The organism is Thermomonospora echinospora (assembly GCF_900108175.1).
GTDB lineage: Bacteria > Actinomycetota > Actinomycetes > Streptosporangiales > Streptosporangiaceae > Thermomonospora > Thermomonospora echinospora.
In genome coordinates, this window is the sequence record NZ_FNVO01000007.1 from 270,875 (window position 1) to 327,834 (window position 56,960).

General features: G+C 72.6%; 52 protein-coding genes (2 of these 52 running past the window's edge). 19 read left to right on the forward strand and 33 right to left on the reverse strand.

The features are described from left to right. Window positions 1–682, forward strand: the 3' portion of a protein-coding gene (locus tag C4U03_RS18740; protein WP_103939079.1) for a hypothetical protein. 536 nt of this gene lie to the left of the window's left edge; 682 of the gene's 1,218 nt are visible here — the last part of the coding sequence; the start codon falls outside the window, past its left edge; its stop codon occupies window positions 680–682. Window positions 683–689: 7 nt separating this feature from the next. On the opposite strand, the gene C4U03_RS18745 is transcribed toward C4U03_RS18740, so the two are convergent. The 6 genes from C4U03_RS18745 to C4U03_RS18770 all read right to left on the reverse strand — a co-directional run bounded on the left by C4U03_RS18745 (window position 690) and on the right by C4U03_RS18770 (window position 6,985). After that, a complete protein-coding gene (locus C4U03_RS18745) occupies window positions 690–2,210 on the reverse strand; it encodes an acyl-CoA synthetase (protein ID WP_103939080.1) in 1,521 nt (506 codons plus the stop codon). Window positions 2,211–2,321: 111 nt separating this feature from the next. Beyond that, window positions 2,322–3,353: a branched-chain amino acid ABC transporter permease gene (locus C4U03_RS18750; protein WP_103939081.1), complete on the reverse strand. Its 1,032-nt coding sequence runs from the start codon at window positions 3,351–3,353 to the stop codon at window positions 2,322–2,324. Then, complete coding sequence (locus C4U03_RS18755) at window positions 3,350–4,213, reverse strand: branched-chain amino acid ABC transporter permease (RefSeq protein WP_103939082.1); 864 nt, start codon at window positions 4,211–4,213, stop codon at window positions 3,350–3,352. The genes C4U03_RS18750 and C4U03_RS18755 overlap by 4 nt, the downstream gene beginning before the upstream one ends. After that, entirely contained in the window at window positions 4,210–5,022 is an 813-nt protein-coding gene (locus C4U03_RS18760; protein WP_103939083.1) for an ABC transporter ATP-binding protein, read from the reverse strand. Before C4U03_RS18760 ends, C4U03_RS18755 begins: the two co-directional genes overlap by 4 nt. Beyond that, complete coding sequence (locus C4U03_RS18765) at window positions 5,019–5,798, reverse strand: ABC transporter ATP-binding protein (protein ID WP_103939084.1); 780 nt, start codon at window positions 5,796–5,798, stop codon at window positions 5,019–5,021. Before C4U03_RS18765 ends, C4U03_RS18760 begins: the two co-directional genes overlap by 4 nt. After that, window positions 5,795–6,985 carry an ABC transporter substrate-binding protein gene (locus C4U03_RS18770; RefSeq protein ID WP_103939085.1) on the reverse strand — a complete coding sequence of 397 codons (1,191 nt, stop codon included), beginning with the start codon at window positions 6,983–6,985 and terminating at the stop codon, window positions 5,795–5,797. Before C4U03_RS18770 ends, C4U03_RS18765 begins: the two co-directional genes overlap by 4 nt. Before the next feature lie 210 nt (window positions 6,986–7,195). Between C4U03_RS18770 and C4U03_RS18775 the strand changes: the two genes are divergently transcribed. Further along, on the forward strand, window positions 7,196–8,248 hold the full coding sequence (locus C4U03_RS18775; protein ID WP_235017954.1) for a PaaX family transcriptional regulator: 1,053 nt from the start codon (window positions 7,196–7,198) through the stop codon (window positions 8,246–8,248). On the opposite strand, the gene C4U03_RS42855 is transcribed toward C4U03_RS18775, so the two are convergent. Then, a complete protein-coding gene (locus tag C4U03_RS42855; protein ID WP_103939086.1) occupies window positions 8,165–9,835 on the reverse strand; it encodes an IclR family transcriptional regulator domain-containing protein in 1,671 nt (556 codons plus the stop codon). The genes C4U03_RS18775 and C4U03_RS42855 overlap by 84 nt on opposite strands. Before the next feature lie 105 nt (window positions 9,836–9,940). Here C4U03_RS42855 and pcaH point away from each other — a divergent pair, with 105 nt between their 5' ends. From pcaH to pcaDC, 3 genes are read left to right on the forward strand one after another with little or no spacing between them, the layout of a single operon-like run. Next, window positions 9,941–10,705 (forward strand): protocatechuate 3,4-dioxygenase subunit beta, encoded by a 765-nt coding sequence (gene pcaH / locus C4U03_RS18785; protein WP_103939087.1) that lies wholly within the window; start codon window positions 9,941–9,943, stop codon window positions 10,703–10,705. Then, window positions 10,705–11,265: a protocatechuate 3,4-dioxygenase subunit alpha gene (pcaG, locus tag C4U03_RS18790; protein WP_103939088.1), complete on the forward strand. Its 561-nt coding sequence runs from the start codon at window positions 10,705–10,707 to the stop codon at window positions 11,263–11,265. Before pcaH ends, pcaG begins: the two co-directional genes overlap by 1 nt. After that, window positions 11,252–12,421, forward strand: a complete 1,170-nt coding sequence (gene pcaDC / locus C4U03_RS18795; RefSeq protein WP_103939089.1) for a bifunctional 3-oxoadipate enol-lactonase/4-carboxymuconolactone decarboxylase PcaDC — start codon at window positions 11,252–11,254, stop codon at window positions 12,419–12,421. The genes pcaG and pcaDC overlap by 14 nt, the downstream gene beginning before the upstream one ends. On the opposite strand, the gene C4U03_RS18800 is transcribed toward pcaDC, so the two are convergent. After that, entirely contained in the window at window positions 12,405–13,079 is a 675-nt protein-coding gene (locus C4U03_RS18800) for an aminoacyl-tRNA hydrolase (RefSeq protein WP_235017955.1), read from the reverse strand. The two genes, pcaDC and C4U03_RS18800, sit on opposite strands and share 17 nt — an antisense overlap. 196 nt (window positions 13,080–13,275) lie before the next feature. On the opposite strand from C4U03_RS18800, the gene C4U03_RS18805 reads away from it, so the two are divergent. Next, on the forward strand, window positions 13,276–14,364 hold the full coding sequence (locus C4U03_RS18805) for a hypothetical protein (protein WP_103939090.1): 1,089 nt from the start codon (window positions 13,276–13,278) through the stop codon (window positions 14,362–14,364). 132 nt (window positions 14,365–14,496) lie between these two features. Here C4U03_RS18805 and C4U03_RS18810 read toward each other — a convergent pair whose 3' ends face one another. Beyond that, on the reverse strand, window positions 14,497–15,102 hold the full coding sequence (locus tag C4U03_RS18810; RefSeq protein WP_103939091.1) for an HAD family hydrolase: 606 nt from the start codon (window positions 15,100–15,102) through the stop codon (window positions 14,497–14,499). Window positions 15,103–15,112: 10 nt separating this feature from the next. After that, a complete protein-coding gene (locus C4U03_RS18815) occupies window positions 15,113–16,450 on the reverse strand; it encodes a serine hydroxymethyltransferase (protein WP_103939092.1) in 1,338 nt (445 codons plus the stop codon). Between the two features lie 228 nt (window positions 16,451–16,678). Between C4U03_RS18815 and C4U03_RS18820 the strand changes: the two genes are divergently transcribed. Next, complete coding sequence (locus tag C4U03_RS18820; protein WP_235017956.1) at window positions 16,679–17,347, forward strand: TetR/AcrR family transcriptional regulator; 669 nt, start codon at window positions 16,679–16,681, stop codon at window positions 17,345–17,347. 211 nt (window positions 17,348–17,558) lie between these two features. Here C4U03_RS18820 and C4U03_RS18825 read toward each other — a convergent pair whose 3' ends face one another. Further along, window positions 17,559–17,858 (reverse strand): Dabb family protein, encoded by a 300-nt coding sequence (locus tag C4U03_RS18825; protein ID WP_103939167.1) that lies wholly within the window; start codon window positions 17,856–17,858, stop codon window positions 17,559–17,561. Window positions 17,859–17,893: 35 nt separating this feature from the next. Then, window positions 17,894–18,355, reverse strand: coding sequence for a flavodoxin family protein (locus C4U03_RS18830; protein ID WP_103939094.1), 462 nt, complete (start codon window positions 18,353–18,355; stop codon window positions 17,894–17,896). Window positions 18,356–18,590: 235 nt separating this feature from the next. On the opposite strand from C4U03_RS18830, the gene C4U03_RS18835 reads away from it, so the two are divergent. The 3 genes from C4U03_RS18835 to C4U03_RS18845 all read left to right on the forward strand — a co-directional run bounded on the left by C4U03_RS18835 (window position 18,591) and on the right by C4U03_RS18845 (window position 21,415). Continuing rightward, complete coding sequence (locus tag C4U03_RS18835; RefSeq protein WP_103939095.1) at window positions 18,591–19,790, forward strand: serine hydrolase domain-containing protein; 1,200 nt, start codon at window positions 18,591–18,593, stop codon at window positions 19,788–19,790. A gap of 35 nt (window positions 19,791–19,825) precedes the next feature. Beyond that, entirely contained in the window at window positions 19,826–20,500 is a 675-nt protein-coding gene (nfi, locus tag C4U03_RS18840; protein ID WP_103939096.1) for a deoxyribonuclease V, read from the forward strand. 153 nt (window positions 20,501–20,653) lie between these two features. Beyond that, complete coding sequence (locus C4U03_RS18845; RefSeq protein ID WP_103939097.1) at window positions 20,654–21,415, forward strand: glucose 1-dehydrogenase; 762 nt, start codon at window positions 20,654–20,656, stop codon at window positions 21,413–21,415. Between the two features lie 3 nt (window positions 21,416–21,418). On the opposite strand, the gene C4U03_RS18850 is transcribed toward C4U03_RS18845, so the two are convergent. Both C4U03_RS18850 and C4U03_RS18855 read right to left on the reverse strand, forming a co-directional pair. Next, on the reverse strand, window positions 21,419–21,670 hold the full coding sequence (locus C4U03_RS18850) for a hypothetical protein (RefSeq protein WP_160147036.1): 252 nt from the start codon (window positions 21,668–21,670) through the stop codon (window positions 21,419–21,421). Window positions 21,671–21,697: 27 nt separating this feature from the next. Beyond that, window positions 21,698–23,104: an amidase gene (locus tag C4U03_RS18855; RefSeq protein WP_235017957.1), complete on the reverse strand. Its 1,407-nt coding sequence runs from the start codon at window positions 23,102–23,104 to the stop codon at window positions 21,698–21,700. A 91-nt stretch (window positions 23,105–23,195) separates the two neighbouring features. On the opposite strand from C4U03_RS18855, the gene C4U03_RS18860 reads away from it, so the two are divergent. Next, on the forward strand, window positions 23,196–23,771 hold the full coding sequence (locus C4U03_RS18860) for a TetR/AcrR family transcriptional regulator (RefSeq protein WP_103939168.1): 576 nt from the start codon (window positions 23,196–23,198) through the stop codon (window positions 23,769–23,771). Between the two features lie 818 nt (window positions 23,772–24,589). Here C4U03_RS18860 and C4U03_RS18865 read toward each other — a convergent pair. The 5 genes from C4U03_RS18865 to C4U03_RS18885 form a co-directional block, all read right to left on the reverse strand. Further along, window positions 24,590–27,907 (reverse strand): family 16 glycoside hydrolase, encoded by a 3,318-nt coding sequence (locus C4U03_RS18865; protein WP_200827314.1) that lies wholly within the window; start codon window positions 27,905–27,907, stop codon window positions 24,590–24,592. A 443-nt stretch (window positions 27,908–28,350) separates the two neighbouring features. Next, window positions 28,351–29,673: a sensor histidine kinase gene (locus tag C4U03_RS18870; protein WP_103939101.1), complete on the reverse strand. Its 1,323-nt coding sequence runs from the start codon at window positions 29,671–29,673 to the stop codon at window positions 28,351–28,353. Beyond that, complete coding sequence (locus C4U03_RS18875; RefSeq protein WP_103939169.1) at window positions 29,670–30,380, reverse strand: response regulator transcription factor; 711 nt, start codon at window positions 30,378–30,380, stop codon at window positions 29,670–29,672. Before C4U03_RS18875 ends, C4U03_RS18870 begins: the two co-directional genes overlap by 4 nt. Before the next feature lie 125 nt (window positions 30,381–30,505). Beyond that, the gene (locus C4U03_RS18880; protein ID WP_103939102.1) at window positions 30,506–31,147 is read right to left on the reverse strand and encodes a PaaI family thioesterase; all 642 of its coding nucleotides are present in this window, start codon (window positions 31,145–31,147) and stop codon (window positions 30,506–30,508) included. A gap of 119 nt (window positions 31,148–31,266) precedes the next feature. Beyond that, on the reverse strand, window positions 31,267–32,361 hold the full coding sequence (locus tag C4U03_RS18885; protein WP_160147037.1) for a PucR family transcriptional regulator: 1,095 nt from the start codon (window positions 32,359–32,361) through the stop codon (window positions 31,267–31,269). Between the two features lie 166 nt (window positions 32,362–32,527). Between C4U03_RS18885 and C4U03_RS18890 the strand changes: the two genes are divergently transcribed. From C4U03_RS18890 to C4U03_RS18900, 3 genes are all read left to right on the forward strand, one after another. After that, entirely contained in the window at window positions 32,528–33,235 is a 708-nt protein-coding gene (locus C4U03_RS18890) for an SDR family NAD(P)-dependent oxidoreductase (protein ID WP_103939170.1), read from the forward strand. Next, window positions 33,235–34,005, forward strand: coding sequence for an SDR family NAD(P)-dependent oxidoreductase (locus C4U03_RS18895; protein WP_103939104.1), 771 nt, complete (start codon window positions 33,235–33,237; stop codon window positions 34,003–34,005). Before C4U03_RS18890 ends, C4U03_RS18895 begins: the two co-directional genes overlap by 1 nt. 68 nt (window positions 34,006–34,073) lie before the next feature. Then, entirely contained in the window at window positions 34,074–34,565 is a 492-nt protein-coding gene (locus tag C4U03_RS18900; protein ID WP_103939105.1) for a DUF4870 domain-containing protein, read from the forward strand. 24 nt (window positions 34,566–34,589) lie between these two features. Here the strand turns inward: C4U03_RS18900 and C4U03_RS18905 are convergent, their stop codons facing one another. After that, window positions 34,590–35,267, reverse strand: a complete 678-nt coding sequence (locus C4U03_RS18905; RefSeq protein ID WP_103939106.1) for a cyclase family protein — start codon at window positions 35,265–35,267, stop codon at window positions 34,590–34,592. A gap of 178 nt (window positions 35,268–35,445) precedes the next feature. Between C4U03_RS18905 and C4U03_RS18910 the strand changes: the two genes are divergently transcribed. Further along, window positions 35,446–36,276, forward strand: a complete 831-nt coding sequence (locus tag C4U03_RS18910; RefSeq protein WP_103939107.1) for a HipA family kinase — start codon at window positions 35,446–35,448, stop codon at window positions 36,274–36,276. Next, a complete protein-coding gene (locus C4U03_RS18915) occupies window positions 36,273–36,647 on the forward strand; it encodes a DUF3037 domain-containing protein (RefSeq protein WP_103939108.1) in 375 nt (124 codons plus the stop codon). Before C4U03_RS18910 ends, C4U03_RS18915 begins: the two co-directional genes overlap by 4 nt. Window positions 36,648–36,667: 20 nt before the next feature. Here C4U03_RS18915 and C4U03_RS18920 read toward each other — a convergent pair whose 3' ends face one another. The 6 genes from C4U03_RS18920 to dxr form a co-directional block, all read right to left on the reverse strand. Then, window positions 36,668–37,510, reverse strand: coding sequence for a GNAT family N-acetyltransferase (locus C4U03_RS18920; RefSeq protein WP_103939171.1), 843 nt, complete (start codon window positions 37,508–37,510; stop codon window positions 36,668–36,670). Window positions 37,511–37,559: 49 nt separating this feature from the next. Next, window positions 37,560–39,155, reverse strand: coding sequence for an alpha/beta hydrolase (locus tag C4U03_RS18925; protein ID WP_235017958.1), 1,596 nt, complete (start codon window positions 39,153–39,155; stop codon window positions 37,560–37,562). A gap of 130 nt (window positions 39,156–39,285) precedes the next feature. Beyond that, the gene (locus C4U03_RS18930; RefSeq protein ID WP_235017959.1) at window positions 39,286–40,851 is read right to left on the reverse strand and encodes an alpha/beta hydrolase; all 1,566 of its coding nucleotides are present in this window, start codon (window positions 40,849–40,851) and stop codon (window positions 39,286–39,288) included. 276 nt (window positions 40,852–41,127) lie between these two features. Further along, window positions 41,128–42,297, reverse strand: a complete 1,170-nt coding sequence (gene ispG, locus C4U03_RS18935; protein WP_103939109.1) for a flavodoxin-dependent (E)-4-hydroxy-3-methylbut-2-enyl-diphosphate synthase — start codon at window positions 42,295–42,297, stop codon at window positions 41,128–41,130. A gap of 97 nt (window positions 42,298–42,394) precedes the next feature. Continuing rightward, a complete protein-coding gene (locus C4U03_RS18940) occupies window positions 42,395–43,588 on the reverse strand; it encodes a M50 family metallopeptidase (protein WP_103939110.1) in 1,194 nt (397 codons plus the stop codon). 117 nt (window positions 43,589–43,705) lie between these two features. Next, entirely contained in the window at window positions 43,706–44,962 is a 1,257-nt protein-coding gene (dxr, locus tag C4U03_RS18945; protein ID WP_200827324.1) for a 1-deoxy-D-xylulose-5-phosphate reductoisomerase, read from the reverse strand. A 344-nt stretch (window positions 44,963–45,306) separates the two neighbouring features. Here dxr and C4U03_RS18950 point away from each other — a divergent pair, with 344 nt between their 5' ends. Next, entirely contained in the window at window positions 45,307–45,771 is a 465-nt protein-coding gene (locus C4U03_RS18950; RefSeq protein WP_235017960.1) for a GNAT family N-acetyltransferase, read from the forward strand. Between the two features lie 29 nt (window positions 45,772–45,800). Here the strand turns inward: C4U03_RS18950 and C4U03_RS18955 are convergent, their stop codons facing one another. From C4U03_RS18955 to C4U03_RS18985, 6 genes are all read right to left on the reverse strand, one after another. Next, window positions 45,801–46,370 carry an HdeD family acid-resistance protein gene (locus C4U03_RS18955; RefSeq protein WP_103939112.1) on the reverse strand — a complete coding sequence of 190 codons (570 nt, stop codon included), beginning with the start codon at window positions 46,368–46,370 and terminating at the stop codon, window positions 45,801–45,803. 708 nt (window positions 46,371–47,078) lie between these two features. After that, a complete protein-coding gene (locus tag C4U03_RS18965; RefSeq protein ID WP_103939114.1) occupies window positions 47,079–48,347 on the reverse strand; it encodes an ABC transporter substrate-binding protein in 1,269 nt (422 codons plus the stop codon). 497 nt (window positions 48,348–48,844) lie between these two features. Continuing rightward, window positions 48,845–49,264, reverse strand: a complete 420-nt coding sequence (locus C4U03_RS18970; protein ID WP_235017961.1) for a hypothetical protein — start codon at window positions 49,262–49,264, stop codon at window positions 48,845–48,847. Between the two features lie 404 nt (window positions 49,265–49,668). Beyond that, window positions 49,669–51,180, reverse strand: a complete 1,512-nt coding sequence (locus C4U03_RS18975) for a CoA-acylating methylmalonate-semialdehyde dehydrogenase (protein ID WP_103939116.1) — start codon at window positions 51,178–51,180, stop codon at window positions 49,669–49,671. Next, a complete protein-coding gene (locus C4U03_RS18980; protein WP_103939117.1) occupies window positions 51,177–52,472 on the reverse strand; it encodes an aspartate aminotransferase family protein in 1,296 nt (431 codons plus the stop codon). The genes C4U03_RS18975 and C4U03_RS18980 overlap by 4 nt, the downstream gene beginning before the upstream one ends. Window positions 52,473–52,557: 85 nt before the next feature. Then, entirely contained in the window at window positions 52,558–52,836 is a 279-nt protein-coding gene (locus C4U03_RS18985) for a 4a-hydroxytetrahydrobiopterin dehydratase (protein WP_103939118.1), read from the reverse strand. A 129-nt stretch (window positions 52,837–52,965) separates the two neighbouring features. Between C4U03_RS18985 and C4U03_RS18990 the strand changes: the two genes are divergently transcribed. Then, entirely contained in the window at window positions 52,966–54,672 is a 1,707-nt protein-coding gene (locus C4U03_RS18990) for a PucR family transcriptional regulator (RefSeq protein ID WP_103939119.1), read from the forward strand. A 79-nt stretch (window positions 54,673–54,751) separates the two neighbouring features. Next, window positions 54,752–55,867 (forward strand): carboxylate-amine ligase, encoded by a 1,116-nt coding sequence (locus C4U03_RS18995; RefSeq protein WP_103939120.1) that lies wholly within the window; start codon window positions 54,752–54,754, stop codon window positions 55,865–55,867. A 42-nt stretch (window positions 55,868–55,909) separates the two neighbouring features. On the opposite strand, the gene C4U03_RS19000 is transcribed toward C4U03_RS18995, so the two are convergent. Next, on the reverse strand, window positions 55,910–56,960 hold the 3' portion of the coding sequence (locus tag C4U03_RS19000; RefSeq protein WP_146087435.1) for a YncE family protein. 260 nt of this gene lie beyond the right edge of the window; the window shows 1,051 of its 1,311 coding nt (coding positions 261–1,311); its start codon lies beyond the right edge, outside the window; the stop codon is at window positions 55,910–55,912.

Genomic DNA, 56,960 nt, shown 5'->3' on the forward strand with positions numbered 1-56,960 from the left:
GTCGGTGCTCGGCTGGAGCGCCCACCGTATGGAGATGGCGGGCTATCTGGGCGAGGGCGCCGCCTCCCCCGCGCTGATCGCGGTCAAGGTCGTGGAGGGCCTGCTGGTGCTGCTGGCCCTGGTCGGGCTGGTGCGCCGCCGGGACGTGTGGTTCCTGCCGGCGCTGTTCGGCTGGGTGCTCGGGTTCGCCGTGTTCTGCGTGCTGGCCGGGGTCGAGGGCAAGATGATGGATCTGGTCGAGCACGGCGCCTACCTGGTGGTGTTCACCTTCCTGCTGTGCCTGTCGTACGCGCTGGGCGTCAAGGCCCGGGTGGCGGCGCGGCAGGCGGTGCCGCCGGAGCCCGGGCAGGGCTCCGGGGGCTCCGGGCCCGACCAGGGTTCTGGGCGGCTGACCCGCACCCAGGAGATCGCCCTGGCCGCGCTGAACCGCTGGCAGCGGCAGCAGCCCGCCCCGCCGCAGGGTCCGCACCAGCCGGGGCCCGCACCGCAGCAGCCCCAGCCTCCGCACCAGCAGTTTCCGCCCCAGCCCGGACCCCCGCAGCAATCCCAGGCTCCGCACCAGCCCCAAGCCTCGCAGCAGCCCCAGGCTCCACAGCAGTACGGGCCGCCCCCACAGCAGCAGGGGGCGGCGCCCCAGGGGCCGGGGCAGTTCTACAGCGAGCCCTCCCCCGGGCCGCAGTAGGCGAGGTTCAGCGGTCGCCGTAGGTGCCGCGCAGCACGGACTTGAGGACCTTCCCGGCCGCGTTGCGCGGCAGTTCGTCGGCGAACACCACCGACTTGGGGATCTTGTACTTGGCCATCCGGCCGGCCAGGCCGTCCAGCACCCGCCGCTCGGTGAGCCCGGAGCCGGGCCGCGCCACCACCACGGCGCGGCCCACCTCGCCCCAGGTGGGGTCGGGCACCCCGATGACCGCGCAGTCCAGCACGTCGGGGTCGGCCAGGACGGCCTTCTCGATCTCGGCCGGAGAGACGTTCTCCCCACCGGAGATGATCATGTCCTTCATTCGGTCCACGATGTAGGCGTAGCCGTCCTCGTCGATGCGGGCCGCGTCGCCGGTGTGGAACCAGCCGTCGGTGAAGACGGCGGCGGTCTCCTCGGGCAGCCCCCAGTAGCCGGGCATCACGTGCGGGCCGCTGACGATGACCTCGCCGGTCTCCCCCGGCGCCACCTCGGTGAGGTCGGGGCCGACCACGCGCACGTCGCTGAAGAAGTGCGGCACGCCCGCCGACCCGGCCTTGGCGGTGGCGTGCCCGGCGTCCAGGAACAGGGTGCCGGGCGCCGCCTCGGTCATCCCGTACCCCTGCAGGAACGTCAGCCCGCGCTCGGCGTAGGCGGCGATCAGCGAGGGCGGCACGGGCGCGCCACCGCAGGTCAGCAGCCGCACCGAGGACAGGTCGGCGGCCGCCCAGCGGGGCGAGCGGGCCACCTGCCGGAACATCGTGGGCACCCCGAACATGAAGGTGACCCGGTGCCGTTCGATCAGGTCGAGGGTGCCGTCGGCGTCGAAGCCGGGCACCAGCACGCAGCAGCCGCCCTTGAGCAACACCGGCAGGGTGAGCATGTTGAGCCCGGCGGTGTGGAACAGCGGCGCGGACACCAGCGCCACCTCGTCGGCGAGCAGGTCGTGGTCGACCAGAACGTTGATCGCGTTCCAGGTGATGTTGCCGTGGGTGAGCGCGGCGCCCTTGGGCCGGCCGGTCGTCCCGGAGGTGTACATGATCATGCAGGTCTCGTCCAGGGCGACCGGCTCGTCGATGGGCTCGGCGGCGGCCCCCGCCAGCAGGTCCTCGTAGCCGTGCGCACCGGGGCGCGGCCCGGCCAGCGCGACGTGCGCGCGCACCGACGCCGCGCGGGCGCCGCCGTCCACCAGTTCCGCGTGCGAGGGCCCGTACACCAGCGCCGAGGCGCCCGAGTCAGCGAGTTGGAAGGCGATTTCCGGGCCCGCCAGCCGGGTGTTGAGCGGGACGAACACCCCGCCCAGCAGCCCGGCGGCGAACAGGGTCTCCAGGAAGGAGGGGTGGTTGGGGCCAAGGTAGGCGACCCGGTCGCCGCGCCGGACGCCCAGCTCGCGCAGCGCGTGCGCGAGCCGGGTGACGCGCTCGTTCAGCTGTGCGTAGGTCTGCCGGCGGTCCTGGTGGATGGTGGCGGTGCGCTGCGGGGTCTTGCGCGCCCGGCGTGCGGGCCATGACCCCAGTCCCTGGTTGCGCATCAGGCGGTCCTTCCGAGGAGGGGGGCGGGTCAGCTCCGGGGCGCCGGGGACGAGGCGGAGAAGGTCCGCGGGAAGGGTCCCGGCCGGTAGGCGACGAATGGGATGGACGGGTCAGGGTGAGGTGCGCGCCAGATCGCGGACCGGAGCGGCGTCGGGTTCGTCGGACGCCGGGGCACCGCGCGCGGCGCGCCGCTCCCACCAGCCGGTGGCGCTGGGCACCAGCCCGCGCGGCATGAACAGCACGATGAGGATGAGCAGCAGCCCGTACACCGCGTACGACAGCACGGTGGGCGCGGCGGCCGGCATCCCCTCCATCGTCCCGACGTTGTTGAGCAACTGGAGCAGCAGGGTGATGACGGTGGCGCCGGCCAGCGCACCGTAGACGGTGCCGGCGCCGCCGACCACGACCATCACGACGTACTCGAAGGACAGCAGCACCGGGAACGATCCGGGCGCCACGTAGCCGATGTAGAAGGCGTAGATCCCGCCCGCCAGCCCGGCGAAACCGGCCGACAGGCTGAAGACCGCCAGCTTATAGGTGGCCACGGGCACCCCCGACGAGGCCGCGGCGACCTCGCTGGTGGCCAGTGCGCGCAGGCCGCGGCCCGGCCGGGAGGCCACGATGTTGCGGGTGATGAGGGCGATCAGCCCGAGCGCGGCCAGTGCGAGGTAGGCGTAGGAAAGGTCGGTGGCGAACTCGTAGCCGGCGATCTCCAGCCGGGGCACTCCCTGCAGGCCGATGTCGCCGCCGGTCCACTCCTGCTGGCCGACCAGGTTGAGCAGGATCAGCTGGACGGCGAGCGTGGCGAAGGCGAGCTGGTGCCCGCGCAGCCGCAGCAGCGGTACGCCGATCAGCGCGGCCAGCGCGGCGGCCACCAGCGGAGCGGCCGCCAGCCCCAGCCAGGACGGCCTGCCGTGGGTGGTGATCAGCGCGGCGGTGTAGCCGCCGACCATGAAGAAGGACGCCTGGCCCAGCGAGACCTGCCCGGCGTAGCCCATCAGCATGGACAGGCCGGTCACCACGCACGCCGCCAGCAGCAGCAGGACGTACACCGAGACCTGCGCCTCCGACAGCAGCAGGGGCGCCGCCAGCGCGGCCGCGCACACCGCGGCGGCCACCAGGACACGGGGGGACGGCTTCATCGGGCGGTCTCCTCCTGGAGGGCGGTCCTGCGCGAGGACTGCCAGATCATGATGGCCAGCATCAACGCCAGCGCCACCACGGTCTGGTAGGCGGCCTCGTAGTAGCCGGCGACCATCGCCTCGGCGACGCCCAGGACCAGCGCGCCGGCCAGCGCCGGGCCGGGCCGGTTCAGGCCGCCCAGCACCGCCGCCGCGAACCCGTTGGTGATCAGCAGGACGTCGCTGTTGTAGGAGATCGGCAGCATCGGGGTGAGCAGCACGCCGGCCGTGCCGCCGAGCATCCCGCCGAGCGCGAAGGCGACCAGCCCCATCCGGGTCACGTCGATGCCCACCGCCCGCGCCGCATACGGGTTGGACGCGCAGGCCGACAGGGCCTTGCCGGGGTAGCTGCGGTTGAAGAACAGCCACAGCGCAGCGAACACCACCGCGGTCACGCCGATCACCAGGAACGACTGTTTCTGCACGAAGGCCCCGGCGAACTGCACGCTGCCGCCCAGGCCCGGATGCGAGCGGGGGTTGTCACCCCAGATCATGATTTCCACCGCGTAGGCCACGAAGCCCAGGCCCAGCGTCACGATCAGCGCGGACTGGGCACTGGTGCCGCGCCTGCCAGTAGCGATCAGCCCGACCAGCAGGCCGGCCGCGCCCGCCACCGCGACCGCGGCGACCTCGGCCAGGCCGTGCGGCAGCCCCGCCGACAGTAGCGATCCGGCGGTCAGCCCGGCCACCACGGCGAACATGCCCTGGGCGAAGTTGACCACGCGGGTCACCCGGTGGATGGTCACCAGCCCGCTGGCCAGCAGCGCGAAACCGCAGCCGACGGCCAGCCCGGAGATCAGGTACTGCAGGAAGTCGCTCACGGCCGCGCCTCCCTGCCGGAGACCGCCCCGCCCGGCCCGGTCCCGCCCCCCTTGGCCGCGCCCCGCTTGGTCCCGTCCGGTCCGGTTCCCTCCGGCCCGCTTCCGCCCGGCTCGGCGGTGGTGGCGGGGCCACCGAGGTAGGCGGCGGCCACCTCCGCGCTGCGGGCCAGTTCGTCCGCGCTGCCCTGCGCGCGGATCCGCCCAGCCTCCAGTACGTAGCCGCGGCCGCACAGGTCCAGGGCCAGCCGGGCGTTCTGCTCGATGAGCAGCACCGCCAGGCCGCGCCCGGCGTTCAGCGACCGCAGGTGCTCGGCCAGGCCGGCGGTGACCATCGGCGCCAGCCCCAGCGACAGCTCGTCCACGACCACCACGTCGGGCTCGGCCATCAGCGCCCGGCCGAAGGCCACCATCTGCTGCTGGCCGCCCGACAGGGTGCCGGCCCGCTGGTGGCGGACGCGGGTCAGCTCCGGCAGCACCTCGTACACCCGGGAGGTGTCGCGCGCCCCGGGTCTGCCCCGCCGCCGCCAAGCGCCGAGCCTGAGGTTGTCGTCCACGGACAGGTCGCCGAACATCTGCCGCCCCTCGGGCACCAGCGCCACCCGCCCGGACACCCGCACCCGTCCCGAGGCCGGGCGGACAATCCCCATGATCGCGTTGACCAGGGAGGACTTGCCCGCCCCGTTCGGCCCGACCAGCGCCACCAGCTCGCCGGCGCCCACCGTGAGGCTCACCCGGTCCAGCGCCGTGGCCGTCCCGTACCGCACGACGAGGTCACCGACCTCCACAACAGGGGGCACGACAGGGGTCATGACACCCCCTCCCCCAGGTAGGCGGTCAGCACGGCCTCGTCGGCGCGGATCTCCTCGGGGGTGCCCTCGGCGATGTGCGCACCGAGGTCCAGGACGCTGACGCGGTCGGCAAGCCGGGCGACGAACGCGACGTCGTGCTCGATGAGCATCGTGGTCAGGCCCTCCTCGCGCAGCCCCTCGATCAGTTGGGCCAGCGCCTCGCGTTCGGCGGCGCGCAGCCCGGAGGCGGGCTCGTCCAGCAGCAGCAGGCGGGGCCTGGCACACAGCGCCCGGGCCACCTGGAGGGAACGCTGCTGGCCCAGCGGCAGCACGTCGGCGGCGCGATGGGCCCACTCGCGCAGGCCGACCCGCTCCAGAGCGGCCAGCGCGTCGGCCCTGATCTCGGCCTCCTCGCGCCGCTGCCCGGGCAGCCGCAGCGCCCCGGCCAGGAAGCCGTGCCGGGTACGGGCGTGCGCGCCGACCATCACGTTCTCCAGCGCGGTCATCCCGCCGAACAGCCGGGCGCCCTGGAAGACGATGGCGATGCCCAGCCGGGCCCGGGCGTGCGGGGGCAGGCCGTCGATGCGCCGCCACTGTCCCCGCGGGCCGTAGGACACGGTGCCCGCGTCGGGGACGAGATGACCGCTGATCAGGTTGAACAGGGTGGACTTGCCCGCGCCGTTGGGGCCGATCACGGCGCGGGTCTCGCCCTCGGCGACGGTCAGGCTGACGTCGCGGACGGCGTACACGCCGCCGAACGCCCGGCTGACCGACTCGATCCGGAGCACGGCGCTCACCCGACCGCCCGGGCGGTCTCGGCCAGCCGCCGTTTGGACCAGTCGGTGGGGACGAGCCTGCCGTCCTTGACCTGGTTCATGGAGATGTCGGTGGCGCGCAGGCCGGAGTGGTCGGTGGCGCTGTAGGTGTACTTGCCCGCCGGGGTGACCAGCGTCATGGTCTCCAGGGCGTCGCGGATCCGCTCCCGGTCGGTGCCGGCCTTCTCGATCGCGGCGGCCAGCAGTCTGACGCCGGAGTAGCCGTCCTGGGCGAACTGCGGCGCGTCATAGCCGTACTTCTGCCGGAACGGGTCGGCCATCTCCTTGATGGCCGACTTCAGCTTGCCGTCCGGCAGGTACTCTCCGACGACCCCGATGGCGCTCTGCACGTAGACGCCCTCGGCGGCGGGGCCGACGGGCTCCAGCCACAGTTTGCTGGCCTGCGAGCCGGTCATGTACAGCGGCAGCCGCAGGCCGGAGTTGGGGTACTGCTTGGCAAGGGTGACGCCGGGCGCCCCGCTGGCCCAGGCCATCATGGCCTGGGCGTCGCTGCCGCGCACATGGGTGAAGATCGGGCTGAAGTCCGAGGCGGTGGTCTCGTAGGGCTCCTCGCGGACGATCTGCACGCCGTACTTGGGCGCCAGCCGTTTCATGCCCGCGAAGCCGGCCTTGGAGTAGGCGCTCTTGGTGTCGTAGGCGACGGCCACCCTGGTGATCTTGTGGGCCTGCCAGTACTGCAGCATCGCCTCGGCGTAGGTGGAGGAGATGGCCGGGACCACGAAGGTGTACCTGCGGATCGGATCGACCTGCTCGTCGGCCGGGGCCAGCGAGATGTAGGGGATCTTCTCCCGCTCGGCCAGCGGCTCCACCGCCAGGCCCACGTTGGAGAAGGTGGAGCCGATGATCGCGGTGACCTTCTCGGTCCGGAGCCTGTTGAAGTGCAGCACGCCCTGGTCGGGGGCGGTCCTGTCGTCGAGGGTGATCAGCTCGATCCTGCGGCCCTTGATGCCCCCGGCCGCGTTGATCTGCTCGACCGCCAGATCGACGGTCTTCTTGGCCTCGCCGCCGAGTGGGGCGTAGTTGCCGGTCAGCGACTCGATGAAACCGATCTTGATGGCTCCGTCGCCGGAGTCTCCGGAGCCGCCGGAGCCGCCGCAGCCCGCCAGGGCGAGTGCGGCGGCGGCCAGGAACGGGACGAATCTGCGCACAGGAGGCCTCCTGGGGGTGGGAGAGCCGCCCAGGCCGGGGCCGGGCGCCGGGGTCGTCCCCGCGCCGCCCGGCGCCCGGCGCCGGGGGAGGTAAGCTGAACTTAGGCAGATTCGTTACAGCGGTCAATACTCTGCACAACATTGCGGAGGACCGCCGCGGCCGGCATACCGCCGCACCGTCACCACACCGGCAGGATGGGAGCCCCCTTGGTGAACGATCCCTCTGTGGTGGAGCTGGAACCGCCCTCCCAGGGCGCCGACGGCCCGTCGCCCCGCCTACGGCCACAGTCGCTCATGCTGACGTTCCTGGGCAACTATGTGCTGCGGCGCGACATCGCGGTGTCCTCGGCCAGCTTCATCGAGATCTTCGCCAGGCTGGGCGTGGGCGAGCACGCGATCCGCTCCACGCTCAGCCGGATGGTCGCCCGTGACCTGCTGGCCCGGCACCGGCGCGGACGGCGGATGCACTTCGGGCTCACCGAGCGTTCGGCCCGGATCCTGCAGGACGGCGAGAACCGGGTCTGGCGGCGCAGCGTGGTCAACGACGACTGGGACGGCCGGTGGACCCTGCTGGCGTTCTCCATGCCCGAGTCCTGGCAGAGCCGCCGCCACGACCTGCGCTCGGCGCTGACCTGGGCCGGGTTCGGCTCGATGGGCAACGGGATCTGGATCGCCCCGTCCCGGGTCGAGATGGGCCCGACGATCGCGGGTCTGGGGCTGAGCGACCACGTCAAGGTCTTCACCAGCGTCGCCGAGGAGCCGACCGACGTCGCGGCGATGATCCGCGACGCCTTCGACCTGGCCGCCCTCGCCTCGGCCCACCAGGCGTTCCTGGACCGCTGGGACCGCCCCGACCCGATCCCGCACGCCCCCGACGACCTGGCCCGCTACCTGTGGATGACCACCGAGTGGCTGCAACTGGTCAGGATGGACCCCCGGCTGCCGGTGGAGCACCTGCCGCCCGACTGGCCGGCGGTGCGCGGGCAGCGGCTACTGCGGGAGCTGCGCGCCCGCTACGAGGAGCCCGCCCGGCGGCTGGCCGACGCGGCGATCGAGTTCATCGAGGTCCCGGTCGGCCCGTCGGCCGCTCTCCCGGCCGACGCCGAGCCGGACGACGCCGGACCGGACGACGCCGGGCTGGACGATGCCGAGTCGGACGACGTCGAGCCGGACGATCCCTCAGTCGGTGTCGAGCCGGACGAAGCGCCCGGCCACGTGCAGGTCCGCCTCGATGCGGGCGGCCGCGTCCCGCAGCGCGGGTAGCAGCGACTCGACGGCCTGCCGGGCGGTGCGCCGGCTGGCGTGCATGGACACGTTGACGGCGGCCGTCACCCGCCCGGCCCGATCGCGCACCGGGACGGCGATGGACCTCAGCCCCTCCTCCAGCTCCTCGTCGACCAGGGCGTGGCCGTCCCGGCCGACCTGCGCCAGGATCGCCTCCAGCCGGGCCGGGTCGGTGACGGTACGGCGGGTCAGGGGCTCCAGGCGAGCTCGTGCCAGGCGGCGGGCCCGTTCCTCCTCGGGCAAGCCGGCCAGCAGCACCCGGCCCATCGAGGTGGCGTACGCGGGCAGCCGGGTGCCCAGCGTGATGTCGACGCTCATGATCCGCACCGTGGGCACCCGCGCCACGTACCGGATGTCGTCGCCGTCCAGGACGGCCATCGACGCCGAGTCGCGGATCCGCTCCACCAGGGACACCAGGTGCGGCCGGGCGATCCGGGCCACGGTGAGACCTGCGCTCACCTGGGCGAACCCCAGCTCCAGCACCCGTGGCGCGGGCCGGAACAGCCCGTCGTCGGCCGTCACGTAGCCGAGGTGGGCCAGAGTGATCAGCGACCGGCGCACGGTGGCCCGGGGCAGCCCGGTGGCCTGCGCCAGGGTGGCGAGCGTCGCCTGCGGCCGGTCCTCGCCGAAGGCCGTCAGCACCCCCAGGCCCCGGGCGAGCGACTCCACGAACTCCGGGCCCAGTTCCCGTTTCGAGGTCCGGGCCCGTTCGGCGGCCACGGCCTGCGGCGGCACCCCGGCACCGGCCCGGCGGGCATCCCGGACCAGGGCGTGTTCCATCCGCGCGACCGTCTCCCGGAGCGCGCCGAGCACCGCCTCCCGCAGTGACTCGGCGGTGTGCCTGCTGGTGTGGCTGACCACGCTCACCGCGCACACCGGGCGGCCGGCGGCGTCCCGGACCGGGAGGGCGACGGCTACGAGTCCGGGCTCGATGAGCTGGTCGTCCAGCGACCAGCCGGTCCGCCGGGCGGCGGCGGCCCGTTCCTGGAAGCCGCCGGCCGCCCGGCCGTCCGGCGGGGCGGCCTCTGGAGGCAGGGCCCAGAACCCGAGCAGGTCCGGGTCGGCCGTGCGGCACCGCCGCCAGTGCTTCCAGTCGCCGGGCGTCCAGCCGGCCGCGAACAGTGCGCCGGGCGCGCCGCACTCGGCGGGCAGCGCGTCGCCGACGCGGAACGCCACCGACATCGCTCGCCGGCGCGCGGCCTGGTGGACGAAGCGGACGCGGTCGCCGTCCGGGACGGCGACCGAGACCGACTCGTCCAGTTCGTCGGCCAGCCGGTCGGCGAGCGGGCCGAGCAGCGCGGGCAGCCCGCAGGCGGCCAGGTAGGCGTTGCCCAGCTCCATCAGGCCCGGTGCGAGCACCGCGTCCCGCCCCTCCAGCCGCAGGTGGCCGAGCCGTTCCAGGGTGCTGAGCACGCGGTCGATCGTGGAGCGCGCCAGGCCGGTGTCGCGCACCAGGTCGCCCGCGCTGCGGCGGCCGCCCGCCCCGGCCACCCGGCGCAGCACCGCCAGCCCCCGGACCAGCGGGCCCACCACCTCGCGCGGCGGGGCACCGTCCGTCGTCAGCATGTCCGCTCCCGGTTTCCACTCGCCGAAAGCCCGCGTTGACAGCCCGGACGGCCGGGCAGCAGACTCGGCCACGAAAATGAACTCTAGTTCACTAGGCGAACGCACATGGCCGAGACCCAAGAGACCATCAGCGCCGAGATCGCCGAACTCCGCGACGCCTACGCCAAGGCCGTCGCCGACGGCGGGCCGCGCAGCGACCACCCGGCCCGCGACTACCGGCCCTACCGCAGCAGCGTGCTGCGGCACCCCAAGCGGCCGCTGGTGACGGTACGCGACCCGGAGGCAGTGGAGCTGAGCGGGCCGGTGTTCGGGGTCACCGACGTGACCGACCTGGACAGCGACCTGACCCGTCAGCACTCCGGCGAGCCGCAGGGCGAGCGGATCACCGTCACCGGACGCGTGCTGGACCGGGCCGGCCGGCCGGTGCGCGGCCAGCTGGTGGAGATCTGGCAGGCCAACGCCGCGGGCCGGTACGCCCACCAGCGCGACCAGCATCCGGCGCCGCTGGACCCCAACTTCACCGGGGTCGGCCGCTGCCTGACCGACGACGAGGGCCGGTACGCCTTCACCACCATCAAGCCCGGCCCCTACCCGTGGCGCAATCACGACAACGCCTGGCGGCCCGCGCACATCCACTTCTCGCTGTTCGGCACCGCCTTCACCCAGCGGCTGATCACCCAGATGTACTTCCCCGGCGATCCGCTGTTCCGCTACGACCCGATCATGCAGTCGGTGACCGACGACGCGGCGCGACAGCGGATGGTCGCCGAGTACGTGCACGACCTGTCGGTGCCGGAGTGGTCCATGGGCTACCGCTGGGACATCGTGCTGGACGGCCCCGCCGCCACCTGGATCGAGGAGGGCCGCTGATGGGCCTGCCCACACCGTCGCAGACCGTCGGCCCGTTCTACGGCTACGCGCTCCCGTTCACCGGGGGCGGCCAGATCGCCCCCACGGGCGACCCGGCGGCCGTCACCCTGCACGGGTACGTCCTCGACGGGGCCGGAGAGCCGATCCCCGACGCCATCCTGGAGTTCTGGCAGGCCGCCCCGGACGGCTCGCGGGCGGGGGCGCCGGGCTCGCTGCGCCGCGACCCCGTCACCGGCACGGTGATCGGCCGCCACGGACTCGACTTCACCGGGTTCGGCCGGGTACCGACCGACGCCGACGGGCACTACGCGCTGCGGACCCTGCCGCCGGGCGGCGCCCCGTACATCTCGGTGTGCGTGTTCGCCCGCGGCCTGCTCCACCACCTGTACACCCGGGCGTACCTGGCGGACGCCCCCGGCGACCCGCTGCTGACGTCGCTGGAGCCGGAGCGTCGTGCCACCCTGCTGGCCACACCCGAGCGGGACGGGGTATACCGCTTCGACATCTATCTGCAGGGGAACGAGACGAACGAGGAGACGGTCTTCCTTGCCTTCGCATGACGGGACCGGCGTGCTGAACCATCGCCTCGACGGGCCCGCGTCGGGTCCGCCGGTTCTGCTGGGACCTTCGCTGGGCACGTCGCTGGCTGTGTGGGAGCCGCAGGTCCCTGCGCTGGCCCGTGCCCGCCGGGTCGTCCGGTGGGATCTTCCCGGCCACGGCGGCTCGCCCGCCGCGCTGCTGCCGGCCGGCTCGACCATCGCCGATCTGGGGCGGCTCGTCCTCGACCTGGCGGACTCGCTGGGCGTCGGCCGGTTCGCCTACGCCGGGATCTCCCTGGGCGGAGCCGTCGGCGCGTGGCTGGCGGTGCACCACCCCGACCGGATCTCCTCCTTGGTAATGGTGTGCTCCTCTGCCCGGTTCGGCGAGCCGGAGGGCTGGCACGAGCGGGCGGCCCTGGTGCGGGCGAAGGGCACCGGCCCGCTCGCCGACACCGCCCCCGCCCGCTGGTTCACGCCGGGTTTCGTCGCCGGCTCCCTGGTGGACGACATCCGCGCCGCCGACCCGGAGGGCTACGCCGCCTGCTGTGAGGCACTGGCGGGCTACGACCTGCGGGACGCGCTGGACCGGATCACGGCCCCCACCCTCGTGATCGCCGGACGCGAGGACCAGGCCACCCCGCCCGCCCACGCCCGGGAACTGGCCGACGGCATCCCCGGCGCGGGCCTGGTGGAGGTGCCCGGGGCCGCGCACCTGGCCGGGGTGGAACGCCCGGCGCCCGTCACCTCCGCCCTGCTGGGTCACCTGGCGGCCGGCTCCGACGACGGCTCGCGGCACGCCGCCGGGATGGCCGTGCGCCGCGCCGTGCTCGGGGACGCGCACGTGGACCGGGCCGTCGCCCGCACCACCGGCTTCACCGCGCCCTTCCAGGACTTCATCACCCGGTACGCCTGGGGCGAGATCTGGACCCGTCCCGGCCTCGACCGCAAAACCCGCAGCTGCATCACGCTGACCGCCCTGGTCGCCCACGGCCACCACGACGAGCTGGCCATGCACGTACGGGCGGCCCTGCGCAACGGACTGACCCCCGAGGAGATCGGGGAGGTGCTGCTGCAGGCGGCGGTCTACTGCGGGGTCCCCGCCGCCAACTCCGCGTTCGCCATCGCCGACCGGGTACTGCGGGAGGAAGGCGAGGGCCCGCTCAACGGCGGCCGGTGACCAGCCAGGCGATCGCGGTCATCGTGCCGGGTGGGACCTCGGTGAAGCCACCGTCCCGCACCACCGCCGTCGCCTGCCGCACGCACTCCCGCCACGGCACGTCATCGGCAAGGTGGACGCGCGCCCCGGCCGCCAGCCAGGCCGCCACGTCCCGGCGGGACCCCTGCCGCAGCAGCAACTGAGCCGCGTGCCCGGACTGGGCCGCCGACTTACCAGTGCTCATGGTGACGCCGGGGTTGAGCGCGAGCGCCGCGTACGGCGGCTCGGGCGGCGGCTTGGACTCCTCGCGGACCAGGTCGAGCCCTGCCACCTGGAGCTTGGCCAGCTGCGGCGGCACCTCGTCCACCGGCCCGGGAACGAACGCGCGCACCCGCGCCCCGTCGTGGTCGACGGTGACGCCGGGCAGCTCCTGTGCCTCCCGCCAGCGAACGCCCCGGGCCCGCCGCGCCACCTTGCGGATCCGTCCCGACTCCCAGCGCCGCACCCTGGCGTGCCACTCCCCCTCCGGCTCGGTGCTGCGGGGGTCGGTGAGCAGTCGTACGACCGCCATCGCGGCGGCCTCGCAGACGGCGCCGTGCACGGGCGGTGCGGCCTTCTCCACCTGAACGGCCAGTTGCATCGCCCACGGCGGATCGTCGAAGGGATCAGGGAAGGTCACCACCCGAGGGTATTCCACCGCTCCGCCGCGAATCGGCCGCGTCTCCGCCGACTTTCGGGACCGGGATGTGGGTAGGCAACTATTGACCCTCTTGGGACGTCGGTCCTGTAGAGGGTTCGGAGAGGGACGCGCGGTGCCGGCGGTCTCCCTGTGGCGCCTGGAGGACACCGCGCGAGAGCCTGGGCGGAGGTCGCCGGTGGCCAGTGGTGCCGGGAGCAACACCATCCCCGGGACCGGCACGTTCTTCGTCGGCATCGACATCGTGCCGGGCCGTTACCGCTGTGACGACGGCAAGGGCGGCTGGTGGGTGCGCTTCACCGGCCCGGACGGCGACGACCCGGTGGGCTCCTGGCCACTGCCCGCGGGCCCCACCGAGGTCGAGATCGAACCGACCGACTTCGCGTTCGAGACTCGGGTGGGCACCTACTGGCGGCTGGTGGCGCCCGGCCACGTCGCCGGGCAGCGGCGGTCTGGCCCCGAGCCAAGGCCGGTGGCCGACCCGACGCTGCGCGCCGAGCTGGACGGCATCGTGGCGGCCCGCCGGCCGCCGCCGTGGCTGATCCCACTGCTGGTGGTCGCGCTGTTCGCGGGCGGCGCCGCGGTGCTGGGCCCGCTGTGGCTGCTGTACACCGCACCGGCGGGCATCACCGGCGCGGTCGGCGCGCGGATGGTCGACGACCTGGTGCGCGCCCGGGCGCTGAGCCGCCGCCGCGACCGCTACCTGGTGCCGGAGGACCTCGACGACGACGGGCGGGCGCTGCTGGCCCGCGCGCAGCAGGCGCTGACGGCCGTCCAGGAGTCGCAGGTCAACCGGGAGGGGATGCTGGACCCGGTGGACAACGCGGTGACCCTGCCGCGCCAGGAGTGGGAGATCGCCCAGGCGCTGGCCCGGCAGTCGCGGCTGCGCCGCCGTCAGCACGAGCTGGCCGAGTCGGCCGGGTCGATCCCCGAGGTGGCCGCCGCGATGCGGCCGCTGCACCACAAGCTGGAGCTTTCGGTGCGGGCCGTGACACGGCGCGTGGAGGCGCTGGAGCGTTACGCCGAGCGGGCCCGCGCCGCCGACGAGGCGCTGCGCGCCCACCGCCAGCTGGAGAAGCTGGCCGAAGGGGCGCACGAGTACGACGAGCTGCTCGCCGAGACCGTCCGCGACGACCTGGCGCTGCCCGTCATCGAACGGCTCGCCGAGCAGGGCGAGGTCCTGGTCCACGTCCTGCGCGCCCGCCTGGCCGAGGCCGCCGAGGCGGGCGGCGAGCTGCCGGTGTCTCCGCCGGGCAAGGGGGACTGAGGGGGACCGGGTCTCCGGTGGTCGAACGTGTCCGCCCGGCCCCGCGCCGGGCCGGGTGGACACGTCGGCCCCTTGCCCTCTGCACGGACGCGGCGGCGCGGTGGTTCAGCCCGCGCCGCGGCGGTTTGCGGCTCAGGCAGAGCGGGCGTCCAGGGCTCGGCGGACCTGGTCCGGCGAGGTGAACACCTCGGCGCTCATGCCGACCCGGCGGGCGGCCAGCACGTTCATCTCGTTGTCGTCGAAGAACAGCACCCGGGACGGCTCGACGCCCAGCCGCCGCGCGCAGATCTGGTAGGCGCGGGGGTCGGGTTTGGCCACACCGATCCGGCAGGAGTAGGTGAGCGTGTCGAACCGGCTCAGCAGCCGGCCGTGCCGCTCCTCCATCACCGTCACCAGGTCGGCGACGATGTTGGACAGCAGCCCCAGCCTGTGCCCTTGGTCGGCCAGCTCGGCGACCAGCGCGGCCATCGTCTCGTCGACCTCGCTCCAGCTCTCCAGGTCGGCCTCCACCAGTGCCGCCACGTCGCCGAAGGCGGTGCCCAGCCGCCCGGCGACCGCCCGCCAGTAGTCCCCGGCCGGCAGGCCCGCGTCATAGGCCGGGCGGCACGCCCAGTAGGCGTCCCAGAAGGCCGCCGAGCCCTCCGGGACGCCCGCCAGCCCCTCGATATGGCGCTTGGCCCGCTCCGACTGGTCGCAGGCCAGCACGCCGTACAGGTCGAACAGGATCACCTCGCACATGGTGGCGAGCCTATGCGCGGCGCGCCTCCTCCCTGATCCGGGCGATGGCCTTGCGGATCGTCGCGGGGTCGGCGTCGCGCAGCAGCAGGTCGGCCATCAGCGCGGCGACCTGCCGCAGTTCCGGCTCGCCGAGGCCGCGCCGGACCACCTCCTGGGTGCCGATCCGCAGCCCGCGGTCCGGCTCGCCGTCGGCCTGCCAGGGCAGCCCGATGGCGCTCAGGTAGACGCCGGCCTCGGCCAGCCGCGCCATCGCCGCCCGGCCGCCGCCCAGCGCGGCCACGTCCACCGCCACGTGGTGGGAGTCGGTGAAGCCCCGGCCCTGGCCCGCGACGGTGAAGCCCTCCTCGCTCAGCGCGGCGGCGAAGTCACGGGCCACCGCGATGCAGCGGTCGGCGTAGGTCCCGCCGTCGTCGAGGATCTCCGCCGCCGTGACGGCCAGCGGGGCCAGCCGGGCGGCGTCGTAGTTGGCGGTCAGCCCAGGGAAGACCGCGTCCGACACCTTCTCGGCCAGCGCCGCGTCGTCGGTGGCGATCACCCCGCCGGGCGGGCCGCCGAACGACTTGTAGGTGGAGAACGTCAGCAGGTCGGCCCCTTCGGCGAGGGGACGCTGGAACCGCCCGGCCGCCACCAGCCCGGCCATGTGCGAGGCGTCGTACAGCAGCACGGCGCCGGCCGCCGAGACCGCCTCGGCGATCGCCGCCACCCGGTGCGGGAACAGCAGCAGGCTCGCCCCGATCACCACCAGCCGGGGCCGCTCGCGCTCCAGGAAGCCCGGCAGCGCACCGAGGTCCACGTCGTAGGCGTCCACGTCGTAGGGCAGGTCGACCACGCGCAGGCCGCGTACGCCCGGCGCGCCCACGGCGTGATGGCTGGTGTGGCCGCCCGCCCGCTCCGGCAGCACCGCGATGGTGTCCCCCGGCTCGGTCAGCGCGGTGTAGACTGCCAGGTTGGACATGGTGGCGCTGTGGCTGCGCACCTCGGCGAACCGGGCGCCCACCAGCCGGGCCATCAGCGCCGGGGTGAGCACCTCCAGTACGTCCAGCCGGTCGAGGCCGGCCTGGTACTTCTCCCCCGGCCAGCCCATGCTGGGCCGTCCGCCCACCGGGGCCTCGGCCACCCGGCGGGCGGCCTCGCTCATCACGTTCGTGCCGGCGTAGAGCACGATCCCCTCGTCGTCGAACTGCCGGGCGTGGCCGTGCAACGCGGCCTCGACCGCGTCCACGACACCGCCCGCCGAGAGGTCGGCCCACAGCCCGCCGAGGTCGGCCGCCACCTGGGAGATCCGGGCCCGCGCCACCGGCGAGGCCCACGGCGCGATCTCCGGGAACGTTCCATCATGCTGCTCCATAAGGACGAACCGTACGGAACCACATGTACCGCGCGCCAGAGGAGATCGTGTCACGTCCCGGTCGCGCCGGATCGGGACCTTGCCACCGGCGGGTTCGCGGCGTTCCGCCGGGCCCATGAGGCGGCCAAACGCTTGGTCGTGCCGTAACCTGACGGGAATGCCTCCCGCGCGACCTGACCTGACCTGATGGTTGACCAAGCGGTTGGGCGGGCCAGGCATACTGGGGAGGTGAAGACGACGAGCACCGATTCCGGACGGTCGCAGGCCCGGGGGACGGGCGGGGGCGACGGGCGGCGGCGCGGCAGGGGCTCGCCGGGGATGGCGTCGGAGCGGCGTGAGCACCTGGTGCGGCTGGCCGCCGAACTGTTCGCCCAGAAGGGCTTCCAGGCCACCACGGTCCGCAACATCGCCGACGAGGCCGGCATCCTGTCCGGCAGTCTCTACCACCACTTCGACTCCAAGGAGTCGATCGTGGACGAGATCCTGTCGGGCTTCTTCGACGAAATCATGGCCTCCTACCGGGCCGCCATCGACCGCGGCCAGGGCCCGCGCGAGACCATCGCCGCGCTGGTGCGCGCCGCGTTCGACACGCTGGAGCCGCACCGCGCGGCGATCACCGTGATGCAGAACGACTGGAGCTATCTGCGCGGCATGGAGCGCTTCGCCTACCTGACCAAGGCGGAGGACGAGATCGAGGAGATGTGGGCCGGCACGATCCGCCAGGGCCAGCGCCAGGGCCTGTTCCGCGCCGACATCGACGCCACCCTGACCTACCGGATGGTCCGCGACACCATCTGGATGGCGGTGCGCTGGTACCGGCCGGGCAGCGGGCTGGATCCCAAGACCCTGGCCGAGCACTACCTCAAGGTCATGTTCGACGGCATCAACATCCACTGACCGCCCGGAGCGCACACCACGCCCAGCGGCCCGGCCGGCGGGAGGGCATCCCGCCGGCCGGGCCGCCGCCGTATGCGGGCCGCCCGCCACGGATGGGGCGCGATCCATCCAGGCGGGCGGCGTTCACCGGGCGGACCCTGAGGACGCCCGTGCAGCCGAACCTAACCCGGAACGGATATATAGGCAAGCGCTTGCTCGGTAGGCTCCGGCCTCACAGGTCGTACTGGATGGCGGCGCGCTCGCCGATCAGCGGCTTGATCACCTCGTCGAGCACCGCGCGGTGGTCGGGATGGTCCCGGTAGACCAGGTAGTCCGCGCGATCGGCGAAGTCGGCCACCACGGCGAAGTCGTAGCCGCCCGGAGTGACCCCGGCGTTGGTCCCCAGGCTGTAGGACCTGATCTGCGGGATCCGGCCGGGCAGTCGCGAGAGCCGGGCGGCCACCTCCTCCTGCTGGCTGACGGTCGTTCCCTCGACCCAGCGGAACAGCGCCACATGACGGAATCCACTCATGCCGTCACCGTAGTACTCCCGGCGACCGGAGATCCTCACCCGGCCAGTCCGGCCAGTTCGGCGGCGGCGACCGCGCCCAACTCCCAGCAGTCCTCCAGATCGGCCTTGCCCGGCTCACCGGTCACCACCAGCGGCGGCCGCACCGCCCGCCAGCCCAGCCCGGTGGTGATCGTCTCGATCGCCCGCAGCGCGCCCGTGGCGTCGCTGCCGCCGTGCAGGTACGCCACGTACGGGCGGCGCACGGTCGCCTCCAGGCAGGGGTAGTAGATCTGGTCGAAGAAGTGCTTGAGCGCCCCCGAGATGTAGCCGATGTTGACCGGGGTGCCCAGCACCAGCCCGTCGGCCTCCAGGACGTCCACCGCGCTCGCCGTCAGCGCCGGGCGGGCGACGACCTCGACGCCCTCGATCTCGTCCGTGGACGCCCCGGAGCGGACCGCCTCGAACATCGCCTGCAGGTTCGGCGAGGCGGTGTGATGCACGATCAGCAGTCTCCTCATCACCGGCGAGCCTAACGGCCTTCCGGGCGCGGCCGCCGCAGCGGTTCCGGCCCTGATGCCGCCCGCCCCTCGGCGCCGCCGCGGTGGACGACTCACCTCTGGCGCCGCCCGGGTTTCCAGCCGCCGTGGAGGGTGGACCGCCTGGAACGCGTACACGATGGGCGGCCTCACATCGACTCCACTTCTCTGATTCGAGCATCATGCAGTGAAGACCCTCAGTGAAAGGACCTCACGCGTGACGACCCATCAGACCCCGGTTCAGGGGCACTGCGACCCGGCGTTCAAGGCGGTGCGCGACAGGTTCGAGGAGTCCTTCGCCCGGGGCCGCGAAGTGGGCGCGGCCGTGACCGTGTACGCCGGGGACCGGCTGGTCGTCGACCTGTGGGGCGGCGTGGCCGACCACCGGACCGGCCGGGCCTGGCTGCCGGACACCCCGTGCGTGGCGTTCTCGTGCTCCAAGGCGGTGACCGCCACGGCCGCGCTGCTGCTGGCCGAGCGCGGCGCCTACGACGTGACCGGGCCGGTGACGGACTGGTGGCCGGAGTTCGGCGCGCACGGCAAGGAGGGGGTGACGGCCGAGCATCTGCTGTCGCACCAGGCGGGGCTGCCCGCGTTCGCCGGCCCGGTGAGCGCGCAGGAGGCCGCCGACCCGGCCGCCATGGCCGCCCTGTTGGCCGGACAGGCTCCGGAGTGGACCCCCGGCGAGGCGCACGGCTACCACGCGCTGACCTTCGGCTGGCTGGCGGGCGAGATCGTCCGGCGGCACGCCGGACGATCGGTCGGGGAGTTCGTCCGCGACGAGTTCGCCGGGGAGTTGGACCTGTGGCTCGGCGCCCCGCCGGAGGTGATCGAACGGGCCGCCCGGCTGACCGCGCGCCGGTCCGCCGCGCCCCAGGACCCCGGGCCCCGCGCCGACGACCCGCGGCCGGTGCGCAAGGACGGCGCCGTCCTGGCACGGCTCGCCCAGGCCGCCGCCGACCCTGCCGGCCTGCTGAACCGGGCGACCAACAACCCCGATCCCGGCAAGGGCGGCTACAACAACCCGGTCGTGCTGGCGGGCGGCTGGCCGGCCGCCGGCATGGTGACCACGGCGTCCGCACTGGCCGGCTTCTACCGCGACCTGGTCGCCGGGCGCGTCCTCAAGCACGACACCCTCCGCGACGCGCTCCGGCGCCGGGTCCACGGCCCCGACCGGGTGATGGTCGAGGACACCTCGTTCGGGCTGGGGTACATGCGGCCCGCGGCGTCGTTCTTCACGCCGCCCGCTGGGGTGGAGACCGCGTTCGGGCACAGCGGCGCGAGCGGCGCCACCGGCCTGGGCGACCTTGAGGCGGGGATCGCCATGGCCTACATCCCCAATCTGATGGGCGGCGCACTGTCGGCCGACCTGCGCGCCTACCGTCTGGTGGAGGCCGTCTACGCCTCGCTCGGCTGAGAGCCTCGCCTGAGAGCCGGGTAGCGTACGCGGCCGTGGAGGTACGAGCACTGCACCCATGGCCCGCGACACCCGGCGAGGCCGAGACCATCCAGGATCGGCTGCGCCCGCTGCTGGACCTCACCGGCCCCGGCCCGGCCGCGCCGCGCACCGCGGCGGGGCTGGACGTGTCCTACGAGGAGGGCACGGACCGGCTGGCCGCCGCCGTGGTGGTGCTGGACATGGCGACGCTGCAGCCGGTCGAGGAGTCGGTCGTCATCGGCACGGCCGCGTTCCCGTACGTGCCGGGGCTGTTCGCCTTCCGGGAGCTGCCGACGCTGATCGAGGCGTTGGAGAGGCTGTCGGTGACGCCCGATCTGCTGGTGTGCGACGGGCACGGGCTGGCCCATCCCCGGCGCTTCGGACTGGCCTGCCATCTGGGCGTGCTCACCGGCCTGCCGTCCATGGGCGTCGCCAAGACCCACCTGCTGGGCTCCTACGACCCGCCGGACCGGGCGCGGGGCTCGGCCGCCGACCTACGGCATGACGGGCAGGTCGTCGGCCGCGTGCTACGGACCCAGGACGACGTCCGCCCGGTCTACGTGTCGGTGGGCCACCGGATCGGCCTGGACACCGCCTGCCGCCATGCGCTGGCGCTCAGCCCTCATTACCGGCTCCCGGAGACCACCCGCCACGCCGACCGGCTCGGCCGCCGGGCCCTGCGCGCCTGACCGCCCACCGGGACGGATCTTGCCGGTTAACCAAGCGTTCGTTAGGTTGATCGCGATGGATCGCCCGGCCCGTCCCGGTGGCACGGCGGGCCGGGGGCCGCTCCGCCGCCTCGGGGCGGTCGCGGCGACCGGGACACGCAGGAGGAAAGCCTGATGGGGCAGCTCGACGGCAAGGTCGCGATCATCACCGGCGGGGCGCGCGGGATGGGCAGATCGCATGTCCGGCGGTTCGTCGCCGAGGGCGCCTCGGTCGTGTTCGGCGACATCCTGGAGCAGGAGGGCGCCGAGCTCGCCGGCGAACTGGGTGAGGCGGTGCGCTTCGTCCGTATGGACGTCACCTCGCCCGAGGACTGGAAGAACGCCGTCGAGACCGCCGTGGCCGCCTACGGCAAGCTCGACGTGCTGGTCAACAACGCCGGGATCATCCAGCACAAGCGCATCGAGGACATGAGCCTGCAGGAGTGCCGGCGCATCCTGGAGATCAACCTGATCGGCCAGTGGCTGGGCATCAAGGCGGTCATCGAGGCCATGAAGGAGGCCGGCGGCGGCTCGATCGTCAACGTCTCGTCCACCGAGGGCTTCATCGGGGCCGCCGGGCTGGCCGCCTACAGCGCCAGCAAGTTCGGCGTGCGGGGCCTGACCAAGGCCGCCGCGCGGGAACTGGGCGAGCACAACATCCGGGTCAACTCCATCCACCCCGGCGGCATCCTCACCCCCATGGTCATGGACCCGGACGTGGTCGCCGCCACCGCCGACAGCGCCGACTCCTTCATGAAGGCGCTGCCGCTCGGCCGGATGGGGCGGACCCGCGAGGTGTCCGGGCTGGTGGCGTTCCTGGCCTCCGACGACGCCGCCTACTGCACCGGCAGCGAGGTCCTGGTGGACGGCGGGATGCTCACCGGCGCGGGCTACTGACCGCTAGGGGGCGGCGGCGACGGCGCGGGAGCGGTCGGTGGCCATCTTGACCGCCGGCCCGCCCAGCACCGTCGCCATGAACGCCCGCTGCGCCCGCGTCCACGCCGGCCGCCTGGCCAGGAAGACCGCCAGCCCGCCGGCGGTGAGGGTGATCAGGGTGTTGCCGATCATCGCTACGGTGATCTGGGTGCCGCCGAGGATCAGGTTCTGCAGCGCGACCACGGCGATCCCGATCATTGACGCGGCACTGACCACGCCATCCCTCTTCCGCCGAGTGGCTCCTTACGCGACCCGGTCCATGGAAACAGGTGCGCGGCGTTCGTGCCACCTCTCCACCGCCTCCAGTTGGGCGGCCAGGGAGATCAGCAGCGCCTCGTCGGAGTCGTGCCCCAGCAGTTGGGCGCCGATGGGCAGCCCGGCGGAGGTCGTCCCGGCCGGCACGCCGACCGCCGGCCAGCCCAGGACGTTCCACGGCCAGGCGTACGGGCAGGCGGCCGCGGCGGCCGACTGCGTCCGGTTCCAGTTCGCCCCCTCGTAGGCGTTCACCCTCGGCGGCGGCTGCGCGGTGGTCGGGGTGAGTACCACATCGGCCACCTGGAAGATCCGCCCTGCCCGCCGTTGCAGCGCCGGGTCCATCCGCCGGGCCAGCGGCAGCAGCCGCCGGCCGACCACCCGGCCGATCCTGGCCTCCACCTCGGTGCGCGCCTCGGGGGCCGCCCCCGGGATCGAGTCCAGCCAGTCGGCCACCCCCGCCGTCCCGCGCGGGACCAGCCCCAGCCCGACCAGCCCATAGTCGGGGTCGGCCGGGAAGACCTTGTGCCCGAGTTCGGTCAGCCGCCGCGCGATCCGCTCCACCGCCTGCCTGATCTCCGGATCGACCCGGCCGGTCACCCCGAACGCGGTGCGGAACGACACCGCGATCCGCAGCCGTCCCGGCTCCCGGCGGGCCGCCTCGGCGAACGAGCCGATCGGCGCGTCCAACTGGTAGACGTCCTCGGGGTGGCTGCCGGACAGCACGTCCAGCAGCAGCGCCGCGTCGGCCACGCTGCGCGCCAGCGGCCCCCACACCGTCAGCCCGTGGAAGGCGTCCCGGTGTGGGTACCCCGACACCCTCCCCCGCTGCGGCTTGATCCCCACCAGCCCGGTCCACGCCGCCGGGATGCGGATCGAGCCCGCCCCGTCCGAGCCCACCGCCGCGGCCACCATCCCCGCCGCCACGGCCGCCGCCGAGCCACCGCTGGACCCGCCGGGCGTGTACTCGGGATTCCACGGGTTGCGCGCGCACCCGAACCCCGGCGACTCGCTGAACGGCCACAGCCCGATCTCGCAGGTGCTGGTCTTGCCCACGATGACCGCCCCGGCCGCCCGCAGCCTGCGGACCTGCTCGGCGTCCCGCTCCTTGGGCAGGTGGTCGCCGGGCACCGCGAACGGCGTGGTCTCCCCGGCCAGATCGGTGTCGTCCTTGATCGCCACCGGGACCCCGAGCAGTGGCAGCCGTTCCCCCTCGGCCAGCCGCCGGTCGGCCTCGGCCGCCTCCGCCCGCGCGGCCTCGGCCCGCACCACCCGGAAGGCCCCCAGCCCCTCCTGCGCGGCGATCCGCTCCAAGGAGTGCTCCACCAACTCCTTGGCCGACAGCTCACCGAGGGCGAGCAGCTCGGCCTGCGCCGCCAATCCGAGCCCGTCCAACACGTCGCCTCCCTGTCGTTCGTTCGAACGAACGATAACAACAGGCAAAGAGAGGTGAAAGACCCACCGTCCCGGTACGAGACACTGGTCCACGATGAACACACCCGTAGCAGCGCGCGACCGGATCCTGCGCGCCACCCTGCGGCTCATCGGCGAGCAGGGCGTCGGCGCGGTCACCAACCGCGCGGTCGCCAAGGCGGCCGGGGTCTCGCTGGGCTCGCTGACCTACCACTTCCCCAGTCAGACCGACCTGCTGCGGGAGAGCCTGCGCGCCTTCGTGGACACCGAGATCGTCCGCATCACCGGCCACGTCGAACGTCTCCGCGGCACCGGCATCGTCCTCGACCAGGTCGCCGAGGAGGTCCAGAAGGCCATCGTCGACTTCGCCTACGGCCCCGAGCAGATCGCCAACCTGGAACTGCATCTGCACTCGGCCCGCGACCCCGAGGTGCGCGACGCCTCGGCCCGCTCGATCGCGGCCTACGACCACCTGGCCGCCGCCGTGCTGACCGCCCTGGGCATCCCCGACGCCGAACGGCACGCCCCCGCCGTCGTCGCCATGCTCTTCGGCCTGGCCATCCGCCGCCTGTCCCTCGGCGACGACAGCGCCTCCGGCACCGCCGACGCCTTCCGCCTTCTCCTGAACGGCGCCCTCCCCCGCGACCCCTGACCCCGGGAAAGAAGCCCCCGCCCGCGAGAGGACCATCCCCGATCCCCGGACACAGGCCAGGCGACCCGCGCTCCGCCGCGCCCCGGCCCACCGCCGAAAAAGACGGCCGGCCCGTGCGACCCAAGAGCGGGGTTTGGGTCGTACGGGCCGGCCGCCCAGCCTCAGTCAGGAACCTGAGTCGGGAACCTCAGTCGACGTTCGCTCTCACTCCAGCCGGTGTACCTCCGTGGTCTCGCCTTTCCGACACCCCCAACGTTAGGCACCCCCACCCCACCGCAGAAGCCTCTTAATCCTCGTTTAAGCCACCGCTGAGCAGCCCTTACGACAACCCTATTCGACAAGCTGCCGATAAACCGTTCTAAGGGCGCTTCACCTGCAGAAACTCCGATTTCAACCGCTGCAGCGAGTCGAGGGAGCCGGCTGGGATCGAGTTAGGCCCGACCACCTTGGCCCCGGCTCCCCGAGGGGGGAGCTTTCCCATGTCGGACACCACATACAGGACCAAAGCCGCTGAGCAGCCCTTACGACAGCCCTATTCGACCGGTTTCACGTCCTCATCCGCGGTTCTGTCGCGCGGCAGGTGGCGATCCTCTGAAATCGTGGAGACTTCTCGATAGGTGATCTTGCGGTCGTCGGGCCGTGGTGTGCGGCTCCTTTACGGACGTGGCAGTCGTGGATCGTGCACGGTGGATCGCGCCGTCGGCGCACGTATCCGCGACCCGGCCTGCCGATCGTCCAGCACGAGGGCATCGCGGCGCGCTCATGACACGGCAGGCCGACCCACGCGAAGGCGGGACGGCCTGCCGTGCCGGATGAGGTCAGGAGACGGGTTCGATCCACACGTTGCGGAAGCGGGGATTCTCACCAGGGTCGCCGTGGTCCTGGAGGCGGATCCCGCCCGACGCCGCACTCTCCGGGATGTGGTCCCCCGTGCCGCCGTCGATGGCCACGTCGTCGTGCACCACCTCGCCGTTCCAGACGACCGTCACCCGCGCGTTGTCGACCTTCACTCCCGCGCTGGTGTAGCGGGCCGCGCGGAAGGTGATCTCGTAGGTCTGCCACGTTCCCGGGGCGGTGGCCATGTTGCGGTCGGGCGCGCGCTTGGAGTAGATCGCGCCCGCCTCGTTGTTGGCCGGTGTGGTGTCACCGTACGACTCGAGGACCTGCACCTCGTAGCGTTCCTGGAGGAAGATGCCGCTGTTGCCGCGCTGCTGCCCGGTCACGTCCGGCGGGTAGTCCGGCTCGTACCACTCGACGTGGAGCTTGAAGTCGCCGAATGTCTGCCGGGTACGGATGTCGCCGCCGTAGGACTCCATGGAGCCGTTCGCGATCGGCCAGGTCGCCGTCCCGCCGGACCGTTTCTCCCACGCCGCCAGGTTGGACCCGTCGAACAGGGTGATCCGGTGCGCCTCCGACACGGTGATGTGGTCGAGGCTGACCTGTCCCGTGTCGCCGGAGTCGTACTTGTAAACGATGGTGTTCGAACCCCGCTTCAGGTTGAGCGCCTCCGTCTGAACGGCCCAGTCGTCCCAGCCGCCGGTACTGGCCAGCCGCACCTGCCTGACCTTGTCACCGTTGACGTACACGCTCACCGACGTACCGGCGCCGGCCGCGTAGCGGAGCCCGACGTTGTGCATGCCGGTCGAGTCCGCCCACAGGGTGAACGAGGTGCTCGCGCCCGCGGCCGTGTAGCCGTCGACGTAGCCCTTGCCGGTGTAGCCCTGATGGTTCTTGCTCACCTTCGCGCCACCGCTCAGCTGGGCCTTCTCCGCCTCGAACACCGGCCGCGCGGCCACGGTGATGGAGTCCAGGTTGACGTTGCCCTTATCGCCGCTGTCGTACTTGTAGGCGATGGTGTTGACGCCTTCCTTCAACGTGAGCGGTTCGATCCTGGTGGCCCACTGGTCCCACGTTTCCGTGCTGGGCAGCGGCACCTGCCTGACCTTGGTCCCGTTGACGTACACGCTCAGAGATTTGGTGCCGGGTGCGGGGTTGGGGCCATTGGAGTAGCGCAGGCCCACGTGGTACGTGCCGTCCCTGTCCGTCTGTACGGCGAACTGCGTGGTCGCGCCCTCGGTCCAGTAGCCGTCGACGAAGCCGCTTCCCGAGTAGCTCGGGTGGTCGGTGCCCAGCTTCGCGCCGCCGCTGTGTGAGGCGCTCTCCGCCTCGTAGGTGGTGTCCGTCGTCGAGCCGCCGACCAGCGAGTTGAGCGTGTACCAGGCCTCGGTGCTCCACAGCGACTGCCCTGATGCCGAGCTGAACGGACGCGGTGACCGCAGATGCACCACGCGCCCCGGCTTGAGACCGGCGATCTTGAGCGTGACCCTCTTCCTCTTGGAGTCCAGCTTCGCGGAGGTGACGGTCAGCGGCTCCTCATCCACCTTGGGGCCGCCGTAGGTGGAGGCCGCGGCGTACCGCCACTGGGTGAGCTGATACTTGGCCGCCAGCGACTCGGCCGTCTCCGCCGACAGCGGCTGGGTGTACTCCAGCTCGAAGCCGCCCTCGATCGCGCGCATCCTCAGGATGTCGAACGCCTTGTCGTCGCCGGGGGTCAGCTTCTGCAGGCCGTAGGTGAGCTTGCCCGGCTGGCCCCAGTTTCCGCCGGCGCCGAGGCCTCCGGCGTAGATGGCGCCGTCGGGTCCCAGGCTGATGCGGTTGACCCCCGCCTCAAGTCCCTGGGTGAAGCGGAAGACCGCGCCCTGGTACTCGCCGTCGACCTTCTCCAGGTAGGCACGCTGGATCCCGCCGTAGGTGACGTCGCCGAACAGCATCTGCCCGGCGAACCTGCCCTCCTCCATGACCAGCGGGGTGCTGGGGGAGTTGGCGATCTCGTTGTGCGGCAGCCAGAGCGCGGGCTGGCTCACCATGTTGTTGTCGAACGGACCGTCCGGGTTGGTGTAGTGGTTGAAGAACCGGCCCTGCTTGATGTGGACCAGTTTCGAGGCGGGCAGCCAGCCGCCCTGGTTGTCCATGACGAACAGCTCACCGCCCGGGCCCCAGTTGAGCCCGTTGGGCGTGCGCAGACCGCCGGCGATGTACTCGACCTTGCCGGTGTCCTTGTTGATCTTGATGGTCGTGCCCCGGTCGCGCGCCGGCTGCGGGTCGGTGGTGGCGCCGCCGTAGTTGATGGCGACGGAGAGGTTGAGGTAGAAGTGGCCGTCACGGTAGAGCAGCCCGAACGCGAACTCGTGGAAGTTGCCGCCGAACGGCCAGCTCGCCACGGTCCTGAGGTCGTCGGCGACCTCGTCGCCGTCGGTGTCGTTCAGCTCCACCAGCCGGGACTTCTCCGACACGTAGAGCTTGCCGTCCACGTACTTGATGCCCATGGGCTCCTGCAGCCCACTGGCGATCTTCTTGGTGGTCACCTGCGCGGGTGAGGTCTTGCCCGTGACGTTGTCGAGCAGGTAGACCTCACCGAGCTTGGTGTCCGAGCCGCCCCACGTGGCGATCGCCAACCGGCCGTCGGGCAGCCAGTCCATCGCGCTCACCTGCGGCTGGAAACCGTTCGGCCGCAGGTCGGTGAGCGTGAAGTCGGGATGCACCGACGTCAGCGGCAGCCCGTCGCCCGGGGAGTCGGCGCCGCTCTCGCACTCCTTGCGCCCGGGGCCGGTGACCCGCACCACGTCCGCGTCCGTGCTCAACACCGAGTTCGGCACGACGGTGAACCCCGAGGACCCGGGCGGTTTCCACTCCAGCTTGAGCCGCTGGCCGTACAGGTGGTCGAAGTGGTCGACGCGCAGCGCGTGGTAGCCGGCGGTCAGGGTGATCGTGCCGTCCACGGAGATCGCCCCGTGCCGCCCGTCGTTGGTGATCACGACGGTGTCGTCGATGCGCAGCCGGGAGCCGTCGTCGCTGGTGAGCCGGAATTCGTAGGTGCCCGCGGTGGCGATGCGGAGGTTGCCGATGACCTCGGTGACGAACATGTCGGTCAAGCCGAAGTCGGCGTCAGAGGTCCAGTCGATCGTGGGCATCAGCTTGTCCACGTTGGGCGTCTGACCGGGCTTGAGCGTGCAGAGCTTGGACAGTTCGGCCTGGACGTCGTAGGTGCGCAGGGTGACGCCCGGCTCCTGGGGCGGCACCTCCGCGTGCGCTTGACCGGGTACGACGACGAAGGAGGCGAGTGCAATGGTCAGCAAAACGGACAATAGGGGATGTCTTGACATAGCCTGCCCATCTCGGTGAGGGCGCCGCGTTCGGCGGGGTGGGGGTAAGGCATCGCAGGGGTGGCTGACATCAATCGACGGATGTGGGGTCTTGTTCGCTGGAACGTCACGAAGGTAACGCTGCTCTGTGACGTAATATAGGGCGACATCTTCGACTTGCCCATACTCTTTCGCCAGAGATCAGCGAAAGTAGTGACTCATCGAGGCGGAAGAGTACGGCGGCACGGCACCGTCCGCAACGAGCACAGGGCGGCCGGGAAGCTGTCAACGGCCCGCCGTGCCGGCGACCGGATTGCGCGCGGTTCCTCTGGAGGACCCGGAAGGCCCATCATGACCTGGGCTTTTGCTGATTCGAGCGCGCGCGTGAAAGCGCGCAGGGCGTTCCCTCGACGGCGCGGCGTACCGCGGTCGCGTTCTCAGACGCGCTGGCGGCGGCGAGAGCGGCGGGAGCGGCGCGGGGTGGGGCGTTCGCCGGTGCGCAGCCAGATCTGGATCTGGGCGCCGCCCAGGACGGAGCGGTGGATGCGCAGATAGCCGCCGGTGGACTCGGCGGCGCGGCGGGCGATGTCCAGGCCCAGGCCGGTGGAGCCGCGGCTGCTGCGGCCGCGTTCCAGGGCGGCCTCGGGGTCGTCGATGCCAGGGCCGGCGTCGGCGACCAGGATGCCGGTGACGCCCTCGCCGACGTGCAGGGTGACGACGAAGTCGGTGCCCTCGGCGGTGTGCCGGAAGACGTTGCCGAGCAGGGCGTCCACCGCGGCCTCCAGCTCGGCGGCGGGAAGAGGGACGGGGGCCTTCTGGTCGGCGCCGATCAGCTCGCAGTTGCGGCCCTCGTCCTCGGCCAGGGCCGACCAGAAGGCGACCCGTTCGCGCAGCACCCGGGCGGCGTCGCAACTGCCGCGGCCGGTGGGGGTACGGACGGCGCGGATGATCAGGTCGATCTCGCGTTCGAGCTGGTCGACGGCGTCACGGGTCTGGTCGCCGACCGGGCCGGCGTCCAGCGCCTCGACGTTGAGGCGCAGTGCGGCCAGCGGGGTGCGCAGCCGGTGGGACAGGTCCGCGGCCATCTCTCGTTCGGCGGCCAGCAGCTGGGTGACCCGGTCGGCCATGGCGTTGAAGGCGAACCCGGCCTCCACCAGCTCCGGGGGGCCCTCGGGCTCGATGCGCACGCTCAGGTCGCCCTCGCCGAGCGCGGCGGCGGCGTCGGCCAGCCGCTGGGTGGCGCGCACCACCCGGGTGCCCATCCGGTCGGCGGCGACCACCGATCCGGCGACCAGCACCACGCCCACCGCGGCCATCGCCAGCCAGGCGCTCCACACCCCCTGGGTGAGCTCGCCGCCGGGCAGGAACACCTCCACGACGGCGACCTGGCTGTCGGCCAGCGCGACCGGCTGAAGCACCACATGCCCGCCGGTGACCTCGACGGTGGAGACGCCGCCCCGGCGGGCGGCCTCGGTGACCGCCTCGGCGTCGGCCCGGTCGGTGCCGAACACGGTGCCGTCGGGCAGGTGCACCGACATCCGCCCGGAGGCCCCGGTCTCGGTGGCGGACATGGCGCGCTCGACGTCGCCGGGCTTGATCGACAGCGACAGCACCGGCCCCATCGAGGCCGCCTCGCGTTCGGCGGCGTTCAGCGCCCGGTCCCGGGTGATCTCCCGGACGGTGAAGGCCAGCGGGATCAGGAAGGCCAGCGCCACCATGGCGGTGACGGCCAGGGCCACCAGGCCGAGCGCGCGCCTCATGAGACGTCCGGTGCGGTCTCCGGCTCGGGGGCGGCCGGGGCGGCCAGCCTGACCCCGACCCCGCGGACGGTGTGCAGGTAACGGGGGGACGCCGCGGTCTCGCCCAGCTTGCGGCGCAGCCAGGACAGGTGCACGTCGATGGTCTGGTCGTCACCGTAGGCCTGGTGCCACACCTCGGCGAGCAGTTCGCGGCGCGACACCACCCGGCCGGGGCGGGCCGCCAGGTAGGCCAGCAGGTCGAACTCGCGGCGGGTCAGCTCCAGCGGCCTGCCGTCCAGCGCGGCCTCGCGGCGGTCCACGTCGATGTGCAGGCCGCCGACCGCCAGCCGCATCACCGGCCCGGCCCGGCCGGCCCGCCGCAGCAGCGCCGACAGCCGGGCGCCGAGATGCTCGGCGGTGAACGGCTTGACCAGGTAGTCGTCGGCGCCGGCGTTCAGCAGCCGGACGATCTCGGTCTCGTCGTCGCGGGCGGTGGCGATGATGACCGGCACGTCGGAGACGCCGCGCAGCATCTTCAGCGCCTCGGCGCCGTCCAGGTCGGGCAACCCCAGGTCCAGCACGACCAGGTCCGGCGGGTTGCGCGCGATCTCCCGGAGCATGTCCATCGCGGTGCCCGCGCTGCGCACCGTATGGGAGCGGGCGCCCAGCTCCCGGATCAACGCCGCCCGGACGTTGGGATCGTCCTCCACTACGAGCACAGTCGCCATGTCGGCACCGTAGACCACTATGTGGGCCTCTGCCTGGCTCATGGCGATTGTTCCCGCTGTAGTTCACGGAGCGAGAAAAACATTTCGGGTCCGCCGGGACGCCGCCCGCGGCAGGCCCCGTGCGCTCAGTGCACCGGCCGCACGAACATGCCGGTGGCCTCGACGGTCACCTTTCCGTCGGGCCCGGTGATGTGCGCCTCGACGAAGGTCCTGCGCCCCTCCGACCGGACCGCCTTGGCCTCGACGGTCAGCGGGACACCGTGCGGGGTGGGCCGCCGGTAGCGCATGTCCAGCGTGGCGGTCATGCCGGGCGTACCGTTGGCGGCGGCCGCCATGCCGAGCACGTGGTCGAGGACGAGCGCCGCCACGCCGCCGTGCACGCATCCGGGCGGACCCTCGTACACCGCGTTCAGCGTGAACACCCCGCGGACGGTGCCGTCCTCGTGCACGGCGACCTCCACCGGCGGGGCGATCGGGTTGAGCCGCCCGGTCACCGGGCCGGCCAGGTGGCGGAACGCCCCGTCCGCACCGAACTCGATCGACGGCGGCTCCTGCCTGCGGGCGGTGTTCAGCCGGGCGGTCAGCTCGGCGACCTGCGCGGCGACGGCGGCGACCTCGGCGTCGTCCACGTCGGTCAGCACCACGGCCTCGGTCAGCTCCCGCACCCGGGCGGCCAGTTCCGCCAGCCCCTCGACCCGCTCCTCGCCGAGCCCGCGCGGCTCGCGCGCCCGGAAGATCCGGCCCATGGCCGCCCGCGCCTCGGTCATGCACCCTCCCACCGCCCACCGCACTCCTGTCGAACGGGATTCTAGAAGATGCCCACGGCCGGACCACAGCCGGACGTCCCGGACAGGCCGGACAGGCCGCACCCCCGGAGCGGGCAGGCTCAGGAGCGCGGGACCGCCCGCATGGCCACCGCCAGGGCTATGCGGTCCTCGAAGGACAGCGGGTTGCGGCCGGTGATCGCCTCGATCCGGGACAGGCGGTGCCGCAGCGTGTTGGGGTGCAGGTCCAGGGAGCGAGAGGCGGCGCCGACCGAGCCGCCGGTCGCCAGGAACGCCCGCAGCGTCTCGACCAGCCGGCCGCTGTGCGCGACGTCGTGGTCGGCCAACGGGCGGGCGATCTGGTCCACGAACGGGGTGAGCCACTCGGGGTCCAGGCGTTCCAGCAGCACTTGGAACGTGGCCAGGTCGGCCGCGCGGACCACTCCACCCGACCGCCGGGCGGACTCCAGGGCGGTGCACGCCTCGGAGATGCTGCGCGGCAGGTGCTTCAGCCGCCCCGGGCTGCCGACGCCGGCCGGGCCGCTCCACGTCTTCGCCAGCGTGACCGCCCGCTCCTCGCCGTCCACCACCAGCACCGCGGTCCCGTCCTCGAAACCGAGCAGCCCGCCGACGCCGGCGTCCACACCCTCGGGCAGCACCCGCACCGGCACCGCCATCGCCACCAGCGTCTCGCCGCTCAGCCCGGCCCGCTCCACCCGGTCGCGCAGCGCCTCCGGCAGGGCCAGACCGTCCCGGACCAGTCCCAGCAGCCGCCCCATCTCCTCCCGGTCGTGCCGTTCCTCACGCGTCGCCGCCAGCCGCTCGGCCAGCCACTCGGTGAAGCTGGGGAACGGCACCTCCTGAGGCACCTCCAGCAACGGCAGGCCCAGCCGTTCGCACTCCTCCGCCAACGCCCGCGGCACCTGTGCGGTCACGTCGCCGATGCCGTACCCGATCGCGCTGGCGTTGCCGGCGCTCACCGCCCGGGCGAACTCGACGCACCGCCCGGGATCGCTCAGCGAGGCGCCGACCGTCAGCACCACCTCGTTGCCGCGCAGGTAGGAACTCGGGTCCAGCAGTTCGGTGGAGTGGGCCCAGCGCACCGGGCGGTCCAGCCCGGCGGCCCCGGCCACCAGCCGCAGCCGGAACCGGGGCACCTCCAGCAGATCCCGCACCGTCAGGCGCAGCCCGCGCACCTCGCCGGTCACAGCGCTCACCCTCTCGTTCCGAGCCGGCCGCGCGAACGGCGCGTCCCTGCGGCCTTGGCGGACTCCACCACGCACCTTCCCGTTCGTCGTCCTGTCCTCCAACGATCGCGCAAAACCCCTACCACCTGCACGTATGCCAGGTTTGCCGGGTTTGTCGAGCGAACAGGGAGTACTCATGGACGACATCGCGGGAGCGCGGGTCGCGGTCGTCACCGGGGCGGCCAGCGGCATCGGCGCCGCCACCGTCACCGAGCTGTCCCAGCGCGGCTGGACGACGGTGGGCCTGGACCTGCGCCCGTCCACCGGAGCCCACCACGCCGTCACCCTGGACGTGTCCGACCCGGCCCAGGTGCGGGCGGCGATCTGCCGGATCGAACGCGAGCTGGGGCCCGTCGAGGCGGCGGTGTGCGCCGCCGGGCACTACGCGATCGTGCCGCTGGCCGACATCGGCTGGACCGAGTGGCTGCGGATGCTGCGGGTGCACCTGGGCGGGCTGCTGAACGTCTGCCGAGCGGTCGTCCCCGGCATGGTCGCCCGCGGCCACGGCACCATCATCGGCTTCACCTCCGACCTGGCCGTCGGCGGCAGCGACGGCGACGTCCACTACTCCGCTGCCAAGGGCACGGTGATCGGGCTGGTCCGCGCGCTGGCCGCCGAGTTGGCCCCGTCCGGGGTGCGGGTGAACGCGATCGCGCCCGGCCCCACCGACACCCCGCTGCTGGCGCCCGACTCGCCCTGGCGGCGTCCCTCCTACGTCAGGATGCTGCCGGCCGGGCGGCTGGTCTCCCCCGAGGAGGTCGCGCTGTCCGTCGCCTACCTGGTCGAGGAGGGCACGTTCTGCGTCGGCGAGGTCCTCTCGCCCAACTCCGGATCGGTGATCTGATGGCGGTCGCGCTGATCACCGGAGCCGCCGACGAACTGGGCTTGGCGGTGGCGCGGCGGCTGGCCTCCGAGGGCCATCTGGTCGCCCTGAGCGACCTGCCCCGCCGAGAGCGGCTGGAGACGCTGCACAAGCTCGCCGCCAAGCTGGGCGGGCCCGGCGCCGCCCTGGTGGTCCCCGCCGACGTCGCCGACCCCGAGGACGTGGCCCGGATGGTGGCCGAGGTCGAGGAGCGGGCCGGCGAGCCGATCGGCATTCTGGTCACCGTCGCCGGGTACCTGGCGACGGCCCCGTTCCTCCGGCACGATCCGGACGACTGGTGGCGGGTGGTGGACACCAACCTGGGCGGCGTGTTCGCCTGCGCGCAGGCGGTGCTGCCCGGCATGGCCGAACGCGGCGGCGGCCGCATGATCTTCATCGCCTCCGAGTGGGGCGTGACCGGCCGGGCCGGTGCCACCGCCTGCTCGGCGGCCGAGGCCGGGATCATCGCCATGGCCAAGTCGCTGGGCCGCGAGCTGGGCCAGCTGGGCATCGCCGTGAACGCCATCGCCCCCGGCGTCGTCGACACCTCCCGGCTGGAGGCCGACGCCCGCGAGGCGGGGGTGACCCGCGAGGTGATCCGCACCCGCCATGCCGCGCGGGTGCCGCTCGGCCGGATCGCCGCCCCCGAGGAGATCGCGGCGGCCGTCGCGTTCCTGGCCGACCCGCGGATGATCTCCATGGTCGGCCAGGTCCTGCACATCAACGGCGGGACCACCCGGGCCCGCGGCTGACCCCGCCGGCCATCGCAGGGAGTAGATTTCTCCCTGACCGTGCCGTCGGACTCCCCCAGGACAGCACCATGGGCAACCCCCCGCCGACTCCTCCGGTGCCCCCGCCGGGCTACCAGTACCAGTACGGCCACGGCCCGTACGACCAGTGGTACGGATACGGGCCGCCGGGAGTGCCGGCGGACCCGCAGCAGGGCGGCCCGGTCACCGGTGACGACACCACCTGGGGCCTGATGTGCTACCTGGGCACGCTGATCTTCGGGTTCCTCGCGCCGCTGGTCATCTACTTCGCCAGGAAGAACCGCTCGGCCTTCGTCCGGTTCCACGCGGCGCAGGCGCTGAACTACCAGATCACGATCTTCATCCAGGTGATGGCGCCGTTCCTGGTGGCGATCCCGCTGGCGGTCGTGACCAACGACCCGGTCTGGCTCGTCCTGGTGGCCCCCCTGGCCGTGTTCCACATGTTCGCGCAGTGGGTGTTCCTGATCCTCGGCACGATCAGGGCGTCGCAGGGCCGGTACCACCGCTTCCCGGTCTGGACCTGCTTCCCGATGATCAAGTGAGGCCCGGCCGCCCGCTGCCGCGCGTCAGGTCCGGTGCGGCGGCGGGGCCACCCGGGCCACGGCGCGCACCGGGGCGCCGTCGCCCGACAACCTGATCGGGAACAGCGAGACCTCGATCGCGCGGCCCGCCCGCTGGGCCTCCAGCAGCCGGTCCAGGCCGGTGAGGTTCTCGGCGATGACGCCGTGGGCCTCGCCCAGCACCCGGTGGGCGGCCAGCGAGAACTCCTCGTCCCCGGCCGGGGTGCGGTCGACGCTCAGCGCGTCGATGCCGACCGTGCGCACTCCGGCCGCCACGATGGCCGTGCAGGTCTCGGGCGCCAGATAGGGATGGGCGAGATAGTCCGGCGACCCCCACAGAGCCGACCAGCCGGTGGCGACCAGCAGCACGACGCCCGGCCCCAGCCCCTCCGGCAGCACTTGCGGGCCGAGGGGCGTACGCGGCGGGCGGCCCCGCGCGTCGGCGACCACGGCCGGGCCGGTGAAGCGTTCCAGCGGCAGGTGCTCCAGCCGTGGCAGGTGGTCGTCGATGTGGTACGGCGCGTCCACGTGCGTGCCTGACTGCGAGCCCATGTGGAGCCGGTTCACGTTGACTCCGGAGTTGGTGACCGTGAGGGCCTGGGCGACCACCACCGCCGGGTCGCCGGGATAGACGGGCATCCCGGTGACGATCGGCACCGACAGGTCGACCAGTTCCGGGGTCATGGCCTCACGCCCGTACGGTCTCGGGCCGGGCGATCGGAGGCGTCTCGGCCGCCGCCGCGCGCAACGGCCGGGGGCCGTCCGGCCCGTGGACGGCGCGCGGCTCCGGGAACATCCACACCAGCCAAGGTAGAGCACCGCGGCGGTGCGGCCCGCACGGCCACCCGATAGCGTGAGACGCGTGTTGCCCCTTGTGACCGCCACCCGGTACGTGGCGCCGCTGCGCGAGGGCGGCTCGCTGCCCGGCATCGTGGAGGCCGACGACCTCGGTACCTATGTCATGAAGTTCACCGGCGCCGGGCAGGGCCGTAAGGCGCTGGTCGCCGAGATCGTCGCCGGGGAGCTGGCCCGCCGCCTCGGCTTCCGGGTGCCCGACCTGGTGGTCATCGACCTGGACCCGGTGATCGCCCGGCACGAGCCCGACCCGGACGTGCAAGACCTGCTGAAGGCCAGCACCGGCTGGAACCTGGGCGTGGACTTCCTGCCCGGCTCGCTCGGCTACGACCCGCTGGGCTGGACGGCCGACCCGGCCGTGGCCTCCCGGCTGCTGTGGCTGGACGCCTTCATCGGCAACGTGGACCGCAGCTGGCGCAACCCCAACCTGCTGGTCTGGCACGGCGACATGTGGCTGATCGACCACGGCGCCAGCTTGTACTTTCACCACGCCTGGGCCAATGCCGCCAAACTGGTCCTGCGGCCCTACGACGTGGACGACCATGTGATGGTGCCGTACGCGACCCGGCTGGCCGAGGCCGAGCAGACCCTGCTGCCCCAGGTGACCAAGGAACTGCTGCGCGAGATCACCGCGCTGGTCCCCGACGCGTGGCTGGCCGGCGAGCCCGGCTTCACCGACGCCGAGGCCGTCCGGGACGCCTACGTCGAGCTGCTGACGGCCCGCGCCGCCGAGCCCCGCGCCTGGCTGCCCGACCTGACGGCCGGCGGCCGCCGCCCGGCCCCCGCCCCGCGCCCCGGCGCGGGCCGCCCGAGTTGGCTGGGCGGTCCGCTGGGATGAGCGTCTTCGAGTACGCGGTGCTGCGGGTGGTGCCCCGGCCCGAACGGGGCGAGAGCATGAACGTGGGCGTGGTGGTGCACTGCCGGGCGGTGGACTTCCTGGGCTGCCGCCTGCACGTGGACGAGGGGCGGCTGCGGGCTCTGGACCCGGCGCTCGACCTGGCCGGGGTGCGCTCGGCCCTGCACGCCGTCGAGTGCGTCTGCCGCGGTGGGGACGAGGCCGGTCAGGCGGGCGGGGAGTCGCCCGGCAGCCGGTTCCGGTGGCTGACCGCGCCGCGCAGCACGGTCCTGCAGCCGGGCCCGGTGCACGCGGGGATCACCGAGGACCCAGCGGCGGAGCTGGAGCGGCTGCTGGACCTGCTGGTGCGCTGAGCGGCGCCGCTCACGACCGCTCAGAACAGCACCGACATGAAGGTGTCGACCTCGGTGAAGCCGACCCGGCGGTAGGCGGCGCGGGCGCGGGCGTTGTAGTCGTTGACGTACAGCGAGACGGTCGGCGCGATCGTGCGCAGCGACTCGTCCACCAGCGCCGCCATGCCGCCGACCGACAGGCCCCGGCCACGCAGGTCCGGATGCACCCACACGCCCTGCACCTGGCAGGCGTGCGGGGTGGCGGCGCCGATCTCGGCCTTGAACACCACCCGGCCGTCCTCGATCCGGGCGAACGAGCGCCCAGCGCGGATCAGCTCCGCCACCCGGGCGCGGTAGAGCGCCCCCCCGTCGCCGACGTTCGGCGAAACGCCCACCTCCTCGGTGAACATCGACACGCAGGCCGGATAGACGATGTCGAACTCCTCCATCCGCACCCGCCGCACCCCGGGATCGGGCGGGACCGGCGACGGCCGGGAAGTGGCCATCACCGGCTGGGACGCGCGGATCGCCCGGGGACGCCCCCAGTAAGGGGCCAGCAGCTCCCACAGCTCGGTCACGGCCTCGATCTGCCCCACGATGGACGAGCAGCGCCGCCCCTGGGTGCGGGCCCGCTCGGCGAAGGCCCGCACCGCCTCGGAGTCGGCGGCGATCGGGATGAGGTTCGCGCCCGAATAGCACAGCGCGCTCAGCCGGCCGTCACGGATGTACCCCCACATCTGGGCGCCGAGCCGGCCCGGATCCAGCCCGACCGCGTGCACGCGGGAGCTGACGAACACGTTGGAGACCGGGTCGGAGTCCAGGATCGTCAGAACCCTGTCCCGGTGCCGGTCGTCCAGGACCCGGACCGGCATCGACCCCAGCATCCGCACGGCTTACCCGCCCCGAACCCACTTCGGCACCACACATCCAAGACTATGACGTCCCGTGGATGATCGCGCTCGCGGGGAGGGCAACGTGCCCGGCCCGCTTCTTGCGGACCTGCTTCAGGGTCGGCTTGGGCGGCGCGGGCGGCGCGCAGACCAGGTCCGGGCCCGGCCTGTCGCTGGGGAGCGTGCCCCCGCGCAGATAGGCCAGGACACTGCCGTCCACGCATCTGTCACCGCTCAGTGACAGCCCATGGTTGCCTCCGCCCTGCTGGACCACGAGCCGGGACGAGGGGAAGAGCCCATGGGTCTCCAGCGCCCCGCCGTACGGAGTCGCGGCGTCCTCGGAGGCCTGCACCAGCAGGATTCCCGGCAGGCCGGCGACGCCGCCCACCCTGGGCGGCGGGCCTGCCGTCGTCCGCCAGTAGGCGCAGGGCGCGTTATACCAGGTGTTGCTCCACGTCTCGAAGCGGTTGCCTGCCTTGTACAGACGGTGGGCGTCGGCGCTCCAGGTGGACCAGTCGCGCGGCCACGCGGCATCCCGGCACTCGGTCGCCAGGTACATCGTGTAGCCGTTCTGGGCCAGCTTGGTGGGCGGGACCCACAGCTCGCCCAGCGTCTTGGGGTCCTTGCGGACGACGTAGTCCGACAGTCCCTTGGCGTGGGCGCTCCACTGGTTGGTGGAGTAGCCGTCGGTCAGGAAGATGTCGTCCAGTTCGTCGGGGCCGACCCTGCCGTTGATGGGCCGGTCCGCGAGCGAGCCGCGGACGGTGTAGTAGGCCCGTTCGACCTCGTGACGTGTACGGCCGAGGCCGTACACGCGGTGGTTGCGGGCGATCCAGTCGAAGAAGCTCTGGATGCGCTTTTCGAAGGCCACGTTCTGGGCGAGGTTGTTGGCGTACCAGACGCCGCTGGGCCGGACCACGCTGTCGAGGACCATACGGTGCACCCGCTGCGGGTACGCCGTCGCGTAGGCGGCGCCCAGGTACGAGCCGTACGAGAAGCCGAAGTAGTTGATCTTCTTGCGGCCGAGCGCGACGCGGATCGACTCCAGGTCCCGCACCCAGTTCGTGGTGCCCATGAACGGCAGCACGTCGCGGTACTTGCGGGCGCAGTCGTCGGCGAACTTCTTGGCCCGTTGCGTCCAGGCCACCTCGTCGGCCCTGGTGCGCGGGACGCTGTCGGGCCGCGCCCGGCCGGGGTTGAGGTAGGAGGTGTCGCACACCAGCGCGGGCTTGGCGGCGCCCACCCCGCGAGGGTCGAAGCCGATCCAGTCGTAGGAGGCGGCGAGCTCCTTCGGCAGCGCGCGGGAGAACAGGGCGGGCAGGTCACGGCCGTGCGCGCCGGGCCCGCCCCGGTTGAGCAGCATCACTCCCCGGTACGGGGTGCCGGTGTGCTTGGCCCGGGTGAGCGGCACGGTGATCCGCCGCCCGTCCGGTCTGGAATAGTCCAGCGGCACTGAAATGCTCGCGCATTCCAGGCCCTTGAGCGCGGCGCCCTCGACGGGGTCGTTGGCGGGGCAGGGTTTCCAATGGACGGCGGGGGCGAGCGCGTGCGCCGTACCGGGCGCGGCGATCAGGCCGCCGCCCAGAGCCACGCAGGCCAGCAGCCCGGCTGTCTTCCTCGAAGGCGGATTCCTCAACACGCCGCTGTTGTATCCGCCCTGGCCACGCGGTTAACGCAATCGCGCATGTGCCGCGATTCGGCCCGAAAACGACCCGAAGGGCCCCGGATGGTACCGGTGACCCTTCGGGTTTTCCGCGATGAAGGAGGACTTACCGGATGCCGACCGGCAGATCCTTGCCCGGCACCGAGGAGGTGGCCGACACCGCGGTCGGGTCGGGGTTGTTGAGCGCCGGGACGGCCTTGCAGTAGGCGTCCGGCCCCTTCTTGGAGGCGGGCAGCTTACCGGAGTTCAGGTAGGCGGCCACCTTGTTGTCGAGGCAGGCGTTGCCGTTGAGGGTGTTGGAGTGGGTCTTGCCGCCCAGCTCGACCAGCAGTCGGGACGAGGGCAGCACCTTGTGCATCTCCAGACCGCCCTGGTACGGCGTGGCGGCGTCCAGCTCGGACTGCACCAGCAGCACCCCGGGCATGCCCTTGCCGTTCAGCTTGACGGCCGGACCGCCCTTGACCTTCCAGAAGTGGACGGGGGCATTGAACCAGACGTTGTTCCAGGTGTTGAACTTCGCCTTGGGGTAGGTCCGCACCGCGTCGTTGTGCCACTTGGACCACTTGACCGGCCACTTGGCGTCGGCGGCCTGCACGGCGTTGTAGACGGCGAAGTCGTTGTCCTCACCGCCGGGGTTGACCAGGGCGAGCAGCAGTTCGGCGTCCTTGCGGTTCGCCCAGTCCGACAGCGCGGTGGCCAGCACCGTGTACCAGCCGGTGCTGTAGCCGGCGGTCAACATGATGTCGTCCAGCTCGGACGGGCCGACCATGCCGCCGATCGGGCTCTTCTTGGCCTGGGCGCGGATCGCGTAGTACCGCTTCTCGACCGCGGCCTGGGTAGTGCCCAGCTTGTAGACCGAGTGGTACTTGGCGATCCAGCGCCACCACAGCTTCATGTTGCGCTCGAACGCCGCGTTCTGGGAGAGCTGGCCCTGGTACCAGACCTCCTTGTGGTTGACGTTCCCGTCGAGCACCATCCGCTTGACCCGCTTGGGGAACAGCGTGCCGTAGGTGGCACCGAGGTAGGTGCCGTACGAGAAGCCGTAGTAGCTGATCTTCTGCTTGCCGAGCGCCTTGCGGATCACGTCGATGTCGCGGGCCGCGTCGGTGGTGCGCATGTGCGGCAGCATCCAGCCGAACTTCTTGGCGCACGCGTCGGCGTACCGCTTGGACTTGTTCAGCCAGGCCTTCTCCTGGGCGGCATTGGCCGGGTTGTAGTCCGGCCGCACCGGCTTGAAGTAGTTCGGGTCGCAGGTGATCGCCGGCTTGCTGGAGCCCACGCCGCGCGGGTCGAAGCCGATGATGTCGTAGCGGGCGGCGGTCTCGGGGTGGCCGACGTCCGCCAGCCAGCGCGCCAGACCCGCCGAGTAGGCCAGCCCGCTGCCGCCCGGTCCGCCCGGGTTGATCAGCAGCACGCCCTGGTAGTTGCGCCGGTCGGTGGCCTTGACCCGGGAGATCGCGATGGAGATCTTCCGACCGTTCGGCCTGCGGTGGTCGAGCGGCACCGCGACCTGGGCGCACTCGGCCTTGTTCATGGGGTCGTTAGGGCCGCTGACCTCGCACTTGCCCCACGTGACCGTGGGGGCTGCGGTGACCGCCGCACCCGCGGGGACGGCGGCCAGCAGGCCGGCCCCCAGGGACGCCGCGGCCGTGACGAGCACGAGCCTTCTCACATGACTCCCTCTGTCGCGCGGGGCTCGGGATGAGCTCCGCTGGGCAACAGGTGGAGATTGTGGTGTCAGGCGCACTTCTGACAGAAGAGGTTAAAGGGACAGTTGCGGAATCGTGACAGATCATCGGAAACCTCGGCGGTCTCCGCTTCGTTCGGAATGCCCCCGCCGCAACGAGCGAGGACCCCGGTCCTCGACCGGGGTCCCGAGCTCACGACAACGACCGCGGCGGTCGCGGGAGCAGGACGTCACGCGGGACCGGAACGCCCCGCGAGCGCGTCAGGAGACGACGACCTGGGCGGCGCCGTCCCCGGCCTCCGGGTCGACCTCGACGCCCATCTCCTCGGCGATGCGCATGGCCTCCTCGATCAGGGTCTCCACGATCTGCGACTCGGGGACGGTCTTGATGACCTCGCCCTTGACGAAGATCTGGCCCTTGCCGTTGCCGGAGGCCACCCCCAGGTCGGCCTCGCGGGCCTCGCCGGGGCCGTTGACCACGCAGCCCATCACGGCCACCCGCAGCGGCACCGGGAAGCCCTTCAGCCCCGCGGTGACCTCCTCGGCCAGGGTGTAGACGTCCACCTGGGCGCGGCCGCACGACGGGCAGGACACGATCTCCAGGCCGCGTTCGCGCAGCCCCAGCGCCTCCAGGATCGCGGTGCCGACCTTGACCTCCTCGACCGGAGGTGCCGACAGCGACACCCGGATGGTGTCCCCGATGCCCTCGCTGAGCAGCGCGCCGAACGCCACCGCCGACTTGATGGTGCCCTGGAACGCCGGCCCGGCCTCGGTCACCCCCAGGTGCAGCGGGTAGTCGCACCGGGCGGCCAACTGCCGGTAGGCCTCGATCATCACCACCGGGTCGTTGTGCTTGACCGAGATCTTGATGTCGCGGAAGTCGTGCTCCTCGAACAGCGAGCACTCCCACAGCGCCGACTCCACCAGCGCCTCGGGGGTCGGCCGCCCGTACTTGGCCAGCAGCCGCTTGTCCAGCGACCCGGCGTTGACGCCGATCCGGATCGGCACGCCCGCGTCCTTGGCCGCGCGGGCGATCTCGCCGACCCGGTCGTCGAACTTCTTGATGTTGCCCGGGTTGACCCGCACCGCCGCGCAGCCGGCGTCGATCGCCGCGAACACGTACTTGGGCTGGAAGTGGATGTCGGCGATCACCGGGATCTGCGACTTGGCGGCGATGGCCGGCAGCGCGTCGGCGTCGTCCTGGGACGGCACCGCCACCCGCACGATCTGGCAGCCGGCCGCGGTCAGCTCGGCGATCTGCTGCAGCGTGGCGTTCACATCGGCGGTCAGCGTGGTCGTCATCGACTGCACCGACACCGGCGCGTCACCGCCCACCGGCACCGACCCCACCATGACCTGCCGGGACTTACGGCGGGTGGCCACGGCGGGACTCTGGGTACGGACTGCGGGCATTCCGAGTTGAACGCTCATCGCTCTCTTCTCAAGCTGCGGGATCGCGGATCTGGTTGCGTCGGCTCCAAGCCTAAGCGCCACGGGGGAATGGACGGGGTGAGGATGCCCGCACCGGTCAAGGAGGGACCTGCAACGGGTTGAGCACGTCCGCGGCTATCAGGAGTATCCCCAGTCCCAAAAGCAACAGCAGCACCAGATAGGTCACCGGCAGCAGCCGGGTGATGTCCACCGGTCCGGGGTCGGGACGGCCCCGGGCGCGGGCGATGCGGGCCCGCAGCCGCTCGTAGCCGACCACCGCCAGGTGGCCGCCGTCCAGCGGCAGCAGCGGCAGCACGTTGAGCGCGCCCAGGAAGACGTTGATCGACGCCACCAGGGCCAGGTAGGCGGCGACCTTGTCGCGCCAGGAGCCGCCGGAGGCGAAGATCTCGCCCGACGTCTGCCCGGCGCCGACCACGCTGCCGACCTGGCCGCCGGTGCTCTGCCCTCGTTCCGGGGAGAACAGGTCCGGCAGCGCGGCGGGCAGGGCGGCCAGGGCCCGGCCCATCTGCGCGACCGCCAGGCCGATCCCGCGGGCGGCGAAGACCACCGCCGCGCCGGGGTCGAGCCGGTCGTACCCCGCGCCGACGACCCGCGCCGTCACCCCCAGGAACGGCTCCCGGTCCACCTCGGCGAGCCTGACCTGGAGGGTCTGCCGTGTTCCGTCCCGCTCGGCCACCACCGGCACGGTCCGCCCGGGACGCGCCGCCCGAATCGCCGCGCGCAGTTGCTCCCAGTCGGCGATCGGCGTGCCGGCGAACGAGACGATTCGGTCACCGGCCCGCAGTCCCGCCTGCCTTGCCGGGGACGGCGGATCGCCCTCCCGGCATCCGGCGCCCAGGCTCGCCGGCACGCAGGCGCCGACCCGCTGGACGGTGTTGGTGGCGGTGCCCGGGTCGCGCACCCCGACCGCCGTCGCCAGCACGGTCAGCAGGACGAACGCGAAGGCGAAGTTCGCCGCCACGCCCGCGGCGATCACCACCGCGCGCCGCCGGGCGGGCTGCCGGTGGAACGCGCGGGGCCGGTCGGCCTCGTCGATCGGCTCCAGCGTGGTGTAGCCGACGATCCGCACGAAGCCGCCGAGCAGGATCGCCTTGACGCCGTACTCGGTCTCGCCGCGCCGCCGCGACCACAGGGTGGGCCCGAACCCGACGAAGAACTGGGTGGCCTTCATCCCGAAGCGCTTGGCGGTGACCAGGTGACCGGCCTCGTGCAGCACCACCGACAGCACCAGCGCGGCGACGAACGCCACGACGCCGAGGAGATAGGCCATCGTCCTCCCCTTCGCCCGCCACGGCCGGGCGGTCGGCAGGTCCCTGGCGGCCACGGCGGGGCGGGGATCGCCCGGTCCCCGCCCGCGGGGTCCGGGAGCGGCCCCCGGACCGGCGGGTCAGGTCAGCTCGCGGGCGCGCGCCCTGGCCCAGGCGTCGGCGGCGAGCACGTCGTCGAGGGTGACGCCCGCGGTGGCCACCTCGTGCTCGTTGACTACCCGCGCGACGGTGTCCACTATCCCCGTGAACGGCAACCGGCCCGCGCGGAAGGCCTCCACGCACTCCTCATTGGCGGCGTTGTAGACGGCGGGCGCGGTGCCGCCGAGCCCGCCGACGTGCCGGGCCAGCGCCACCGCCGGGAACGCCTCGTCGTCCAGCGGCAGCAGCTCCCAGGTGTGCGCCTTCGTCCAGTCGAGCGCGGGCGCCGCCTCCGGCAGCCGGTCCGGCCAGGTCAGCGACAGCGCGATCGGCAGCCGCATGTCCGGCGGGCTGGCCTGCGCGATGGTGGAGCCGTCGGTGAACTCCACCATGGAGTGGATCACCGACTGCGGGTGCACCATCACCTCGATCCGGTCGAAGGGCAGGTCGAACAGCAGGTGCGCCTCAATGACCTCCAGGCCCTTGTTGACCAGGGTGGCCGAGTTGATCGTGACGACCGGCCCCATGTCCCAGGTGGGGTGGGCCAGCGCCTGCTCGGGGGTCACCCCGGCCAGTTCGGCGCGGGTGCGGCCGCGGAACGGCCCGCCGCTGGCGGTCAGCACCAGCCTGCGCACCCGCCGGGTGGCCGCGTCCTCGCCGTACCGCCAGCCCGGCAGGCACTGGGCCAGCGCCGAGTGCTCGGAGTCGACCGGGACGATCTGGCCGGGCGTGGCCCGCTCCTTGACCAGCGGCCCGCCGACGATCAGCGACTCCTTGTTGGCCAGCGCCAGCGTCCGGCCGGCGTCCAGGGCGGCCAGCGTGGAGGCCAGGCCCAGCGCGCCGGTCACCCCGTTCAGCACCAGGTCGCACGGCCAGGCCGCCACCTCGGCCACCGCCTCCGGACCGGCCACGATCTTGGGGATCTGGTAGTCGCCGGAGCTGTAGCCGTGCCGCTGCGCCTCGGCGTAGAAGGCCAGTTGCAGGTCCTGGGCCGCCGAAGCCCGCGCCACCGCCACCACCTCGGGGCGGAACTCCAGCGCCTGGGCGGCCAGCAGGTCCACCCGCCCGCCGCCGGCGGCCAGCCCGGTCACCCGGAACCGGTCCGGGTTGCGGCGGATCACGTCCAGGGCCTGGGTCCCGATCGAACCGGTGGAGCCCAGCAGCACCACGTCGCGCCGGCCGGAGGCGCCGGAACCGCCGGAGGAGGCGCTGGAGGAGGTCTGTGAGGAGGCAGCCATCATGCTGCCCATTGTCCCGTCCGTGCCGTGACCGCCCGCACCCCGCCGCCGATGGGCGGATCCGAGGCACGGGCCCGTCTTGGGATGGATTTTCCGCCTTCTTGGGACCTGTCCCACTACCCCACCGAAGCGTAACTTTCCGGTGCCGGAACGTACCGAAACGTGCCAGTATCCGCGGCCCGGCATCAGGCGACCCGCAGGTGACCCTCAGGTGCCCCGCAGGTGACAAGGCGCTGGAGCGCGGCCGGACGCGCCGGTCGGCGTTACCGTCCGGCAGGTAAGGACTGACCTGACGGTCACAGTTTTGTAACATCCGGCTAACAAGCCGGACGTACGGTCACATCGTGAAACAAATCACCGTGATCGTCGACATCGCCCCCGCGACCCCCTACCACCCGGCCGTCATCGCGCTGTGCGCCGAGCAGCAGGCCGAGATCGAGGCCCGCTACCCCGGTGCCGGTGAGGCCCCCAGCGGGATCGATCCGCAGATCGACTTCCTGCTGGCCCGGGTCGGCGACGAGCCGGTGGGCTGCGGAGGGCTCAAGCCGCTGGAGCCGCGCGTGGCCGAGGTGACCCGTATGTACGTGCGGCCCGCCCACCGCGGGCAGGGCATCTCCCGCGGGCTGCTGGACGCCCTGGAGGGGCTGGCCGGCGGCCGGGGCGTGCGGACCCTGCGGCTGGAGACCGGCGACCTGCAGCCGGAGTCGATCGGCCTCTACCAGTCCAGCGGCTACCGCCGCATCCCCGCCTTCGGCCCGTACCAGGGCAACGCCCTCAGCCTCTGCTTCGAGAAGCACCTGCGGGACTGACCGGACCCGCCATCCGGTCAGGGCTCCGGTCAGGGCCGGGCCGCCGCGGTGCCGCCGGGCCGCGCGGCGGTCGCCTGCTGCCGCAGCCGCAGCGACAGGGTGACCAGGGCGGCGCCGAACAGGATCGAGAACAGGCCGATCAGCCACACCACCGCCAGCGCCCCGCTGACCGGCCAGATGAACAGCAGGAACCCCAACAGCACCGAGATCGCACCCCCGGCCGCGTACCACCACTCGCCCTCGATCTCCCGGCGCAGCGCCATGGCGGCCACGATCTCGAAGACCCCGGTCACCACCGCCCACGCGGCGATCAGCATCAGCAGCACCAGCGCGGTGACCCCCGGCCACAGGAAGGCCAGCACGCCGGCCGCCACCCCGACCGCCCCGGTCACCGCCAGCCAGGTCCGCGAGCCGCCGGGGCGCCCGCGGAACGCGGCCACCAGCGCGAAGATCCCGTCCACCAGCGCATAGGCGCCGAACAGGAGCACCAGCGCCAGGAGCGTGATGCCGGGCCAGACCCAGGCCGCCAGACCGAACAGGATCGCCACCACGCCGCGCACCGCGATCATCCACCAGTCACGGCTCCATCGCTCGATCACGCACCTGTGGGTTCCCCTGTCCCGCCTGGGAAAACTCCGTCCCGACCGCGGGGACGGCGGCGCCACAAGACCGGCAAGGACCGGCAAACCTCCCAGTCACCGGGGTCTGCGCGACCGTGCCGGAACACGCGCTACCCTGCCGTGACCTGCGGCGGTAGGGCGACACGAGCCGTGACCGGCGCACTAACGGTGTTTTTGCCGGGACTTGGCGGCGGTATAACGGCACGGACACGGCCGGACGCCTATAAAGGAATCACGTTAACCGGTCCCGTCTCCGGGGGAGGTGAGCAATGAGCCGTACGGGCGAGCTGATGTTCGACCCCGGCGCACTGAGCGCCGTGCAGCGCGACGGCGACGCCTGTGTCGTCTGCCACAAGCGGTGGCCGCGTCCGCGCGTGCGCGCCGGTTGCCTGCCGAACGGCTCAGGGGTGTTCGCGTGCGACGATTGCGCACCCGCCCTGCCCAGCCCTCGCCCGGCGGAACCGGAAGGAGGGGCCGGCCGGCCGGTCAGCGGCCCGGCCCCGGGAGAAGCGGTGACACACCGCTGATCGCTCCACCCAGGAGGGTGTTCTGGGTTTTCGGGGGGTTACCCAGAACACCCGGCTCCAAGGGAGGGCGCGTTCGACAGGGGGCGGTCGGACGCGCCCTTCCCTCATGTCCGCCGCCGCCCGGCCCCGAGGCCGATCGAGGTCAGCGGGCTCATCGGGCTCATCGGGTCAGGCCGCGGGCCTCCTGCCAGGCCCGGGTCCACTCGGCGTAGTCGGTGCACTCGTCGCGCCGCTCGCCGTCGCAGTCCCGGGTGGGCGTCCGAGCGAAGATCACCTTCTTCAGGTAGGCGTCGTCGCCGACCTGGTAGGTCGCACAGAACGAACTCTTGAGCCGGTCCCCCTCGCACGCCTGCGGGTTGGCCGGCGCCACCCCCGCCCACTCGGCCACCTGCCGCTGCACGTCCGGCGAGGACGTCCACTTCAGCCACTCGTACATGCAGTTGGGGTGCTCGGCCCGCGCCCCGACCAGCCAGGAGTTGGCCCAGCCGGTCACACCCTCCCTGGGCACGACGCCGGCCACCGGACGGCCGGCCCTGCTCAGCACGTCCAGCTGGTAGGAGGAGACCTGGCCCATGGCCGCCTCGCCGCCGGCGAAGGCGCTGACCGCGTCGGCCGGCTGCGTCCAGTAGGACTTCACGTACGGGCGCTGCTCGCGCACCACCTTGGCCGCCGCGTCGAGCTGCTCGCGGGTCAGCGCGTAGGGGTCGGTGATGTCCAGCGACTTGCGCTTCGAGCGCAGGTACAGCGCCGCCTCGGCGAGGGCCAGCGGGGTGTCGCGCATGACCAGCCGGCCGCCGTACCGCTGGGCCCGGTCCGGATCGAACAGGTCCGCCCAGCCGGTGGGGGCGGGCTGCACCGCCCGCTGGTCGTACATGAGCAGGTTGGAGCCCCACACGTACGGCACCCCGTAGACCGTGTCCGCCCGCTTGAGCAGCGCGCGCAGCCGGGGCTCCAGCCGCTTGTAGCCGTCGACGAGGTCGGGGTTCACCGGGGCCACGTGGCCGGTGTCGATCAGCCGCCCGGCGGCCTCGGGGGGCGCCAGGGCGCCGTCGTAGCGCCGGTCGGAGTTGGACATCAGGTCCACCAGCTCCTGCGCGGTGGACACCTGCTTGATGGAGACCCGGCAACTGGTGCGCTCCTCGAAGGGGGCCACCCAGTTGACGCGCTCGTCGCTGCCGCCGTTCTCCACCAGTCCGGGCCAGGTCACCAGGCTGAGCGCGCCCTCGGTCGGCCCGAGCGTCTGCGCGGCCCGCACCGTGCCGGCCGGCACGCCGTCCCCGTCGCGCCCGGCCGAGACCACGATCAGCGCCACCGCCAGGAGCACCGCCAGGGCGGCGGCGAGCCGGTAACGGCCGGCCCGCCCACGCAGCGACCGGGTCGCCCCGCGCAGCGACCGTGACACTCCGCCCACGGGACCAGACTGGCTCATACCTCTCCCACAACCTCCGCCGGACCGCGCCGGTCACCGCCGAACACTCCGGCGCAGCGTAGCCGCGGCGAGCCCCCGGCGGGGCGGCGAACCTCGCGGCCGGAGGGGGAGACCGGTGTCATCGTCGCAGCGTACCCGGGCGTAGCCGGCGCCGGAGAGGGACGCGCGGCGGCCCGCCGGGCCGTTTCGGACGATCCGATCGTCGGCGGCGACGGAATTCTTCACCCGGATCCATGGTCGTCGCGCCGCGATGCCGCATTATTCAGCGAAATGGCGAAGCGTCGCGACACCGAATCTGACCGCAAAACGTGACAGGCGGTTTCGGCGGTGCCGATTCCGCGCCGGGCGCGCGGCGGTAGGGGACCGCGGCGGCCCCGGGCGAGCGGTGGGTGCCGTGCTCCGCGCCACTGCCGGAGGTCGGGGAGGGACGTGGCGCGCTCACTCGTCCCGGGGCCGCGGCGGCGCCGGTGGGGCGTGGCCGGGCCGGGGGCAGCGGGTCACCTGGTGACGCCGCCCGGCCACGCGACCACCGGGACCCGGCGGGCCGGCGGCGGGGTGACTCCCTCGAGCCGGAGGAGATTCGAGGGACGCCGCACATCCTGCCGGGAGTCGCGGGCGGCATGCCGCGCGGGCCGGTGCGGAACGTGCTGGGTATCGGGGTACGGGACCTGGTGGGCGGGGGCGGGCCAACGGCCGTCCGAGCCCGCCGGATGCGCCGGATGTGCCTCGATGCCGGCGATCAGCCGTTGCGGGGTGACGGCCTCGACGAAGCCGCCGATGTCCTGCTCGCGCGGCGGGAGCGCCCACCAGCGCCGGGTGGCGAGCCCGAACCAGATGGTCCATCGCGGATAACGCCGGTTGAGCGCCTCGACCTCGGCTGCGTGATCGTCGGCGGGCGGGTTGTTGTCGGTGAGCACCGGGCGGCTCCCTGCATGTGGTCCCTGCATGTGGTTTCCCCAACCGGAACTTCGACCTTGACCGACCCCCCGGTCCCGGCCTTTATTTTTCACTCTTTTAATTGCGCCGGTCCGAGTGTGTCGCATACCACAGATGGGGTCAATGGTTGTGGCTATTGTTCGTTGAGCCGGAGCCGGTGGAAACCGACGGAGAAAACCAACGGACGGTGGAAAGTCCCAGGGTCGGCACCTGGGTCTTCTCACGGACCGCGAGGTCCCGGTCACGGGGCAGGGCGACCCCGCCGTGGGCGATTTGCACCATTTAGCGATACTCTCCCGGTGTGCCAGGCATTGCCGGGTAACACGAAAATCCCGCCGGAGTCAGGTCCGGCGGGATCCTCGGTGCGCCGCGGGCGCGGGCGGCCTCAGCCGTTGGTCGGGAAGCCCAGGTTGACGCCGCCGTGACTCGGGTCGAGCCAGCGGGCCGTCACCGCCTTGGTCCGGGTGTAGAAGTGGACGCCCTCCATGCCGTGGGCGTGGCTGTCGCCGAACAGCGACGCCTTCCAGCCGCCGAAGGAGTAGTAGGCCATCGGCACCGGGATCGGCACGTTGATGCCGACCATGCCGACCTCCACCTCGTTCTGGAAGCGCCGCGCGGCGCCGCCGTCGTTGGTGAAGATCGCCGTCCCGTTGCCGTACGGGTTGTCGGAGATCAGCTTCATCGCCTCGTCGTAGGAGGAGACCCGCACCACCGACAGCACCGGGCCGAAGATCTCGTCGGTGTAGGCGTCCATCTCCGGGGTGACGTGGTCGAGCACGGTCGGGCCGAGCCAGTATCCGTCGGCGTACTCCCCGTCGACGCGGACCTCGCGGCCGTCGACGGCCACCGTGGCGCCCTGCGCCAGGCCACTGTCGATGTAGGAGGCCACCTTGTCCCGGTGCTGCCGGGTGACCAGCGGGCCCATGTCGGAGGCCGGGTCGTGCCCGGGGCCGACGCGCAGCCTCGCCACCCGCTCGGCGATCTTGTCCAGCAGCGCGTCGCCCACCGGGTCGACGGCCACCAGCACCGAGATCGCCATGCAGCGCTCGCCGGCCGAGCCGAACCCGGCCGACACCGCCGCGTCGGCCGCCAGGTCCAGGTCGGCGTCGGGCAGCACCACCATGTGGTTCTTGGCCCCGCCGAGGGCCTGCACCCGCTTGCCGTGGCGCGCCGCGCTCTCGTAGATGTAGCGGGCGATCGGGGTCGAGCCGACGAAGCTGACCGCCTTGACGTCCGGGTGCTCCAGCAGCCCGTCGACGGCGACCTTGTCGCCGTGCACGACGTTGAACACCCCGTCCGGCAGCCCCGCCTCGGCCCACAGCTCGGCCAGCCGGACCGCCGCCGACGGGTCCTTCTCCGACGGCTTGAGCACGAAGGTGTTCCCGCAGGCGATCGCCACCGGGAACATCCACATCGGCACCATCGCCGGGAAGTTGAACGGGGTGACGCCCGCCACCACGCCCAGCGGCTGCAGGATCGAGTAGGCGTCCACCCGGGTCGAGACGTTCTCCGAGAACCCGCCCTTGAGCAGGTGCGGGATGCCGCAGGCGAACTCCACGACCTCCAGGCCGCGGGCCACCTCCCCGGCCGCGTCGGAGACCACCTTGCCGTGCTCGGAGCTGATCAGCTCGGCCAGCTCGTCGCGGTGGGCGGTCAGCAACTCGCGGAAGCGGAACAGCACCGAGGCGCGCTTGGCCAGCGAGGCGTCCCGCCAGGCGGGGAAGGCGGCCTTGGCGGCGGCGACGGCCGCGTCCACCTCGGTCTGGGAGGCGAAGTCGACCGTGCCGGACGGCCGGCCGGTGGCGGGGTCGTGGATGTCGCCCCGGCGCGCGGCGGGCCCGTCGTAGGGCTTGCCGTTGATCCAGTGCCGGACGTGCTTGCCCTCAGTGCTGTTCACTTGGCGGCCTCGTTCGTCGCTTCCAGGGAGTCGGTCAGGATGCCCAGGCCCTCCTTGGCCTCGGCCTCGGTGAGCGTGAGCGGCGGCGCCATCCGGATGACGTTGCCGTACAGGCCGCCCTTGCCGGCCAGCAGGCCGCGCTTGCGGGTCTCCTCCATCACCGTGGCGGCCAGCGCGGGGGCGGGCTCGCCGGTGGCCGGGTCGACCAGCTCGACCGCGAACATCAGTCCCTTGCCGCGCACGTCGCCCACCACCGGCAGCCGCCGTGCGGCCTCCTTCAGCCCGGCGATGAGGAACGAGCCCGTCCGCGCCGCGTTGGCCTGCAGGTCATGGTCCAGGACGTAGTCCAGGGTGGCGTTGGCGGCGGCCATGGAGATCGGATTGCCGCCGAAGGTGGACAGGCCCACCGCGTGCAGGGAGTCCATCAGGTCGCCGCGGGCCACCACCCCGCCGACCGCGAAGCCGTTGCCCAGGCCCTTGGCGAAGGTCATCATGTCGGGCGTCACGCCGTGGCTCTGGATGCCGAAGAAGCTCTGGCCAGTGCGTCCCCAGCCGGTCTGCACCTCGTCGGAGATGAACAGCGCGCCGTACTCGTCCAGGACGTCCTTGTAGGCGGCGAACAGTCCGTCGGGGGCCATGGTGAAGCCGCCGACGCCCTGGATCGGCTCGGCGATCAGCGCCGCCACGTCGCCACCGGTGGCGGTGGCCAGCACGTGCCGCAGGTCCTCGGTGCACACCTTGATGTAGTCGTGGTCCGACAGCCGGGCGAACTGCGGCAGATGCCGGTCCGCGCCGTGCAGGAAGTGCACGTTCAGCGGGGAGTAGGAGTTGTTCTTCCAGCTCCGGTTGCTGGTCACGCCGATGGCGCCGAACGAGCGGCCGTGGTAGCTCTGCCGCATGGCCAGCACCTGGTCGCTGCGGCGCGCGTAGGTGGCCAGCAGCAGCGCCGTCTCGTTGGCCTCGGTGCCGGAGTTGGTGAAGAAGACCTTGGCGTTGTCGATACCGGACAGCCGGGCGATCTTCTCGGCGAGCTCCACCTGGCCGCGCAGCAGGTAGACCGTGGAGGTGTGCACGATGCCGGTGGCCAGCTGCCGCTCGACCGCCTGCCGGACCTCCTCCACGTCGTAGCCGATCATGTTGGTCAGGATGCCGACGAAGAAGTCCAGGTAGGTGTTGCCCTCGGAGTCGGTCACACGGCTGCCCTTACCGCTGACGATCTCGATGGGCCGGTCGTAGTTGAGGGCCAGCCAATCCGGCATGACCGCCCGGTGGCGTGCAAGCAAGTCCGACATGGGGCAAGTCTGGACGTCGTCCCGGCGGGAGACCAGTGGACACTGTGTCGGATGTGCGGCGCTTTCCCTGACAGTCCGTAAGGGCTCAGTCGAGGGCGTCGATGCGCCGGGCGAGCTCGAAGTCCTTGCCGGTGAGCCCGCCGGCGGAGTGCGTGGACAGGGTGAGCGTCACCTTGTTCCACCGGATGGTGATGTCGGGATGGTGGTCGGCGGCCTCGGCCAGCTCCGCCACCCGGTTGACGAACCGCAGGGCCGCCGCGAAGTCGGCCAGCTCCACCGTCCTGACGATGGCGTCCTCGTCACGCTCCCAGGCGGGCGTCGTCGCCAGCTCTCGGGCGAGGTCCTGTTCACCGAGCAGACTCATCGTGTCCTCTCCTTCCGGCCACTCCCGCCGAGCCTACGCGCGAGCCTGCCTCCGGCGCGGCCCCGGGGTTGCAGCATGTAAACGAAAACAGCCCGAATAGATACATAATGGTGCGGTATTCTCGCGACGATGCTGCCCACCCTCGCCGACGTGCTGAACCTTGATCCGGTCCGGCGCGGCCAGCCCCGGGTCGTCGCCGGCGCCGACCGGCTGGACACGCGGGTCCGCTGGGTGCACGTCGCCGAGGTCACCGACATCGCCCATCTGCTGCACGGCGGCGAGCTCGTGCTGACCACCGGGATCGCGCTGCCCGACCAGCCGTCCCGGCTGCGGCGGTACGTGGCGGAGCTGGCCGGAGTGGGCGTCAGCGGGCTGATGATCGAGCTGGGCCGCCGGTATGTCGGCGAGCTGCCCGCCGCGCTGCTGGCCGCCGCCGAGGAGCACGGGGTGCCGGTGGTCGCGCTGGCCCGCGAGACGGTCTTCATCGACATCACCGAGTCGGTGCACGCCCGCATCCTGGACGCCCAGTTGGAGGAGCTGCGGGCCTCCGAGCAACTGCACGAGATCTTCACCCGGCTGTCGGTGGAGGGCGCCTCCCCCGACGAGGTCGTCCGCCAGGCGGCCGCGCTGGCGGGCCGTCCGGTCGTCCTGGAGAACCTGTCGCACCAGGTGCTGGCCGCCGAGGCGGCGGGCACCGACCCGGCCGAGCTGCTGGCGGTGTGGGAGACCCGCTCCCGGGCGGTCCGGCCGGAGCGGCGCACCGCCTACGACCCCGCCTCCGGCTGGCTGGTCACCACCGTCGGGGCCCGCGACGAGGACTGGGGACGCCTGATCATCGTCGGCGGCGGACCGCCCACGTCCCGCGACATCGCCCTGATCGAACGGGCCGCCACCACCCTGGCGCTGGCCCGGCTGCTGGACCGGCACGCCGAGGGCCTGGAACGGCGGGCGCACGGCACGATCATCGCGGGCATCCTGGCGCACGCCTACACCGATCCGCAGGAGGCCGCCGCCCGCGCCCGCGCGCTCGGCGTCCCGCTGGCCGGCCGCCGCCTGCTCGGCGTGGTGCTGCGCCCCCGCCCGCACGCCGAGCCCTCCGGTCCGCAGGTCCCGCCGCACGACGCCCTGGCCGAAAAGGTCCCGCCGCACGAGATCCGCACCGAACAGGTCCCACCGCACGAGGTCCTGACCGAACTGGCCGAGGCCGCCGCCGCGGCCTGCCGCGAGGCCAGGCTGCCCGCCCTGGTCGGCATGCTGGACGAGGGCACCCCGCAGGGGATGGGCGCGGGCGCCCGGGTCGGGGTGCTGATCTCCCTGCCCGCGCGCGCCGAACCCGAGCGGTCCCTGAACGAGGTCGCCCAGCGGATCCGCAAGGTCTGCGGCGCGGGGCCGGTGATGGCGGCCGGCTCGGTGGTGGAGTCGATCCGCGACGTGCGCCGCTCGTTCCTGGAGGCCGAGCAGGTCGCCGACGTGGCCTCCCGGGGCTCCGGCGACCGCCTGCTGTACCGGCTGCCCGATTTGCGCCTGCGCGGCCTGCTGCACCTGCTGCGCGACGACGCCCGCCTGCAGACGTTCGTGGAGCGCGAGCTGGGCGCCCTGCTGGAGTACGACGCCCAGCGCGGCAGCGACCTGACCCGGATCCTGGCCATCTACCTGGGGTCCGGCCGCAACAAGGCGGTCGCCGCCCAGCAGGCCCATCTGTCCCGTCCCGCCTTCTACGAGCGGCTGCGCCGCATCGGCCGGATCCTGGGCGCCGACCTGGACGACGTGGACTCCTGCACCTCCCTGCACGTGGCCCTGCTCGCCCTGGACTCGGTCCGCCACCACTCCGCCTGATCGTCCCCGACCGGGGTTTTTGCCCGGGACGAGGGGACTTTCTATCTGGTGTTGGGGTACTTCGGGGCAGAACCATGGCGTGGGTCTGCGCAGTTTTGGGGTGGAGGAGGAACTGCTCCTCGTCGACGCGGACGGCAAGGTCCCCCGGGCGATGTCCACGGCCGTCCTCCGCCACGCCCGCGCGAACGGCGAGAGCCTGCACCACCGCCTGGCGAGCGGCTGGATCGACAGCGAACTGCAGCGCCAGCAGGTGGAGGTCTGCACCCCTCCCTGCACCACCCTGGACGAGCTTTCCCGCCACGTGCGCGCCCGGCGGACGGTGGCCGCGCAGGCCGCCCGCGCGGCCGGGGTGCGGATCGTCGCGCTGGCGACCTGCCCGGTGGCGGTGTGCCCTTCGCTCACCCCGTACGACCGGTACCGCCGGATGGCCGACGAGTACGCCCGGGTCACCGAGGAGCAGCTCATCTGCGGCTGCCACGTGCACGTCCAGGTGTCCTCGCCGGACGAGGGCGTGGGCGTGCTGGACCGCATCCAGCCCTGGCTGCCGCCGCTGCTGGCGCTGAGCGCGAACTCGCCGTTCTGGCAGGGCCGCGACACCGGCTACGAGAGCTGGCGGCGGCAGGTGTGGGCCCGCTGGCCGTCCAACGGGCCGACCGAGCCGTTCGGCACCGCCGAGAGGTACCGCCGCGTCGTGCGGACGATGATCGAGACCGGGACGCTGCTGGACGAGGGGATGGTCTACTTCGACGCCCGGCTGTCCCGGCGCTACCCCACCGTGGAGATCAGGGTCCCCGATGTGTGCCTGATCGCCGACGACACGGTGCTGGTGGCCGCGCTGACCCGGGGGCTGGTGGAGACGGCCGCCCGGGAGCACCGGGCCGGCGTCCCCCCGGCCCCGGTCCGGACCGAGCTGCTGCGGTCGGCGATGTGGCGGGCCGGGCGCTCGGGCCTGGGCGGCACGCTGGTGCACCCGGGGACCTGGCGGCCCGCTCCCGTCGAGACGGTGGTGCGGGCGCTGGTCGAGCACGTACGGCCCGCGCTGGAGGACGCCGGTGACATGGCCGACGTCCGGGACCTGCTGAAGGCGCCGGCCCGGCGGGGCAACGGCGCGCGCCTGCAGCGCGCCGCGTACGCCCGCACCGGCCGGACCGCGGGGGTCGTCGCCGACGCGGTGGAGCGGACGATGGACTTCTGACGGTCGCCCGGCCCGCCCATGGGCGGGCCGGGCGACCGTCGCTCAGCGGCGGGTGAACAACGGCACCCAGGAGCCGGGCTCCTGGCTGTTCTCCCGGAAGCCGGTGAGCGGCACGATCTCCTTACCGGCGATGTCGACCATGACGAACCGGTTGTGGAACTCCCCCTTGCCACGGCAGGTCGCAGTGCCGCAGCCCAGCCCGATCAGGTGGGCGTCGTCGGCCCAGGCCACCAACTGCAGCATCGGCTGCGTGCCCACCTCCCGGCCGGTGGCCGTCTCGACGACCCTGGTCAGCGGCCCGGTCGGCTCGTTCTTCAGTATCTCCTCGATTTCCTCGATGGACAGCTTTCCGTTCGGCATCTGGCGCCGCACCGGGTTCGTGGCGAGGTAACGGCCGTTCGGGGACAGCCCCGCCTCCTGGAAGGAGGTGGGCTCGCCCTCGGTCCGTCCGCCGCCGATCTCGTAGTAGACCCTGGACGGCTCGGTGGCGGTCGGGGACCAGATCAGCCTGCCGTCCCGGCTCCAGCCGAGGTCCTGGCGGTAGTTGATGTTGTTGTGCTCGGGCGGCAGCCGATGGAAGACGGCCTTGGCGGAGCGAATGTCGATCACCGAGTATCCGGTGCGGCCGTCGCCACTGCTCGTGGGCGTCGCCGACGCCATGAGCCTGTCCTGACCGGGCCACGCCGGCTGTGCCCGGTTGGGCTCGAGGTGCTCGTCGGGGTTGTCGGTGTAGTGCGTGACCAGGAGACGGTCGCCGTCGGGCGACCAGGCCACCCCCGCCGCCCCTGGCCGGAGCGGAACCCAGCGCAGCACCTTCCCACCGGCCGTGTCGACGATGCCGACCCTGGACGCCGGAAGGGGGCCTTCGAGGACCGCGGCGAGCCTGAGCCCGGGGGCCACGTCGAGGTAGGCCCAAGGGGTCTTGCGGTACGTGCCCACGGTGGAGTCGTACAGGTACCACGTCCGCGAGAAGCCATCCGGCGGACCGAGCTTGGAGCCGCCCCACGACTGGGTGACGTAGTACGCCGACAGGGCCGTCTGCTTGGCGGCGACGAACTTCTTCGGCGGCGAGGATCCCGGGTCGGTGCGCACG

Coding starts and splice junctions, on each gene's coding strand:
- C4U03_RS18745 (WP_103939080.1), bottom strand. CDS start 2,210: ATGCGCAACCAGGGACTGGGGTCATGGCCCGCACGCCGGGCGCGCAAG.
- C4U03_RS18750 (WP_103939081.1), bottom strand. CDS start 3,353: ATGAAGCCGTCCCCCCGTGTCCTGGTGGCCGCCGCGGTGTGCGCGGCC.
- C4U03_RS18760 (WP_103939083.1), bottom strand. CDS start 5,022: ATGACCCCTGTCGTGCCCCCTGTTGTGGAGGTCGGTGACCTCGTCGTG.
- C4U03_RS42855 (WP_103939086.1), bottom strand. CDS start 9,835: ATGCTGACGACGGACGGTGCCCCGCCGCGCGAGGTGGTGGGCCCGCTG.
- pcaH (WP_103939087.1), top strand. CDS start 9,941: ATGGCCGAGACCCAAGAGACCATCAGCGCCGAGATCGCCGAACTCCGC.
- pcaG (WP_103939088.1), top strand. CDS start 10,705: ATGGGCCTGCCCACACCGTCGCAGACCGTCGGCCCGTTCTACGGCTAC.
- C4U03_RS18810 (WP_103939091.1), bottom strand. CDS start 15,102: ATGTGCGAGGTGATCCTGTTCGACCTGTACGGCGTGCTGGCCTGCGAC.
- C4U03_RS18815 (WP_103939092.1), bottom strand. CDS start 16,450: ATGGAGCAGCATGATGGAACGTTCCCGGAGATCGCGCCGTGGGCCTCG.
- C4U03_RS18825 (WP_103939167.1), bottom strand. CDS start 17,858: ATGAGTGGATTCCGTCATGTGGCGCTGTTCCGCTGGGTCGAGGGAACG.
- C4U03_RS18830 (WP_103939094.1), bottom strand. CDS start 18,355: ATGAGGAGACTGCTGATCGTGCATCACACCGCCTCGCCGAACCTGCAG.
- C4U03_RS18845 (WP_103939097.1), top strand. CDS start 20,654: ATGGGGCAGCTCGACGGCAAGGTCGCGATCATCACCGGCGGGGCGCGC.
- C4U03_RS18860 (WP_103939168.1), top strand. CDS start 23,196: ATGAACACACCCGTAGCAGCGCGCGACCGGATCCTGCGCGCCACCCTG.
- C4U03_RS18870 (WP_103939101.1), bottom strand. CDS start 29,673: ATGAGGCGCGCGCTCGGCCTGGTGGCCCTGGCCGTCACCGCCATGGTG.
- C4U03_RS18875 (WP_103939169.1), bottom strand. CDS start 30,380: ATGGCGACTGTGCTCGTAGTGGAGGACGATCCCAACGTCCGGGCGGCG.
- C4U03_RS18880 (WP_103939102.1), bottom strand. CDS start 31,147: ATGACCGAGGCGCGGGCGGCCATGGGCCGGATCTTCCGGGCGCGCGAG.
- C4U03_RS18890 (WP_103939170.1), top strand. CDS start 32,528: ATGGACGACATCGCGGGAGCGCGGGTCGCGGTCGTCACCGGGGCGGCC.
- C4U03_RS18895 (WP_103939104.1), top strand. CDS start 33,235: ATGGCGGTCGCGCTGATCACCGGAGCCGCCGACGAACTGGGCTTGGCG.
- C4U03_RS18900 (WP_103939105.1), top strand. CDS start 34,074: ATGGGCAACCCCCCGCCGACTCCTCCGGTGCCCCCGCCGGGCTACCAG.
- C4U03_RS18905 (WP_103939106.1), bottom strand. CDS start 35,267: ATGACCCCGGAACTGGTCGACCTGTCGGTGCCGATCGTCACCGGGATG.
- C4U03_RS18915 (WP_103939108.1), top strand. CDS start 36,273: ATGAGCGTCTTCGAGTACGCGGTGCTGCGGGTGGTGCCCCGGCCCGAA.
- C4U03_RS18920 (WP_103939171.1), bottom strand. CDS start 37,510: ATGCTGGGGTCGATGCCGGTCCGGGTCCTGGACGACCGGCACCGGGAC.
- ispG (WP_103939109.1), bottom strand. CDS start 42,297: ATGAGCGTTCAACTCGGAATGCCCGCAGTCCGTACCCAGAGTCCCGCC.
- C4U03_RS18940 (WP_103939110.1), bottom strand. CDS start 43,588: ATGGCCTATCTCCTCGGCGTCGTGGCGTTCGTCGCCGCGCTGGTGCTG.
- dxr (WP_200827324.1), bottom strand. CDS start 44,962: ATGGCTGCCTCCTCACAGACCTCCTCCAGCGCCTCCTCCGGCGGTTCC.
- C4U03_RS18965 (WP_103939114.1), bottom strand. CDS start 48,347: ATGAGCCAGTCTGGTCCCGTGGGCGGAGTGTCACGGTCGCTGCGCGGG.
- C4U03_RS18980 (WP_103939117.1), bottom strand. CDS start 52,472: ATGTCGGACTTGCTTGCACGCCACCGGGCGGTCATGCCGGATTGGCTG.
- C4U03_RS18985 (WP_103939118.1), bottom strand. CDS start 52,836: ATGAGTCTGCTCGGTGAACAGGACCTCGCCCGAGAGCTGGCGACGACG.
- C4U03_RS18990 (WP_103939119.1), top strand. CDS start 52,966: ATGCTGCCCACCCTCGCCGACGTGCTGAACCTTGATCCGGTCCGGCGC.